47 protein-coding genes, 2 tRNA genes, 1 other RNA gene and 1 pseudogene (1 of these 51 only partly in view) are annotated in these 42,889 nt (G+C 72.2%); 29 read left to right on the top strand and 22 right to left on the bottom strand.

The features are described 5' to 3' along the window. From ABD191_RS10000 to ABD191_RS09990, 3 genes are all read left to right on the top strand, one after another. The coding region (locus ABD191_RS10000) for a dihydrolipoamide acetyltransferase family protein (RefSeq protein WP_344079193.1) at positions 1 to 1,046 on the top strand (1,046 nt) is incomplete at its 5' end. A gap of 148 nt (positions 1,047 to 1,194) precedes the next feature. After that, positions 1,195 to 2,148, top strand: coding sequence for an LppU/SCO3897 family protein (locus ABD191_RS09995; RefSeq protein WP_344079191.1), 954 nt, complete (start codon positions 1,195 to 1,197; stop codon positions 2,146 to 2,148). 43 nt (positions 2,149 to 2,191) lie between these two features. Then, positions 2,192 to 3,496 (top strand): MDR family MFS transporter, encoded by a 1,305-nt coding sequence (locus tag ABD191_RS09990; protein ID WP_344079189.1) that lies wholly within the window; start codon positions 2,192 to 2,194, stop codon positions 3,494 to 3,496. On the opposite strand, the gene ABD191_RS09985 is transcribed toward ABD191_RS09990, so the two are convergent. Then, a complete protein-coding gene (locus ABD191_RS09985; protein WP_344079187.1) occupies positions 3,447 to 3,623 on the bottom strand; it encodes a hypothetical protein in 177 nt (58 codons plus the stop codon). The two genes, ABD191_RS09990 and ABD191_RS09985, sit on opposite strands and share 50 nt — an antisense overlap. A 184-nt stretch (positions 3,624 to 3,807) precedes the next feature. Here ABD191_RS09985 and ABD191_RS09980 point away from each other — a divergent pair, with 184 nt between their 5' ends. After that, complete coding sequence (locus ABD191_RS09980; protein ID WP_344079185.1) at positions 3,808 to 5,631, top strand: NHL domain-containing thioredoxin family protein; 1,824 nt, start codon at positions 3,808 to 3,810, stop codon at positions 5,629 to 5,631. A gap of 196 nt (positions 5,632 to 5,827) precedes the next feature. Here the strand turns inward: ABD191_RS09980 and ABD191_RS09975 are convergent, their stop codons facing one another. From ABD191_RS09975 to ABD191_RS09965, 3 genes are read right to left on the bottom strand one after another with little or no spacing between them, the layout of a single operon-like run. Beyond that, positions 5,828 to 6,577 carry a 5-oxoprolinase subunit PxpA gene (locus tag ABD191_RS09975; protein WP_344079183.1) on the bottom strand — a complete coding sequence of 250 codons (750 nt, stop codon included), beginning with the start codon at positions 6,575 to 6,577 and terminating at the stop codon, positions 5,828 to 5,830. Continuing rightward, positions 6,561 to 7,433 (bottom strand): 5-oxoprolinase subunit C family protein, encoded by an 873-nt coding sequence (locus tag ABD191_RS09970; protein WP_344079181.1) that lies wholly within the window; start codon positions 7,431 to 7,433, stop codon positions 6,561 to 6,563. Before ABD191_RS09970 ends, ABD191_RS09975 begins: the two co-directional genes overlap by 17 nt. Next, positions 7,430 to 8,068: a 5-oxoprolinase subunit B family protein gene (locus ABD191_RS09965; RefSeq protein ID WP_344079180.1), complete on the bottom strand. Its 639-nt coding sequence runs from the start codon at positions 8,066 to 8,068 to the stop codon at positions 7,430 to 7,432. The genes ABD191_RS09970 and ABD191_RS09965 overlap by 4 nt, the downstream gene beginning before the upstream one ends. Before the next feature lie 113 nt (positions 8,069 to 8,181). On the opposite strand from ABD191_RS09965, the gene trhA reads away from it, so the two are divergent. Together trhA and ABD191_RS09955 are read left to right on the top strand one after the other, a co-directional pair. Continuing rightward, positions 8,182 to 8,859: a PAQR family membrane homeostasis protein TrhA gene (gene trhA / locus ABD191_RS09960; RefSeq protein ID WP_344079178.1), complete on the top strand. Its 678-nt coding sequence runs from the start codon at positions 8,182 to 8,184 to the stop codon at positions 8,857 to 8,859. Between the two features lie 70 nt (positions 8,860 to 8,929). Then, entirely contained in the window at positions 8,930 to 9,442 is a 513-nt protein-coding gene (locus ABD191_RS09955) for a SixA phosphatase family protein (RefSeq protein ID WP_425560694.1), read from the top strand. 116 nt (positions 9,443 to 9,558) lie between these two features. On the opposite strand, the gene ABD191_RS09950 is transcribed toward ABD191_RS09955, so the two are convergent. Then, on the bottom strand, positions 9,559 to 11,418 hold the full coding sequence (locus tag ABD191_RS09950) for an acyl-CoA dehydrogenase (RefSeq protein WP_344079174.1): 1,860 nt from the start codon (positions 11,416 to 11,418) through the stop codon (positions 9,559 to 9,561). Between the two features lie 469 nt (positions 11,419 to 11,887). Between ABD191_RS09950 and ABD191_RS09945 the strand changes: the two genes are divergently transcribed. Next, positions 11,888 to 12,634, top strand: a complete 747-nt coding sequence (locus ABD191_RS09945; RefSeq protein WP_344079218.1) for a phosphotransferase family protein — start codon at positions 11,888 to 11,890, stop codon at positions 12,632 to 12,634. Between the two features lie 23 nt (positions 12,635 to 12,657). Here the strand turns inward: ABD191_RS09945 and ABD191_RS09940 are convergent, their stop codons facing one another. Next, the gene (locus tag ABD191_RS09940) at positions 12,658 to 13,569 is read right to left on the bottom strand and encodes an endonuclease domain-containing protein (RefSeq protein WP_344079172.1); all 912 of its coding nucleotides are present in this window, start codon (positions 13,567 to 13,569) and stop codon (positions 12,658 to 12,660) included. Between the two features lie 137 nt (positions 13,570 to 13,706). On the opposite strand from ABD191_RS09940, the gene ABD191_RS09935 reads away from it, so the two are divergent. After that, complete coding sequence (locus tag ABD191_RS09935) at positions 13,707 to 13,844, top strand: hypothetical protein (RefSeq protein WP_344079171.1); 138 nt, start codon at positions 13,707 to 13,709, stop codon at positions 13,842 to 13,844. A gap of 43 nt (positions 13,845 to 13,887) precedes the next feature. Here ABD191_RS09935 and ABD191_RS09930 read toward each other — a convergent pair. From ABD191_RS09930 to ABD191_RS09920, 3 genes and pseudogenes are all read right to left on the bottom strand, one after another. Beyond that, positions 13,888 to 14,994, bottom strand: a pseudogene (locus ABD191_RS09930) (PP2C family protein-serine/threonine phosphatase); the annotation flags it as partial. Between the two features lie 160 nt (positions 14,995 to 15,154). Next, positions 15,155 to 15,691 (bottom strand): septal ring lytic transglycosylase RlpA family protein, encoded by a 537-nt coding sequence (locus tag ABD191_RS09925; RefSeq protein WP_344079170.1) that lies wholly within the window; start codon positions 15,689 to 15,691, stop codon positions 15,155 to 15,157. A gap of 125 nt (positions 15,692 to 15,816) precedes the next feature. Next, the gene (locus ABD191_RS09920; RefSeq protein WP_344079169.1) at positions 15,817 to 16,395 is read right to left on the bottom strand and encodes a sigma-70 family RNA polymerase sigma factor; all 579 of its coding nucleotides are present in this window, start codon (positions 16,393 to 16,395) and stop codon (positions 15,817 to 15,819) included. Positions 16,396 to 16,498: 103 nt separating this feature from the next. On the opposite strand from ABD191_RS09920, the gene ABD191_RS09915 reads away from it, so the two are divergent. Then, on the top strand, positions 16,499 to 17,329 hold the full coding sequence (locus ABD191_RS09915) for a zf-HC2 domain-containing protein (protein WP_344079167.1): 831 nt from the start codon (positions 16,499 to 16,501) through the stop codon (positions 17,327 to 17,329). 26 nt (positions 17,330 to 17,355) lie between these two features. Here the strand turns inward: ABD191_RS09915 and ABD191_RS09910 are convergent, their stop codons facing one another. Beyond that, positions 17,356 to 18,285 (bottom strand): phosphatase PAP2 family protein, encoded by a 930-nt coding sequence (locus tag ABD191_RS09910; RefSeq protein WP_425560693.1) that lies wholly within the window; start codon positions 18,283 to 18,285, stop codon positions 17,356 to 17,358. Between the two features lie 63 nt (positions 18,286 to 18,348). Here ABD191_RS09910 and ABD191_RS09905 point away from each other — a divergent pair, with 63 nt between their 5' ends. Further along, a complete protein-coding gene (locus tag ABD191_RS09905) occupies positions 18,349 to 18,741 on the top strand; it encodes a PPOX class F420-dependent oxidoreductase (RefSeq protein WP_344079164.1) in 393 nt (130 codons plus the stop codon). Here ABD191_RS09905 and ABD191_RS09900 read toward each other — a convergent pair. Continuing rightward, on the bottom strand, positions 18,732 to 19,784 hold the full coding sequence (locus ABD191_RS09900; protein ID WP_344079162.1) for a lysylphosphatidylglycerol synthase transmembrane domain-containing protein: 1,053 nt from the start codon (positions 19,782 to 19,784) through the stop codon (positions 18,732 to 18,734). The genes ABD191_RS09905 and ABD191_RS09900 overlap by 10 nt on opposite strands. Before the next feature lie 138 nt (positions 19,785 to 19,922). Between ABD191_RS09900 and ABD191_RS09895 the strand changes: the two genes are divergently transcribed. Then, on the top strand, positions 19,923 to 22,058 hold the full coding sequence (locus ABD191_RS09895) for a HelD family protein (RefSeq protein WP_344079160.1): 2,136 nt from the start codon (positions 19,923 to 19,925) through the stop codon (positions 22,056 to 22,058). A gap of 98 nt (positions 22,059 to 22,156) precedes the next feature. On the opposite strand, the gene ABD191_RS09890 is transcribed toward ABD191_RS09895, so the two are convergent. Beyond that, positions 22,157 to 23,836 (bottom strand): DUF885 domain-containing protein, encoded by a 1,680-nt coding sequence (locus ABD191_RS09890; protein ID WP_344079158.1) that lies wholly within the window; start codon positions 23,834 to 23,836, stop codon positions 22,157 to 22,159. Between the two features lie 71 nt (positions 23,837 to 23,907). Between ABD191_RS09890 and ABD191_RS09885 the strand changes: the two genes are divergently transcribed. Further along, a complete protein-coding gene (locus tag ABD191_RS09885; protein ID WP_344079156.1) occupies positions 23,908 to 24,837 on the top strand; it encodes a DMT family transporter in 930 nt (309 codons plus the stop codon). On the opposite strand, the gene ABD191_RS09880 is transcribed toward ABD191_RS09885, so the two are convergent. Further along, a complete protein-coding gene (locus ABD191_RS09880; protein ID WP_344079154.1) occupies positions 24,824 to 25,885 on the bottom strand; it encodes a PHP domain-containing protein in 1,062 nt (353 codons plus the stop codon). The two genes, ABD191_RS09885 and ABD191_RS09880, sit on opposite strands and share 14 nt — an antisense overlap. Positions 25,886 to 25,984: 99 nt before the next feature. On the opposite strand from ABD191_RS09880, the gene ABD191_RS09875 reads away from it, so the two are divergent. Beyond that, on the top strand, positions 25,985 to 26,929 hold the full coding sequence (locus ABD191_RS09875; RefSeq protein ID WP_344079152.1) for a hypothetical protein: 945 nt from the start codon (positions 25,985 to 25,987) through the stop codon (positions 26,927 to 26,929). Between the two features lie 13 nt (positions 26,930 to 26,942). Next, on the top strand, positions 26,943 to 27,920 hold the full coding sequence (mtnA, locus tag ABD191_RS09870) for an S-methyl-5-thioribose-1-phosphate isomerase (RefSeq protein WP_344079150.1): 978 nt from the start codon (positions 26,943 to 26,945) through the stop codon (positions 27,918 to 27,920). On the opposite strand, the gene ABD191_RS09865 is transcribed toward mtnA, so the two are convergent. Then, positions 27,917 to 28,885, bottom strand: coding sequence for a prephenate dehydrogenase/arogenate dehydrogenase family protein (locus ABD191_RS09865; protein ID WP_344079148.1), 969 nt, complete (start codon positions 28,883 to 28,885; stop codon positions 27,917 to 27,919). The two genes, mtnA and ABD191_RS09865, sit on opposite strands and share 4 nt — an antisense overlap. 107 nt (positions 28,886 to 28,992) lie before the next feature. On the opposite strand from ABD191_RS09865, the gene ABD191_RS09860 reads away from it, so the two are divergent. The 4 genes from ABD191_RS09860 (at position 28,993) to ABD191_RS09845 (ending at position 30,679) form a co-directional block, all read left to right on the top strand. After that, positions 28,993 to 29,331 (top strand): hypothetical protein, encoded by a 339-nt coding sequence (locus tag ABD191_RS09860; protein WP_344079146.1) that lies wholly within the window; start codon positions 28,993 to 28,995, stop codon positions 29,329 to 29,331. A 74-nt stretch (positions 29,332 to 29,405) separates the two neighbouring features. Next, positions 29,406 to 29,567, top strand: coding sequence for a hypothetical protein (locus ABD191_RS09855; RefSeq protein ID WP_344079144.1), 162 nt, complete (start codon positions 29,406 to 29,408; stop codon positions 29,565 to 29,567). An 87-nt stretch (positions 29,568 to 29,654) separates the two neighbouring features. Next, the gene (locus ABD191_RS09850; protein ID WP_344079143.1) at positions 29,655 to 30,173 is read left to right on the top strand and encodes a tRNA adenosine deaminase-associated protein; all 519 of its coding nucleotides are present in this window, start codon (positions 29,655 to 29,657) and stop codon (positions 30,171 to 30,173) included. Then, positions 30,122 to 30,679 carry a nucleoside deaminase gene (locus ABD191_RS09845; protein ID WP_344079141.1) on the top strand — a complete coding sequence of 186 codons (558 nt, stop codon included), beginning with the start codon at positions 30,122 to 30,124 and terminating at the stop codon, positions 30,677 to 30,679. Before ABD191_RS09850 ends, ABD191_RS09845 begins: the two co-directional genes overlap by 52 nt. Here ABD191_RS09845 and ABD191_RS09840 read toward each other — a convergent pair. Continuing rightward, positions 30,617 to 31,054, bottom strand: coding sequence for an acyl-CoA thioesterase (locus ABD191_RS09840; RefSeq protein ID WP_344079139.1), 438 nt, complete (start codon positions 31,052 to 31,054; stop codon positions 30,617 to 30,619). The genes ABD191_RS09845 and ABD191_RS09840 overlap by 63 nt on opposite strands. A gap of 4 nt (positions 31,055 to 31,058) precedes the next feature. Continuing rightward, positions 31,059 to 31,691: a TetR/AcrR family transcriptional regulator gene (locus tag ABD191_RS09835; RefSeq protein WP_344079138.1), complete on the bottom strand. Its 633-nt coding sequence runs from the start codon at positions 31,689 to 31,691 to the stop codon at positions 31,059 to 31,061. A gap of 94 nt (positions 31,692 to 31,785) precedes the next feature. Between ABD191_RS09835 and ABD191_RS09830 the strand changes: the two genes are divergently transcribed. Beyond that, positions 31,786 to 32,118, top strand: a complete 333-nt coding sequence (locus ABD191_RS09830; RefSeq protein ID WP_344079136.1) for an AbrB/MazE/SpoVT family DNA-binding domain-containing protein — start codon at positions 31,786 to 31,788, stop codon at positions 32,116 to 32,118. Positions 32,119 to 32,463: 345 nt separating this feature from the next. Here ABD191_RS09830 and ABD191_RS09825 read toward each other — a convergent pair. Beyond that, positions 32,464 to 32,553, bottom strand: a tRNA-Ser gene (locus tag ABD191_RS09825). Between the two features lie 64 nt (positions 32,554 to 32,617). On the opposite strand from ABD191_RS09825, the gene deoD reads away from it, so the two are divergent. Continuing rightward, positions 32,618 to 33,325 carry a purine-nucleoside phosphorylase gene (deoD, locus tag ABD191_RS09820; protein WP_344079134.1) on the top strand — a complete coding sequence of 236 codons (708 nt, stop codon included), beginning with the start codon at positions 32,618 to 32,620 and terminating at the stop codon, positions 33,323 to 33,325. 49 nt (positions 33,326 to 33,374) lie between these two features. On the opposite strand, the gene ABD191_RS09815 is transcribed toward deoD, so the two are convergent. Then, complete coding sequence (locus ABD191_RS09815) at positions 33,375 to 34,055, bottom strand: hypothetical protein (RefSeq protein ID WP_344079132.1); 681 nt, start codon at positions 34,053 to 34,055, stop codon at positions 33,375 to 33,377. A 349-nt stretch (positions 34,056 to 34,404) separates the two neighbouring features. On the opposite strand from ABD191_RS09815, the gene ABD191_RS09810 reads away from it, so the two are divergent. The 3 genes from ABD191_RS09810 to ABD191_RS09800 are packed head-to-tail and all read left to right on the top strand — an operon-like array spanning position 34,405 to position 36,358. Further along, positions 34,405 to 34,764 (top strand): GntR family transcriptional regulator, encoded by a 360-nt coding sequence (locus ABD191_RS09810; RefSeq protein WP_344079130.1) that lies wholly within the window; start codon positions 34,405 to 34,407, stop codon positions 34,762 to 34,764. After that, positions 34,761 to 35,666, top strand: coding sequence for an ABC transporter ATP-binding protein (locus ABD191_RS09805; protein WP_344079128.1), 906 nt, complete (start codon positions 34,761 to 34,763; stop codon positions 35,664 to 35,666). The genes ABD191_RS09810 and ABD191_RS09805 overlap by 4 nt, the downstream gene beginning before the upstream one ends. Further along, entirely contained in the window at positions 35,663 to 36,358 is a 696-nt protein-coding gene (locus tag ABD191_RS09800; protein ID WP_344079126.1) for an ABC transporter permease, read from the top strand. Before ABD191_RS09805 ends, ABD191_RS09800 begins: the two co-directional genes overlap by 4 nt. Before the next feature lie 89 nt (positions 36,359 to 36,447). Here ABD191_RS09800 and ABD191_RS09795 read toward each other — a convergent pair. Then, positions 36,448 to 36,535: transfer RNA gene (locus ABD191_RS09795), tRNA-Ser, on the bottom strand. Between the two features lie 52 nt (positions 36,536 to 36,587). Between ABD191_RS09795 and ffs the strand changes: the two genes are divergently transcribed. After that, positions 36,588 to 36,682, top strand: an RNA gene (ffs, locus tag ABD191_RS09790) — signal recognition particle sRNA small type. A gap of 5 nt (positions 36,683 to 36,687) precedes the next feature. On the opposite strand, the gene ABD191_RS09785 is transcribed toward ffs, so the two are convergent. Then, entirely contained in the window at positions 36,688 to 37,383 is a 696-nt protein-coding gene (locus ABD191_RS09785) for a hypothetical protein (RefSeq protein ID WP_344079124.1), read from the bottom strand. 116 nt (positions 37,384 to 37,499) lie between these two features. On the opposite strand from ABD191_RS09785, the gene ABD191_RS09780 reads away from it, so the two are divergent. The 5 genes from ABD191_RS09780 to ABD191_RS09760 are packed head-to-tail and all read left to right on the top strand — an operon-like array spanning position 37,500 to position 42,288. Beyond that, complete coding sequence (locus ABD191_RS09780) at positions 37,500 to 39,977, top strand: DNA polymerase III subunit gamma and tau (RefSeq protein WP_344079123.1); 2,478 nt, start codon at positions 37,500 to 37,502, stop codon at positions 39,975 to 39,977. Positions 39,978 to 40,002: 25 nt separating this feature from the next. Then, positions 40,003 to 40,479: an RDD family protein gene (locus ABD191_RS09775; RefSeq protein ID WP_344079121.1), complete on the top strand. Its 477-nt coding sequence runs from the start codon at positions 40,003 to 40,005 to the stop codon at positions 40,477 to 40,479. A gap of 51 nt (positions 40,480 to 40,530) precedes the next feature. Continuing rightward, a complete protein-coding gene (locus ABD191_RS09770) occupies positions 40,531 to 40,845 on the top strand; it encodes a YbaB/EbfC family nucleoid-associated protein (RefSeq protein ID WP_344079216.1) in 315 nt (104 codons plus the stop codon). Positions 40,846 to 40,850: 5 nt separating this feature from the next. Continuing rightward, a complete protein-coding gene (gene recR, locus ABD191_RS09765; protein ID WP_344079120.1) occupies positions 40,851 to 41,444 on the top strand; it encodes a recombination mediator RecR in 594 nt (197 codons plus the stop codon). A 10-nt stretch (positions 41,445 to 41,454) separates the two neighbouring features. After that, a complete protein-coding gene (locus ABD191_RS09760; protein ID WP_344079118.1) occupies positions 41,455 to 42,288 on the top strand; it encodes a phosphoribosylaminoimidazolesuccinocarboxamide synthase in 834 nt (277 codons plus the stop codon). A gap of 26 nt (positions 42,289 to 42,314) precedes the next feature. Here the strand turns inward: ABD191_RS09760 and ABD191_RS29230 are convergent, their stop codons facing one another. Continuing rightward, the gene (locus ABD191_RS29230; RefSeq protein WP_425560698.1) at positions 42,315 to 42,707 is read right to left on the bottom strand and encodes a hypothetical protein; all 393 of its coding nucleotides are present in this window, start codon (positions 42,705 to 42,707) and stop codon (positions 42,315 to 42,317) included. After that, positions 42,602 to 42,889: the end of an HNH endonuclease family protein gene (locus ABD191_RS09750; protein ID WP_344079116.1), read on the bottom strand. Its footprint extends 390 nt past the window's final position; the window shows 288 of its 678 coding nt (coding positions 391–678); the start codon falls outside the window, past its right edge — the gene reads right to left on this strand; its stop codon occupies positions 42,602 to 42,604. Before ABD191_RS09750 ends, ABD191_RS29230 begins: the two co-directional genes overlap by 106 nt.

The raw sequence follows: 42,889 nt of genomic DNA, 5'->3' as shown, positions 1-42,889 counted from the left end.
GCCCGGAGCCGACCGAACCGCCGCAGGCGGCGGTGGCGGCCGCGCTCGCCGCGCCGGCCTCCCCGGCGGCCCCGACCCAGCCTGCCCCGACTCCAACGGCCCCGACCCAGCCGGCCCCGACTCAGCCGGCCGCGGTGCCGGCGGGCGGCGGGTCCGGCCAGGCGCGCCCCGCGGTGCCCGTGCCGTCGGCCGGCACTGTCGCGCTGGCCAAGCCGCCCGTGCGCAAGCTCGCCAAGGATCTCGGTGTCGACCTGCACCAGCTCGTGGGCAGCGGGCCGCAGGGCTCGATCACCCGCGACGACGTGCAGGCGGCCGTCGCGGCGCCGGCGACGCCCGCGGCCGGTCGCGAGCGGCGGATCCCGATCAAGGGTGTGCGCAAGCACACGGCCGCGAACATGGTGGCGTCGGCGTTCACCGCGCCGCACGCGACAGTGTTCCTGACGGTGGACGTCACCCGCGCCATGCGGGCCGTCGAGCGGCTCAAGACCCTGCCCGAGTGGCGCGACGTGCGGGTCTCACCGCTCCTGCTGGTGGCGAAGGCCGCGCTGGTCGGCATCGCGAAGCACCCGATGATCAACTCGACCTGGTCGGGGGAGACCGGCGAGATCATCGTCAAGGAGTACGTGAACCTCGGCATCGCGGCCGCCACCGAGCGCGGCCTGATCGTCCCCAACATCAAGGACGCCGGACGGCTGAGCCTGCGCGAGCTGGCCGAGGCGATGAACGCCCTGGTCGGGGTCGCGCGCGAGGGCCGCACAGCCCCGGCCGAGCTGACCGGCGGCACGTTCAGCATCACGAACGTGGGCGTGTTCGGGGTCGACGGAGGCACGCCGATCCTGCCGCCGGGCGAGGCCGCGATCCTGGCGTTCGGGGTGGTCCGCGAGACGCCCTGGGTACACAAGGGCAAGATCAAGATTCGGCAGGTGACGACGTTGAGCCTGTCGTTCGACCACCGGATCGTGGATGGCGAGCTGGGCTCCAAGTTCCTGCGCGACGTCGGTCGATTCCTGCACGATCCGCTGACGGCGGTGCTGGGATCGGTCTGAGGCGGATAGGTGCGCTGTCGGGTGGGCGGGCCGCTCCTCCCACCCGACAGCGACATTCAGCCGACCGTGGGTCACCCGATCGTGGCCGCGCGCTGTACGGTGTTGCTCGGTCGGCGCGACCCGACCCACCACGGTAGGAGGGCCCAGCATGACGTCCGACGAGACCTACCCGGCGGCTGACCAGCCGGCGGAGGGCACGCAGGGGCGTTACTCGGCGTCGTCCTCGGTCGGCTCCCCGCCGCCCGTGGGCGCCGGCTCCCCGCCGCAGCCCTACGGCCAGCCCACCACGTACGGGCAGCCCGCCACGTACGGCGCGGGCGCCAACGTCTACGGCGGCGCAGGCCCGCAGCAGCAGTCCTACCAGCCGTACGGTCAGCCGGCCCAGCAGCCGTTCGCGGCGTCCGCCCAGGGCCCTCAGGGCGGCAACCAGCCCAGCTCGCCGCCGCCCGGCACGTACGGCACCCCCGCGAGCCAGCCCAGCTCGCCGCCGCCGGGCACCTACGGCACGCCCCCCGGCCAGCCCGGCACCTACGGCACGCCCCCGGGCCAGCCCGGCACGTACGGGACGCCGGCCGCCCCGCCGGCCAACCAGCCGGGCCCGCCGTCCTGGCAGCCGCCCGCCAATCCCGCCCCGGGCCCGCAGTCCTACGGTTCGCCCGCCCCGGGCGTGTTCGGCGGCACGGGCGGCCCCCAGGGACAGCCCGCCCGAGGCGACTTCGGCCGCCCGGGCGCCGAGCCTGGCGGCGTGGCCGCGCCCACCGGCGGTTGGCCGTACGTCGGCGGCCCGCCGCCGGCCCAGAAGTCGCGTAAAGGGCTGATCATCGCGCTCGTCGCGATCGGTGCCGTGATCGTGCTCGCCGGCGCGGCCGCGATCGGCTACCTCGCGCTCGGCGGCGGTGGCGACGACTTCAAGGTCGGTGCCTGCGTCCGCCAGGACGGCAGCGGTGCGACGGTGGTCGACTGCGGCACCACCGGGGCATACAGGATCACGGACCGCGTCGCGTCCGTCGACAAGTGCCCCGACCCGTCGCAGCCCGCGATCGTGCTCAAGTCAGCGACCAAGTCCGATGAGGTGGCCTGCCTGGCGCCCACGGGTAGCTGAAAACCACTCGCGTTCTGTCGTACCCGCCGAACAGACTCGGCGAATGCTCCGCGCCACCCTGCCCCGCCGCCCCGAAGCCCGCCGCATCCTGCTCGGCACCGCGATCGCCTCGATCGGCCGCGGGCTGACCCTGCCGTTCCTGTTCATCTACCTGCACCAGGTTCGGGGCATCGGCGCGGACACGGTCGGCCTGCTGATCGGCTGGTTCGGCCTGGTCTCGCTCATCGTGGCGCCACTGGGCGGTGCCCTGGTCGACCGCTTCGGCGCGCGGCGGGTCGTACTCCCGCTCTTCCTTCTCGACGCCGTCGGCGTGGGCGCCCTGGCGTTTGTGCACAACGTGCCGACGGCGTTCGCGGTGCTCACGGTCTCGGCGCTCGGCGGGCCGGCGCTGTGGTCGGCGCAGAACACGATCCTCGCCTCGCTCACCGAACCGGACGAGCAGCAGCGCACGTTCGGCCTGTCGTTCACCCTGCTCAACCTCGGCATCGGCATCGGCGGCATGGTGTCGGGCCTCATCGTCGACACCGCCCGCCCGGTCACGTTCCAGCTGCTCTACGCCCTGGACGCGGTCACCTACCTGGTGCCGCTCGGCATCCTGCTCAGCATGCCCGCCGTAGGGCGGCGGCTGGTCGACACCCTGACCAAGGAAAGATCAAAAGTAGGGTACGCGGTGGTCCTGCGCGATCGGGCGTTCCTGCGGTACGTCGTGTTCGGTCTCGTGCTGACCAGCTGCGGGTACGCGCAGATCGAGGTCGGCTTCGCGGCCTTCACCACGGTGATCGCCGGGGCACCCGCGCGCGCCGTCGGCTGGGCCCTGGCCGCCAACACCCTGGTCATCGTGCTGTCCCAGCTGTTCGTGCTGCGCTGGCTGGAGGGCCGCAGCCGCACCCGCGCGCTCGCGGTCGCCGCGTGCATCATGGGCTTCTCCTGGCTCGTCCTCGGCGCGGCCGGGTTCCTCGGCCAGCGCGGCTTCGCCATCGCCGCGATCGCGGGCGTGATCGCGTGCTCGGCCATCTTCGCGTTCGGCGAGACCCTGCTCTCCCCGGTCATGCCCGCCATCACGAACGCGCTGGCCACCGACGAGGTACGCGGCCGGTACAACGCGCTCGGCTCGATGATCTGGGGCCTGAGCGCCGTGATCGGCCCGGTGACGGCCGGCCCGCTGATCGGCGCTCACCGCTCCACGCTGTGGGTCATCATGGTCACCTCTGGCTGCGCGGTCGCGGCCGTGCTGGCACTGAGCCTGCGCCGCCGCCTGACCCCGGAACAGGACGGCCGCTTCAGCTCCGGTTCGCAACTCACGCCCGAAGGAGTCGACGGACGGCCGTCCGAGCCAGCAACAGCATGATGATCAGAACGGACACCGAGAGGAAGCCACCCAGGCTGACCTGGTCACCGAAGACGAGATCGACGGACTCCAGGACGAGGAACTTGCTGCCGAACAGCACCACCCACAGCAGCGATCCGGCGACCACCCGCCCGGCCGGGGTGGCGGCGGTCCGGAACCGGGCCTTGCCCCGGCGCTTCGCGGCGACCGTGCCCTCCAGCAGGACAGGTTGGCAGCCGTCCCGGGTTGTGGATTGAAGTGGTTGCTATGCCGGCTAATCAATCCATAACCCACGCCGGTTCGGCACGAAGATCGTCGGGCATGATGGGCGCATGGCACGGGTACGGGCGCCGGAGCTGCGCGGACGAGGCTGGCTGAACACGGGCGGGCAAGCACTCTCGCTCACCGATCTCCGCGGCAAGATCGTCGTACTCGACTTCTGGACGTTCTGCTGCATCAACTGCCTGCATGTCCTCGACGAACTACGGCCACTGGAGGAACGCTACGGCGACGTGCTCGTGATCATCGGGGTGCACTCGCCGAAGTTCGAGCACGAGAAGGACCCGGACGCCCTGGCCGCCGCCGTCGAGCGGTACGGGGTGGCCCACCCCGTACTCGACGATCCCGACCTGGGCATGTGGCGCCAGTACGCCGCGAAGGCCTGGCCGACCCTCAACGTCATCGACCCCGAGGGGTACGTGGTGGCCGCCATGGCCGGCGAGGGGCACGCCGACGGCCTGGCGCGGCTCATCGACGAGCTGATCGGGACCCACGAGACGAAGGGCACGCTCCGCCGCGGCGACGGCCCGTACGTCCCGCCCGCCGACACCGTCACCACGCTGCGGTTTCCCGGCAAGGCGATCACGCTGCCCAGCGGCAACCTGCTCGTCGCCGACTCCGCGCACCACAGCCTCGCTGAGCTTGCCCCGGACGGCGAGACGCTCGTGCGCCGCATCGGCTCCGGCGACCGCGGCCACGCCGACGGCCCGGCCGAGAAGGCGCGGTTCAACGAGCCGGCCGGCCTGTGCCTGCTCCCGGCCCACGAGGCGGACATCGCCGGGTACGACCTCGTCGTCGCGGACACGGTCAACCACAAGCTGCGCGGCGTGAACCTCACGACCGGCGAGGTCACGACGGTCGCCGGCTCCGGCAACCCGTGGCGGTCCACGGTCGACACCGCCCCGCACGACGCCCTCGCCGCCGACCTGTCGTCGCCCTGGGACCTGGCTTGGTACGACGGCCGGGTGGTGATCGCCATGGCGGGCATCCACCAGCTCTGGTGGTACGACCCGATGAAGCGCACCACGGGCGTGTACGCCGGCACGACGGTCGAGGCGCTGCGTGACGGCGCGCTGGACCAGGTCTGGATGGCGCAGCCGTCGGGCCTGTCGGTCAGCCACGACGGCAGGACCCTGTGGATCGCCGACTCCGAGTCCTCGGCCCTGCGCTACGTCCGCGACGGCGTCATGCACACGGCCGTCGGCCAGGGCCTGTTCGACTTCGGCCACGTGGACGGCCCGGCCGCGGACGCGCTGTTCCAGCACCCGCTCGGCGTCGCCGCCCTGCCCGACGACTCCGTCCTCGTGGCCGACACGTACAACGGCGCGGTCCGCCGCTACGACCCCGCGACGAAGACGCTGTCCACTGTGGCCACCGGCCTGGCCGAGCCCAGCGACCTCGCGCTCGTCCCGGACGGTGGCGTGATCGTCGTGGAGTCGGCCGCGCACCGGCTGACCAGGCTCGCGCCCGGCGCGCTGGCCGAGGCCGGCGCGGTCACCGGCGTCCGGCAGCAGACCGAGCGCCCACCCACCCCGCTGGCCCCCGGCGAGGTCACCCTCGACGTCATCTTCACCCCCGCCCCGGGCCAGAAGCTCGACGACTCGTTCGGCCCCCCGACCCGCCTGGAGGTGTCGGCCTCCCCGCCCGAACTGCTGGTCGACGGCGCCGGCACCGGCCCGGAGCTGTCCCGCCGCCTGCTCGTCGCGGCCGGCGTCCCGGGCGGTGTCCTCCAGGTCACGGCCCAGGCCGCCACGTGCGACGCGGACGTGGAACACGCCGCCTGCCACCTCACCCGCCAGGACTGGGGCGTCCCGGTGGAGATCACCCCCGAGGGCACCCCCCGCCTGGCCTTGATCCTCCGCGGCCTGGACACGTAACCCACCCCGCGCCGCCCGCTTCGCACGTGTCACGCGCGCCCTCACCCCGGCAAGGTGTGCACTGTGGCGGCTTGGTGCGCGCCCGAACCCCGCAAGGTGCGCACTTCGCACGCTTCGCGCGCGCCCGAACCCCTGCAAGGTGCGCACTTTGGCGAGCTGTCGCCTACAGGGCGCAACATGGACGGACGGTGCGGGGTTACGCGGCGAATGGCGCGACGGGAACGGACGCCGTCGCCAGGGCCGCGCGCACCGCGCGGGCCAGTTCCACCGCGCCCGGGGTGTCGCCGTGCAGGCAGATGGACTCCACCGGTAGGGAGATCGTCTCGCCCGTCACCGCGACGAGTGTGCCGGTCGTGGCGAGCCGCACGACCCGGGCGCACACCTCGTCCACCGATGTCACCAGCGCCCCGGGCGACGTGCGGGCCACGAGCCGCCCGGACGCCAGGTATCCCCGGTCCGCGAACCCCTCGCCGACCACCCGCAGCCCAGCGGCCGAAGCCAGCGCGGCGAGCCGCGATCCGGGCTGGCACAGCACCGGCAGCCGCCCGCACGCGACCGCCGCGGAGACCACTGCGGACGCCTGGCCGTCGTCCACGGCGGCCACGTTGTAGAGCGCCCCGTGCGGCTTCACGTACCGCACGGCGGTGCCCTCCGAGGCGGCCAGCGCGGACAGCGCCCCGACCTGATAGATGATCTCGTCGCGCAGTTCGTCCAGGGCGTACTCGATGCGCCTGCGCCCGAACCCGGCCAGGTCGCGGTAGCCGACCTGCGCGCCCACCGCGACCCCGGACGACGCGGCCAGGGCGCATACCCGGCGCATGGTGGCGGCGTCGCCGGCGTGGAAGCCGCACGCCACGTTCGCCGAGGTCACGACGGAAAGCAGGGCCTGGTCGTCGCTGAGGCGCCACGCGCCGAAGCCCTCGCCGAGGTCAGCGTTGAGGTCCATGCCCGCCCGTCTGCCGGAACCGCACGGCCGCGCCGGGCCGTGCCTGCGCGAGCAGCGGCAGGTCGACCGCGTCGACGACGCCGATCACCGGGTACCCGCCGGTGGTCGGGTGGTCGGCGAGAAACACGAGCGGCTGCCCGTCGGCGGGCACCTGCACGGCCCCGAGAACGATGCCCTCGCTGGGCAGTTCACCGGCTACCGCGCGGGTCAGGCTGGGTCCGGTGAGTCGCGCGCCGACCCGGTTGCTCTTCGTGCTCAGGGCGTACGCGTTGCCGAGCAGCGTGCCGATCGCCTCGTCGGTGAACCAGTCGTCCCGGGGTCCGAGGCTGATGGTGAGCGTGATCTCGTCCCATCGGGTACGCCGGCCGCGCACGGTGTCGAGGATCGTGGGGTCGTGCCAGTGCCCGCCGAGGGGCAGCCGGTCGCCGACGCGCAGCGGCGCGGGCCCGAGCCCGGAGAGCGTGTCGGTGGCGCGGCTGCCCAGCACGGACGGGACGGCTACGCCCCCGGCGAAGGCGATGTAGCTGCGGACACCGGTGCGCGGCGGCTTGATCTCCACGGTGGAGCCGGGCGCGAGGACGAGCGGCGCGCAGTAGGGAGCGGCCGACCCGTCGACCCGCACCTCGGCGGGCGCTCCGGTGACGGCCACGACGGTCGACACGTGGGTACGGAACGAGCAGCCGCGCATGGTGGTTTCGAGGCCCGCGGCGTCCGTGGCGTTGCCGGCGAGCTGGTTGGCCAGCTCCAGCGCGGGCGCGTCGAGCGCCCCGGACCGGGGTACGCCCAGGTGCGCGTAGCCCGCACGGCCCAGGTCCTGCACGGTGGTGAGCAGGCCCGCCTGGGTTATCTCGATCATGCCCCGACCTCGACGGGCGCGGGCACGCGGGCGACCAGGCGCACCCGCTTACCGGGAGTAAGCAGAGCCGGTGGGTCGGCGGTCACGTCGAACAGGGTGACGTCCGTGTGGCCGACCAGCCGCCAACCGCCCGGCGAGGCGGTGGGGTAGATCCCGACGTACTCCCCGCCGAGGGCGACCGAGCCGGCCGGGACGCGCTGGCGCGGGGTGTCCAGGCGCGGCATCGCGAGCTCCGGCGGCAGGCCGGTCAGGTAGCCCCAGCCGGGGGAGAAGCCGCAGAACGCCACGCGCAGTTCGGTGCCGGACAGCCGCTCGATGACGCCGGCCTCGTCGGTTCCCCAGGCGGTCGCGACGTCGGCCAGATCCTCACCGTCGTACTCGACGGGTATGTCGATGAGGTCGCCCGACGCGGGCGCGGCGGCCGGCGGTGGGCCCCAGCCACCGACGAGGGCGGCCGTGGCGGCGACGTCGGTGACGCCGTCGAGCAGGACCGTGCGGGCGCCCGGGACGATCTCGATAGCGCGCAGTTCACCGGCGGCGCGGCGGCGCATGAGCTCGGCGCGCCAGGCGTCGACCTCGTCGCCGTCGGCGAGTTCGAGCAGGACGGCATGGTCACCGACGCGCAGGATCCGCACCCGCCCATCCTGCCCCTTGCGGCGCGTTAAGGGGAGATCCAGACGGGGTGTGGCGGTGAAAACGGTCACTACTCGTTGGTAACTTACGGTACCGTAACCGTAAGATATGTGACGTGACGACGCTGACTCCTGTCCGACTTCGTCCGGTCGACCTCGGCAAGCCGCGGATGCGCGGCTGGCTGCACGCGTACGCGTTCTTCGTCGCCGCCGCGTGCGGGATCGTGCTGTGCTCGCTGGCGGCGACCCGTCCGGGCGTGGCGCCGTTCATCAGCTGCCTGATCTACAGCGTCACGGTGTGCGCGCTGTTCGGCACGAGCGCGCTCTACCACCGTCGCGTGTGGAGCCCTCGCGGCTACCAGATCATGCGGCGGCTCGACCACACCATGATCTTCGTCTTCATCGCGGGGACATACACGCCGTTCTGCGCCCTGTTGCTGTCGCCCACGAAGGCGACCGTGCTGCTCGCCATCGTGTGGGCCGGCGCGCTCGGTGGCGTCGCCATGAAGCTGTGCTGGCCGCACGGGCCGCGCTGGGTCTCCGCGCCGCTCTACCTGGCGCTGGGCTGGGTCGCCATCGCCGTGCTGCCCGACCTGCTGCACCGCGGCGGCGTGGCGGCGTTCGTCCTGCTCATCGCCGGCGGGGCGATCTACAGCGTCGGCGCGGTGTTCTACGCGTTGCGCCGGCCCAACCCGTGGCCGACCGTCTTCGGTCACCATGAGTTCTTCCACGCGTGCACGCTCGTCGCCGCGATATGCCATCACGTGGCGATTTACTTCGCTCTGTACGCCTGAACGCTGGTTCGTGTTCGCCGTACCGTGACCAGACCGAGACGGCGCGGCGCCCTGCCAGTGTCCCCCGACAGTGCACGATGATCGGGTGACCATCCGGACGCTCGCCATCCTGCGACACGCCAAGGCGGACAACCCGCTCGGCGTCGCGGACATCGACCGTCCCCTCACGCCACGCGGTCACGCCGACGCGACAGTGGCGGGCGCCTGGCTGAACAACCACGCCATCGCGCCCGATCTGGTGATCTGCTCCCCCTCGCGGCGCACCCGCGAGACCTGGCACGGCGTCGCCCTCGGGCTGGGCGCCGCGCCCGTGGTCATCTACGAGCGCGCCGTCTACACGGGCGACGTCGACGACCTGATGAGCCTCGTCACCGAGATCGACGACACGATGCCGACCGTCGTGCTGATCGGCCACAACCCCGGTGTCTCCCAACTGTCGGCCCGCCTCGACCCGAAGCGCGCCGACTCTGAGGGCCTGCGCACCTGCGGGCTTGCCGTGCACCGGCTCGACGCGCCCTGGACCTCCTGGTCACACACGGAAGCGCCGCTGGTCAGCAGCCACACCGCACGGGCGGAAGCCTGATCTTCCGCGCCAGAGACTTCGCGCAGATAGAGAGACACTAAGGGCGGCACGCGCGCGTGCCGCCCTTAGTCGTAGGGGTTCGGGGCGCGGCCCGTTCAGGCCGCGCCCCGAACCGCCTAGAAGGCCTCCTCGGGCAGGTCCATCACGTCCAGCGTCGTGCGCTCCACGATGACCTTGTCGCTGCTCAGGCGCGGCAGTACCTCGCGGGCGAAGAACCGTGCCGAAGCGACCTTGCCCTCGTAGAAGTACTTGTCCGCCTCGGACAGGCCATCGCGGCCCAGGGCCGCCAGGGCGACCTCGGCCTGCCGCTGCAGCAGCCAGCCCACGATGAGGTCACCGAGCGCGAGCAGCACCCGCCGGGACGACAACCCGACCTTGTACAGCTCGCGGGTCTCGCCACCCTGCACCGCGCCGAGCCAGCCCAACAGGACGCCGAGCATGCCCTGCACGTCCTCCAGCGCCGTGGCCAGCGCCTGGCGCTCCTCCTTGAGCTGACCGTTGCCCGACTCGGCCTCCAGGAAGGCCTGGATCTCGCCGGCGACCGTCATGAGCGCCTTGCCGTTGTTCTTCACGATCTTCCGGAAGATCAGGTCGAGGCTCTGGATCGCCGTCGTACCCTCGTACAGCGTGTCGATCTTCGCGTCGCGGATGTACTGCTCCAGCGGGTAGTCCTGCAGGAAGCCGGAGCCGCCGAACGTCTGCAGCGACTCGTGACCCAGCAGCTCGTACGCCCGCTCCGAGCCCACGCCCTTCACCAGCGGCAGCAGCAGGTCGTTGACCTTCTCGGCGTACCGGGCGGTCTTCTCGTCCCCGGCGTCCAGCGCGATGCGCACCTTGTCCTGCCACGACGAGGTGTAGCAGACCAGGGCGCGCAGCCCTTCCGCGTACGACTTCTGCAGCGCGAGCGAGCGGCGTACGTCCGGGTGGTGCGTGATCGTCACCCGGGGGGCGGCCTTGTTCGTGTTCTCGATCAGGTCGGCGCCCTGCACGCGCGACTTCGCGTACTCCAGGGCGTTGAGGTAACCCGTCGACAGGGTGGCGATCGCCTTCGTGCCCACCATCATCCGGGCGTACTCGATGATGAGGAACATCTGGCGGATGCCCTCGTGCACGTCGCCCATCAGCCAGCCCTTGGCCGGCACGCCGTGCTGGCCGAAGGTCAGCTCGCACGTGTTGGACACCTTGATGCCCATCTTGTGCTCGACGTTCGTCGCGTACACGCCGTTGCGCTCGCCCAGCTCGCCCGTCTCCGGGTCGAAATGGAACTTCGGCACGACGAAAAGGCTCAACCCCTTGGTACCCGGGCCGCCCGCGCCCTCGGTGTCCACCGGACGGGCCAGTACGTAGTGGATGATGTTGTCCGTCAGGTCGTGCTCGCCGGACGTGATGAAGCGCTTCACGCCTTCGATGTGCCAGGAACCGTCCGGCTGGGGGATCGCCTTCGTGCGACCGGCGCCCACGTCCGAGCCGGCGTCCGGCTCGGTGAGGACCATCGTCGAGCCCCACTGCTTGTCGACGAAGAGCTGCGCCCACTTCTTCTGCTCGGGCGTGCCCTCGCGGTGGAGGGTGTTCGCGAAGGACGGGCCGGACGCGTACATCCAGATGGGGGCGTTCGCGCCGAGGATCATCTCGGCCAGCGACCACCACAGCATCCGGGGCGCGTTCGTGCCGCCCAGCTCCTGGGGCAGGTCCATGCGCCAGAACTCGCTGCTCATGAACGTCTGGTACGAGTCCTTGAACGCCTGCGGCAGCGGCGCGGTGTACGTCTTCGGGTCGTATACGGGCGGGTTGCGGTCGGAGCTCGCGTAGCTGGGCGCGAGTACGTCCTTCGCGATCCGCTCCATCTCCTCAAGGATGCTGCGCGCCGTGTCAGTATCAATCTCGGAGTACGGGCCCGTGCCGAGCACCTGATCCGCTCCGAAGACCTCGAAGAGGTTGAACTCCAGGTCACGCCTATTGCTCTGGTAGTGGCTCATGGCCGGTGGTCCCCCAGCTTCGAACAGTTACTAACGAGTAACCATCTTACTTACCCACCAGTAACCCCACCTGTGATCCACCTCACACCCCTCGCACCGCACCCCCACTCGGCCTCACATCGCCGCCCTGCCTCGCCCCCACTCCGCCCACCCCCGCCGCCCTGCCGGACGCCTGGCGCCGCCTGCCCGCCAAGGTGCGCACTTTGGCGGCTTCCGCGCCGCCCGAAGCAACCAGAGTGCGCACCTTGCTTGGCCCGACCCGTGGGGCCCGCGCCTCGGGCCTCCTCGCGCATGGTCCTCGCGAGGCGCTTGGGCACCTGGCGTGCGGGCACGCGCGTCGGGAAGGTGCGCACTTTGGCGGCTTCGGCGGCTGCCGTAGCCACCACTGTGCGCACCTTGCTCAGGAGGCCCGGGTTGGTGGCGGTCGTGCGAGGTAATCCCGGCGACATCGGTGGGCAGTTCCGACATCATGGCCGGCGTGCACGAAGTCGAGGTTGTCGTCGCCCATAGCGAGCGCGCGACCGTGCGCGTCGGCGACATGTTTGTGAAGATCGACGCTGATCAGGGCCGCACCGACGTCGAGGTCGAGGCGATGGCGATGGCGCCGGTCCCGACCCCGGAGATTCTGTGGCGCAAGCCGCACGTGCTCGCGCTCGCGGCTCTCCCCGGTAGGGCGCTCGGACGCCTCGGTGAGCCATCGACCGCCACGCCGGCCGCGTGGGCCGCGGCGGGTTCCGCCGTCCGGATGCTGCACCACGCGCCGTTGCCGCCATGGCCAGGTCGCAGCGTCGACTGGTTCGCATCGCGTCTCGACGAGGAGTGCGCGTGGCTCATCGCCAACGATGTTCTTCCCGCCGAGGTGGTCACCCGCAACCGCCGGCTCGCCGAGACCGCACTCCGGCCGTGGACACCCGTGTTCATCCACGGCGACCTGCAGGTCGACCACGTCTTCGTCGCCGGTGACGAGGTCACCGGCATCGTCGACTGGTCCGAGGCGTCCCAGGGCGACGCGCTCTTCGACCTCGCCATTCTCACGCTCGGACACCCGGAGCACCTGGGCGACGTCGTCGCGGGCTACGGCACCGATGTCGACCACGACCTCATCCGCGCGTGGTGGTCGTTGCGCTGCCTGACGAACGTACGTTGGCTGGCCGAGCACGGCTACGGCTCGCCGGACACCTTCCCCGAGGTCGCCGTGCTGCGATCCCAGCCGTGAGGCTCCCCGGGCGGCCGGGATCGTCAGCGGCGGGACCTTATCGCGGCGCGGATTTCCGCTAACAGGGTGGGGCGGTCGTGACGGAGCCGGTCCGCCGTCACGTGGATGACCAGCCAGCCTGCCGCTTGCAGGCGGTTGAGGCGACGCCGGTCCTTTTGCAGCTGGTCGAGGCTGGCGTGCCAGGCGCCGTCGTACTCGATGGCGATCCGCAGGGCCTCGTACGCGAGGTCGACGCGTCCGATGAAGCCGGCCGAGTCGTGCACCTGCACCTGGAGGTCAGGTTTGGGCAGGCCGCCGAGCACGATCGCCATCCGCAGGCGGCTCTCCTGAGGTGACTCCGACCGTCCGTCCGCCCACGCCACGGCGCGGGCGAACCGGCGGGTTCCGCGCGTTCCGGTTCTTTCGCGTCGGGCGCGGCCGTGGTCGGCCAGCTCCGGCGGCGTCACCAGGCCGAGGCGCAGAAAGCGATCGAGTACGACGACGGCATCCTCGGGCGTACTCCATTGGGTGAGGTCCCAACACGTTCGCAGCGGTGTGGTGACCGGCATGCCGCGAACCGTGCGGACGTCGCTGGGCGGGAACGTCGCGGTGTGGGCGACGATGCCGGCGGTCCTCGGTACGAACCAGGTGCGGCCAACCGGACGTGGCACGAGGACCTCGACGGGCGCGCTGTCGTCGTTGAGGCCGGGGCCGAGCAGTGTGGCCGCTGAATGACCGGCGATGGCGCCGCTGTCCGGCAGCAGGTATTTCGCGACCGCACGGCAGCTCAGCTCGTGGCTTGGCGGGATAGTGGAGTCCACGTAGACGCCACGGATCACGGGGCGCCATGCGCTGCTGCGCAGTTGAGCCCTGGTCAGCTGGCCTTTGGTGACGGCCGTGGGGCCGTGGAACAAACGGCCGCGCAGCGGCGGCGGCCGATGTGGTTGACGGGGCATGCCCGCAATCATCAGTGTTGATCACGACGCTGCGGGCGTACCTGTGCACAACGTGGTGGCCTGTGGACAGTCGCCCGGAGCGACCTATCCGTCTAAAGGGGACGACACCGGACGTGAAAGGCGTTCGTTGGCAGTGCATGACCGCCGGTACGAAGCTGATGTCGTTCTTCCGGGCGCTGTTCGCGCCGCACTACCCGCGCAACTACATCGGGCGCCACCGGGCCCGGTACGCGATTCCGTTGCCGGTCAGCCTGGTGTCGCTGCGCCGGGGCTGACGGAGGGCGTCGAGTCGGGCCGGCGGATCGGGGCGGGCGGCGGGGTACCGCCGATCTCCCAGCTCGGCACGGCCGGCTCGGCGGGCGGCTTGGCGCCCGTGTACTCCAGCAGGAGCAGGGCGATGTCGTCGTCGAGGCGGCCGCGCACCCACTCGACAAGGGCGCTCTCCAGGGACGCGAGGCCGTGCTCGACCGTGCCGTGGCCGAGCAGCGCCCAGGCCCGGTCGGTCGTGGGGAAGAACTCGCCGGCCCGGCGCGCCTCGGCGAGGCCGTCCGTGTAGAGCAGCAGCCGGTCACCCGGCTCCAGGCGCTCCGTGCGGACCTGGGGGACCGGGCCGAAGCCCAGCGGCGGGGCCGGGGCGGGCGGATCGAGAGGGATGACCTGGCCACGCCGCAGCAGCAGGGGTGCCGGGTGGCCGCAGTTGTAGACCGACAGGGTCCCGCCGCGCTCCTCGATGACGGCCGCGGTGACGAAGTCCTCCTCGCCGACGGAGCGGACCACCGCGTGATCCAGGTCCGCGACGATGGCCCGCAGCTCGGCCCGCTCGAAGGCCGCGTGCCGGAACGAGCCCAGCACGTTGATCGCGAGCCGGATGGCGTCGATGCCCTTGCCGCGCACGTCTCCGATGATCATGCGTACGCCGTACCGCGTGGCGACGGCCTCGTACAGGTCGCCGCCGATGTCGGCGGCGGCGCTCGCGGAGACGTACCGGCCGGCGACGGCGAGTTGGCCGATCTGCGGGCCGACCGGGCGTAGCACGGCCTCCTGGGCGATCGTGACGAGCCGGGACAGCTCGGCGTAGCGCTCCTCCTGGCGTTGGCGGACGGTGCTCACCACGACGGCCACCAGCGTGGCCAGCACCATGGCGGTCACCCGGATCACCGCGTTCAGGTCGAAGCGGTCCGGGTCGACCAGGCTGAAGATGAGAGTGAGCGCGGTGCAGACCGCGCCGATCGAGACGACGTAGCGCCACCGGACGAATGCCGCGGCGAGGAACGGGGCCGCCGACAACCAGCCTGCGTAGTGCAGCCGCGGCCCGTCGAACACCTCGACGGCGGACACGAACACGATCAGAGCGCCGGCTGCGGCGAGGCCGGCGCGCGCCTCGGGATTCAGCGGTTCTCTGGCCACGACATGTCTCTCGTCCATCGGGGCGACGCTTGCAGTTCCAGCATGCCGGACTGTGGTCGCTTTCCTGACAGGCTGGAGGCTAAGTCGACCGGGCGGCGCCCGCTTCCATCCGTTCGGTCGGACGCCTTAGTTCGGACCCTTCACTGGTGCGTAAGACCCCTGCCGAGGGGTCTTAGTCTCACCCCGCGAGCACCTCGAACTTGACGCGAATGGACTCGGCCGAGTCTTTAGCGATCTTGGAGAAGGCGTCGTGGGAGAGGTCGAGGCAGCGCCCGTCCGTGTCCGGGCCGCGGTCGCTGATCCGGACCACAACCCAGGCCCCGGTCGACGGGTTCGTGACCCGCACCCGGGTGTCGAGCGGCAGCGTGCGGTGCGCCGCCGTGAGGGTGCCCGCCGCGTCGTAGGCCGATGCCTTACAGGTGCCGGCGACGACGACCTTGCCGTCGGTGGCCGGCGCGTCGCGGTCGGCGTCGCGGCCGGCCCGCTCGGCGTCCCGGTCTTCGCCGAGATTGGGAAGATCATTCAGGGAGTACGTGCTGACAGCGGCGGGTGTGGCCGTCGGCGACGCGGTGGCGTTCAGGACGGCGCCGGCCCCGCCGACGAGGACGCCGGCGATGGTCAGCGTCGCCGCGAGGCGGCCGAGCCTGCGTGACCGGTTACGGCGGGGGCGCGGCTTGATGCGGCCGCCATGGCGGGCGGCGTATCGGTCGCTCACGTGACCATCCTTATCCGGGGGTGGCAGGGCCGACGACGAAGATAACGAACCCGTCACAGTGGACGTCAAGTCGAGCGGGTGGTTGCGCCGGAATTACGGTGTTTGCCGTCCCGGAGGGGTGAAACTCAACCGATCCGGCGCGCGCGCCCGCCGCCGGCGTCCCCGAGCGCGGCGGCGAGGTCGCCGCGGGCGCGGGCCACCCGCGAGCGGATGGTGCCGATCGGGCACTCGCAGACCTCGGCGGCCTCCTCGTAGCTCATCCCGAGCAGTTGCGTGGCGACGAACGCCTCCCGTCGCTCGTCCGGCAGCGCGCGGATCAGGTCGGCGAGGAGCACGCCGTCCTCGAAGCCGCCCTGCCGCTGGCCCGGGGCTGCCTCGGCGGCCGACTGCCAGTCGGTGAGGTTGGCCAGCCGTGGCCGGCGGGTCGCCGTGCGGATGTGGTCGACCGCGGTCCGGCGGGCGATGGACATCAGCCACGTCCGGGCGCTGGACAGGCCCGCGAAGCTGGGCAGGGCGCGCATGGCGCGCAGGTACGTCTCCTGGGCCAGGTCCTCGGCGATGCCTGCCCCGACCAGGTACGTCAGGAAGCGCAGGAGGTCCGACTGGGTCGCGGCCACCAGGGCGCCCGCGGCCGCGCGATCGCCGCGCCCGGCCGCCAGCGCAAGCTGAGTGATCTCAGCGTCATCGATGCGTGCCCCTGGCATCCGGTCAGGGTAGTGCATGCCCCGCCCGCGCCCGAAACACGCCACCGGATCGGACAGTCGCCCTGGTGGGAACCGGCGTGGACACGCGGGCGACTATAGGAACATGGGGTGCGAGGACTTTCGTGAGGCACTGTCCGCCCGGCTCGACGGCGAGGCCGAGCCCGTCGGGGCGGCGGTCACCGACGCGCACCTGGCCGGCTGCCCGGACTGCGCGGCCTGGTACGACGCGGCGGCCGGCGTCACCCGCCTGGCCCGCCTGCGGGTCGCCGAACCCGAGCCGGTGCTGAGCGCCACCGCCCTGGCGGCGGTCCTGGACGCCGTCCCGCCGCCGTCCCGCGGGAAACGGTTACGCCTGTTCGGGCCAGCGGATGCCGAACGCCGGCGGCGGCGGGCGACCGTGCTGTGGCGGCTGCTCGGCTGCCTCGGCGCCGCGCAGTTCCTGCTCGGCGTGGCCCAGATCGGCAGCGCCTCGGCCGGCCATGTGCACGCCGGCGGCAGCATCGGCGGCGGGGTCGCGGCCGGCGTGACCGCCGGGCACCTGTGGCACGAGTCGGCCGCCTGGAACGTCGCGATCGGCGCGGCGTTCGGATGGATCGCGCTGCGTCGCCTCCGGCCGGCCGGCAGCCTGCCCATCCTCACCGCCTTCCTGGCCGTCCTGGCACTGGTCAGCATCGGCGACGCGCTCGGCGGGAAGGTCGCCTGGACCCGCCTGGCCAGCCACGGCGTCCTCGTCGCGGGGTACCTGATCCTGCTCGGGCTGGGTCGCCTCGACGCGGAGGGCCGCCCGCCCGGCGCCCGCGCGGGCGGGACGCCGCGCTGGCGCGTCCAGTTCGACGAACCGTCCGACGGGACGCCACCGGCGGCCCTGCTGCGCCTGCCGACCCGCCGCACCCCGCCGCCCGCGACAGCCGAGGCCACCCGCCACGCGGCCTGACCGAGGGCGTCGGACGCGCGCTGGCCTCAGGGCGCGGTCGACGTGGCGACCAGCGCGGGGGTCGGGGTCGCCCGGGGCGGCACGACGCGGTGCACGGTGGCGAGCACGCTGGCCATGACGAGGGCGGCCGTGCCGGTGATCGCGGCGGCGCTGCCCGCGTAGAACAGGAACAGGTCACGGCGGCGCATGTCCTCAGGCGGGTTGATCAGCGCCGTATCCACCCAGTTCAGCGCCCCGATCGAGACCAGCAGCGCGAGGCCGCCGAGCAGCGCGAGGCTCGCCGCCACGAACGCGTTCGTGCGCCGCGCCTCGACGACCTCCCCCGGCTCGGCCCGTTGCGCGACCAGCAGGACCAGCCCGCCGAGCGCCGCCCAGCCACCCACCACGAGCAGCGCCGCGATCGCGTCGGAGGGCCGGTGCCAGCCGGCGGACATGGTGGCGACCCCGGCCAGCGCGGCGTACCCGGCGCCCGCCACGCCGGCCACCCCGCGCGCCCGCACGGGCAGTACGAGCACGAGCGCGATGGCCACCGAGGCGGCGATCGTGGTGTGGCCGCTGGGCAGGCTGTTGCCGACCGCCTCGCGGGCGGGGTCGACGCCGAGTTCCGGCCGGTACAGGCCGTGCTTGAGCAGTTGCGTGGTCACGTTCGCGCCGGCGATGAGGCCGCCCGCCACGAGGGCGAGCAGCACGCGGCCGCGGGCCAGGGCGATGAGCACGATGACGGCGGTGGCGGCCGCGACGGAGGCCACCGACATGGCGTCGAGGACCCGGTCGACGAACGGCTCCACGGTGTCGCGGCCGATCGTGTTGCCGGCCAGCGCGGCTGTGTCGACGAGCTGCCCATGTTCGGTGCGTACGGAGAACCGCCACACGGCGATCAGGGCCGTGGCCTGCAGAAACCCCACCAACACCAGCCATGCCGCGGTCCACCCGAAGCCCCGGTTGCGCATACGCAAAAGGTATCCGTCGGGACGTGAACCTGGCATGACGAGCCTGCGCGACGGCGTAGATTCCTAGGCATGGCAACACTTAGCGACGAGGATGTCGCCCTGCTCAGCGAGCCTCAGCTCGCCCACCTCTCAGTCATAGATTTCGATGGCGCGCCACACGTCACACCCGTCTGGGTGGACACGGACGGCGAGTACATCCTGATCAACACCGCGAAGGGCCGGGCGAAGTACGAGAACCTGCGCCGCGATCCGCGCGTCGCCGTCTCGGTCGTGGACCGGAACGACGACTGGCGCACGCTGCTGGTGCAGGGTACGGCCGAGCTGGTCGAGGAGGGCGCCGACGCGCATATCGACAAGCTCGCCAAGAAGTACCTCGGCAAGGAGCAGTACCCGTTCCGGCAGCCGGGCGAGGAGCGCGTCATCGTGCGGATCTCCCCGACCCACAAGCTGCGTCAGGGGTAGGCGGCCGCGGTCTCCGGCACGGCGGCTGGCGTGTCCGGGATCCGCCAGCGCCGCTCGCCCCGGCGGATGCTCAGCCAGGTCACCAGCCCGGCCGGCAGGATCAGCCAGCAGGAGAACAGCCGGTACCCGAGCACGGCCGCGGCCGCTGGCGCCTGCGCGGCCCCGGCCGACACCAGCGCGGTGAGCAGGCTGGCCTCGATCAGGCCGATGCCGCCCGGCGTCACCGGGAACTGCCGGATCAGCTGGATCGCCAGGTAGGGTGCTGCCAGGTCGAAGAAGCCGAGCTGGAGGTGGAACGCCTGCGTGGCGGCCAGGAGGCAGGCGAGGTCCGCGACCCAGGACAGTACGGCCCACAGCAGCGCGAGTTGCCAGTGCCGCCACGGGACGGCGCCCGCCTCGCGCAGTGCCGCCCGTACGGGCCAGATCTTCCTGGCCAGCCACCCCGCGGGGGCGACGGCCGACTCGGCGGTGACCGGCGCGGACGTCGCGCGGGGTTCGCGGGTGAGCACGCTGCCGACGCCGGCCACGCCGATGACCGCCGCCAGCACGCCCAGCGCGCCGGCCATGCCCGGGTGGTCGCGGATCACCTCGCCGAGGCCGCCGATCAGGTGCGCGGCGGCGCCGGTGAGGTAGAGCATCGCGAGGCCGGCGAACGAGATGAAGCCGGACAGGATCATCACCGTGGTTGCCGTCTGGCGGCTCGCGCCCCAGACGCGGAACTGCTTGTACGCGAAGCCCGAGGAGACGGCCGAGCCGGCCGGCAGGCCGATGGCGATCGCCGAGCGGCTCACCGTCAGGGCCATGGCACGGTGCATGGTGGTCGGTACGCCGAACGCGAGCAGCAGGCGTCGTTGCTGGTGGGCGAAGAAGCGCAGCGAAAACGCCTCGGCGACGGCGGCCACGACCAGCCAGAACGGGTTGGCCGAGCGCAGCGCGGCGAGCAGGTCACCCGGATCCGGCAGCTTTCCGCGCAGCGTCAGCACCACCGCGGCCACGGTGGCCACGGCGATGAGGAGGCGGAGCCACCGGGGGATGCGTTGCACGAGACTAGAACGTACTCGTCGGTTGACCAGTCAACTATCGAGTTATCCCTCTGAGAGATCGACGTCACGGGCGCGCGCCCGCGGGCGAATGACGGACAATCAAGGGTCGCGTCCCCAGCTGAGAAGAGGTCCTTGGCCGTGCAGCCCATTGAGCCGACCCCCACCGGGGACGGCGAGTCGACCCGGCAGGCTGAGATCGCGCGTGAGCAGCGTCACGTCGACAAGGTGTACGCCCGCCTCGAGACCGTACGGGCGGAGGCCGAGCGCGCCCGCACGGAGGGGTACGCCCTGGCGCGTGCGCGTACGCCCGGGTCCCTCGTGGAGCGCGACGCGATGGTCTATCACGCGGCGCAACGACTGCGGGCCCTCGACGCGGAGTACGAGGGACTGGTCTTCGGGCGGCTGGATCTCGTCGACGGCGAGGTGCGCCACGTGGGCCGCCTCGGGGTGCGCGACGACGAGCACGAACCCTTGGTCATCGACTGGCGGGCGCCCGGGGCCGCGCCGTTCTACCAGGCCACGGCCGAGCAGCCGCTGGGCGTCGCGCGCCGGCGCGTGATCCGGTCCAACGGGCCGACCGTGTTGGACGTGGAGGACGACCTGCTGGACGTGGCGGGCGCCGAGGCCGCTGGCGTCTCGGTCACCGCGGTCGGCGATGGTGCGCTGATCGCGAGCCTCGCGCGGGCCAAGGGCACCCGGATGCGCGACATCGTGGCGACCATCCAGCGCGAGCAGGACGAGGCGATCCGGGCGCCGGCCGGCGGCGTGACGATCATCGAGGGCGGCCCGGGTACCGGCAAGACGGCCGTCGCGCTGCACCGGGCCGCGCACCTGCTCTACCGCGACCGGCGCCGGTTCGAGGGCGGCGGCGTGCTTCTCGTCGGACCGTCGTCCGTGTTCATGTCCTATGTGGAGCGGGTGCTGCCCTCGCTGGGCGAGGAGACGGTCGAGCTGCGCGCGCTCGGCGCCGTCCTGGACGGCGTGCGCTCGGAGCGGCTCGACCCACCCGCGGTCGCCGCGATCAAGGGTGCGCTGCGCATGCGGGCCGTCCTGCGTCGCGCGGTGCGCGAGGCGCCGGCGGACGCGCCGCGCGAGCTGCGCGTGGTCTTCGGCGGCCAGGTGCTGCGCGTGCGCGAGCGGGAGTTGGGCGCCGCGCGCCGGCAGGTCAACGGCCGGGTGCAGCGGGCCAACGCGGCCCGGCAGGAGGTGCGCCGCGTCCTGCTCGACGCCGCGTGGGCCGCCCGCCCGGAGGGCGTGTCGTGGGACCGCGGCCGGTTCAACGAGGACGTCGCCGACTCCGACGCCTTCGCGGACTTCGCGCGCCGCTGGTGGCCCGTGCGTACGCCGGTCGACGTCCTGGCCGCGCTGGCCGACCCGAAGCGGCTGGCCCGGGTCGGCGGCCGCGACCTGACCCCCGGCGAGGTCTCGCCGCTGGCCCGGTCCTGGGCGAACGTGCGCAAGGACCCGTCCGTGGCCGACATCGCACTCCTCGACGAGCTGCGCACCATGCTCGGCGAGCCGCCGGCCCCGCCCCGCAAGCGCGACCCGTACCTGCTCATCGACGGCGTCCGCGAGCTGACCAGCGCTGCCGACCGCGAGTTCGCCCAGCGCGAGCGCGCGGCCCGGCCGGACAACTACGACGGGTACGCCCATGTGCTGCTCGACGAGGCGCAGGACGTCTCCCCGATGCAGTGGCGCATGCTGGGCCGCCGTGGCCAGTACGCCAGCTGGACGATCGTCGGCGACGCCGCCCAGAGCGCGTGGCCGGACCTGAACGAGGCGCGGGTGGCCCGCGACGAGGCGCTGCGCGGCAAGCGGGTGCGCCGCTTCCACCTGGGCACCAACTACCGCAACCCGGCGGAGATCTTCGAGTTCGCCGCCCCGGTGGTGCGCCGGGCCGTGCCCGACGCGGACCTGCCGGTGGCCGTGCGCCGCACCGGCGCCGTGCCCGAGCACCGCGCCGTGACCGATCTGCCCACGGCGGCCCGCGCGGCCGTCGACGAGCTGCTCGCGGCCGTCGACGGCACGGTCGGCGTCATCAGCACGGCCGCGCGTCGGCGCGAGGTCGAGGGGTGGTTGCGGCCCGACCCGCGCCTGCAGGTCGTCGACGGCATGCAGGCCAAAGGCATGGAGTACGACGCGGTGCTCGTGGTCGCGCCGGAGGAGTTGGCGGCGGAGTCCGCGGCCGGCGTACGGGTGCTGTACGTGGCGCTGACCCGGGCCACGCACCGCCTCACCACGATCGGGGCGGACGACTCCTGGCTGAACGGCTGAGGTCCTTGCTCCGAAAGGGGCGTCCCGTCGACGTCGCGGTGTGACCCGGGGTCGCGCGGAGGGCCGTCACGGTTCGTGACGGCCCTCCGCACGAGGGATCAGATGCGGTCGAGGGCGGCGCGGAGGGGGTCCAGGCCCAGGGCACCGAGGTCCAGGGCCGCGCGGTGGAAGGCCTTGAGGTCGAAGTCGGCGCCCTTGCGGGCCTCCGCGTCGGCGCGGGCCTGCATCCAGATGCGCTCGCCCACCTTGTAGGCGGGCGCCTGGCCCGGCCAGCCCAGGTAGCGGTTGAGCTCGAAGCGCAGCAGCTCGTCGTCGATGCGGCAGTGCTCGCGCATGAACTCCCAGCCCAGCTCGGGGGTCCAGCGCTCGCCGGGGTGGAAGCCGAACGGGTTGTCGCGCGGGATCTCCAGCTCCAGGTGCATGCCGATGTCGACGATCACGCGGCCGGCCCGGAACGTCTGCGCGTCCAGCATGCCGAGCTTGTCGCCCGGGTCGGCGAGGTAGCCCAGTTCGTCCATGAGCCGCTCGGCGTACAGTGCCCAGCCCTCGCCGTGGCCCGAGCACCAGCACAGCAGGCGCTGCCAGCGGTTGAGCAGCTCCTTGCGGACGACCGTCTGCGCGACCTGCAGGTGATGGCCGGGCACGCCCTCGTGGTAGACCGTGGTGACCTCGCGCCAGGTGGAGAACTCCGTCGTGCCCTCCGGCACGGCCCACCACATGCGGCCCGGTCGGCTGAAGTCCTCGCTCGGGCCGGTGTAGTACACGCCGCCGTCGCTGGTCGGCGCGATCATGCATTCGATACGGCGTACCTGCTCGGGAATGTCGAAGTGCGTGCCGCCCAGGTCCGCGATCGCACGGTCGGCCAGTTCCTGCATCCACTCCCGGAACGCCTCCTTGGTGGGCAGGCTGCGCTTCGGGTCCGCGTCGAGGGCCGCGACCGCGTCGTCGACCGTGCCGCCCGGCACGATCCGGCCGGCCGTGGCCCGCATCTCTGTCTCCAGGCGGGCCAGCTCCTCAAAACCCCACGCGTACGTCTCGTCGAGGTCCACCTTGGCGCCCAGGAAGTACTGCGAGGCGAGCTGGTAACGGTCGCGGCCCACGCCCTGCTTCTCGCGGCCCAGCGGCGCGAGTTCCGCGCGCAGGAACTCGGCGAACCCGGCCGTGGCCTCGGTCGCGGCGGCCGCGGCGGCGTCCAGGTCGCGGCCCAACGACGCGGGGACCTCGCCCGCCGCGCGGACCCGTTCGACGAGTCCCGGCCAGAAGTTGTCCTTGGCCGGGTCGCTCCAGCTGTCGCACTGCTTGGCCATTTCGAGCATCTGGTCCCGCGCGGAGACGTGCCCGTCCGCCGCCGCCTCCCGGATGGTCTCGGTGAACTGGGCCACCGCCGCCGGGAACGCCGCCATCCGCGCCGCGATGTTCGCGGCCGCGTCGTCGCCGGCCAGCGGCATGAGGTCGAACACGCCCCGCGTGCCGTGCAGGGCACTCGAGATGACGTTGATCTCGCTGGTGATCTCGCCGGCGTCGTACCGGGCCAGGGCCAGTCCCAGGCGCTCCTCCATGGCCTCCTTGGCGACGCGCTCCCGCTCGTCGGCCGGCTCCACCGAGGAAAGCTCCGCCAGCGTGCGCCTGTCCAGCTCGGCGAGCGCGGCGAACCCGCCCGGCGAAAGGTCGGTCAGTCTGTCGTCGTATCCGGCGATGCCCACCGAGGTCGCGCCGACCGGGTCCAGCGCGGCCCAGTCGTCAACGTAGCTGTCGGCGATCTCATCAGTACGTCCCATTGACGCAACCTACCGTCATCACCGGGAAATGGGCGCGCGCATTGTCGCACCGAGCATGCAGGATAGGGGCCGTGACGACCCCGGTCCTTACCGAACCTCGGGCGGGCGACGCCCGGGCCTGGCTGCCCGCCTATGCGACGCTCGCCCTGTTATGGGGTGCGAGCTTTCTGTTCATCAAGGTCGCCGTCGAGGGCGGCGTCGCGCCGATCTACCTGACGCTCGGCCGGTGCGCCGCCGGCGCGCTCGTGCTCGTCGTGCTCCTGGCGGTCACGCGCGACCGGCTGCCGCGCGACCCGCGCCTGTGGGGCCACCTCGCGCTGCTCGCGTTCATCGGCAACGTGGTGCCGTTCACCCTGTTCGGGTACGGCGAGCAGCGCGTCTCGTCCATCCTCGCGGGCATCTGGAACGGCACGACGCCGCTGATGGTGCTGCTCGTCGTGCTGCTGTTCATGCCGTCCGAGCGGCCGACCCGCGAGCGCATCCTCGGGCTGGTGGTCGGGTTCGTCGGCGTCCTCGTCGTGCTCGGCGTGTGGCGCGACGTCGGCGGCGGGGAGCTGACCGGGCAGCTCATGTGCTTCGGGGCGGCGGCCTGTTACGGCTTCGCCATCCCGTACACGAAAAAGATCATGAACGGTCGGTCGGAGTCCGGCCTGGCGCTCGCCGGGGGACAGCTGGTGGCGGCCACCGCGCAGCTGCTCGTCATCGCGCCGCTGCTCGCCGGCGCCCCGCCCACCGGCTCGACGCTGACGCCCAAGGTGATCGCGAGCGTCGTGGCGCTCGGCGCGCTGGGCACGGGCGTGGCGTTCGCGCTCAACTTCCGGGTCATCCGCCTCGCGGGCACGACCACGGCGTCCACAGTCACCTACGTGGTGCCGCTGATCGCGACCGTGATCGGCATCGTCGTGCTGGCCGAACACCTCAGCTGGTACGAGCCGGTGGGTGCCCTCATCGTGCTGGCCGGCGTCGCCCTGTCCCAGCGCGCGCCCGCTAGGCGTGCGTAGCGGCCCAGGCGACCAGGTCGTCGGCCGACCAGGTGTTGATCACGCGTTCGGGCGGCACGCCGCAGGCGACCGCGCGGGCGCAGCCGGCGCGCTGCCAGTCGAGCTGGCCGGGCGCGTGCGCGTCCGTGTCGATCGAGAACCGGCAGCCCGCCTCGACGGCCAGTCGCAGCAGGCGCTTGGGCGGGTCGAGCCGGTCCGGCCGGCAGTTGATCTCGACGGCCTTGTCGTGCTCGACGCACGCCGCGAACACCTTCGCCGCGTCGAACCGGCTCTCCGCCCGGGACCGGCCCCGGTGACCCTTGTCGCCGCCGGACGTCGCCAGCTTCCGGCCCGTGCAATGGCCGAGGATGTCCAGGTGCGGGTTGCGGATCGCGGCCAGCATGCGGCGCGTCATCACGTCGGGCTCGTCGGCCAGGTTGCTGTGCACCGAGCCGACCACCACGTCCAGCTGCGCGAGCAGGTCGTCCTTCTGGTCCAGTGAACCGTCCGCGAGGATGTCCACCTCGATGCCGGTGAGGATCCGGAACGCCGTGCCCGTCGCCGCGAACGTCTCGTTGAGGGCGGCGACCACGTCGAGCTGTTCGCGCAGCCGGGAGGCCGTCAGGCCGTTCGCCACGGTCAGCCGCGGCGAGTGGTCGGTGAGCACCAGGTACTGGTGCCCGAGGCCGAGGGCGGCCATCGCCATCTCCTCGATCGGTGCCGACCCGTCCGACCACTCCGAGTGCGTGTGGCAGTCGCCGCGCAACGCCGTACGCAGCGCGGTCGTCGCCTCGTCCACATCGGAGCCCTCGGTGGCCAGCAGCCGGCGCAGGTAGACCGGTTCCTCGCCGGCCAGCGACTCCTCGACACACCGGGCCGTCACGGTGCCGACGCCGGCCAGCTTCGTCAGCGTGCCCGCCGCGGCCCGGGACGCGATCTCCTCCGCCGGCAGCTTGGTCAGCGTCGCGGCGGCCGAACGGAACGCCCGCACCCGGTACGTCGCCTCGTTCGCGGCCTCCAGCAGGAACGCTATGCGCTGCAGGTCAGCGACGGGGTCACGGCTTGCCATGCCTCTCACCGTAGTCGGTGGGTTCCTCGATAGGGTGCGTTCACGTCGATGGACCGGGAAGGGCGGGCGATGACACAGGCATCCGCGAGAGGACCGGTCGTGCCGGTCTCGCCGGGGTTCGGGCCCGCCGATGAGGCGGCCGCGCACGAGGCCTGGGCCAGCGCGGCGCGTTCGTCCACAGTGTTCTATCCACCCCGCCCGCTTGGTGTGGCGGGCTGGACCCGCACCTACCGCACCGCGCTCATGGTGCTCGGCGGGACGCTCGCATTCGCCGTCGCGTGGAGCAACCCGGACAAGGACACCTATCACTCCAACTGGCTGATCTGGACCGCCGTGGCGGTCCTGCTGGGCGCGCTGAGCGGCTCGGCGTTCGGGTCCGGACTGGCCCGCCGCGGCGAGGTGAACCGGGTCCTGCGCATCTCGCACTGGCAGACGATGCCGGCCATCGTCATGTTCCTGCTGCTCGCGACCGTCGCCGTGGTGAGCTCCAAGTTCTTCATCGGCAGCGGGCTGACCGCCCGGGGCGTCCTGCTCACCGCCATCGCCGTGGTGGGTGCCTTGCCCGCCGGGGCCACCCTCGCCGCGCTGCGCTGCCTGGCCCTGCGGGGCTTCACCGGTACGCCCGGCGAGCAGCTCGCCGCCCTGATCAAGCTGCGCCGGGTGCTCAAGCGGGTGCTGCAGCTGCTGGGCAGCCTGCTCGTGTTCATCGTGCTCGTGAACGCGGCCGCGATCGGTTGGGGCACGGCCAACCACCTCGACGAGGCGGCCGTCGTGTACACCGGCGCCGCCGGCACCCTGCTGGTCGGGCTCATGTACGTGCCCACCTCGGCGCTGCTGCGGCGGCGGGCGAGCATCTTCGTGAGCCAGTTCGTCGACCTGGCGCACGCGCCCCGTGAGCGGCTCGTCGAGGCCGCCGAGGACCGTGCCAAGCTGGAGCACCTGCTCGGCCTCGACCACACCACGTTGGGCGAGATCCAGGCCGGCCTCGTGATCGTAAGCCCGCTGCTGGCCAGCGCCGCCGCCGCGCTCCTGCCGCGCTTCTAGGTACCGTGAGCGCATGCGGACGATCGACTGGGTGGACGGCGCGGTGGAGATCATCGACCAGACCGCGTTGCCGGACACGGAACGGACCCTCCGGCTCACCACAGTCGACGAGGTGATCGACGCGATCCAGCGGCTCGCCGTGCGGGGCGCCCCCGCGATCGGGGTGGCCGGCGCGCTGGGCGTCGCGATCGCCGCCCGCCAGTACGCCGACGAGCCCGACGCGCTCACGTCGGCCGTACTCCGGTTGGAGACAGCGCGGCCCACGGCGGTGAACCTGGCCCGTGGCGTGCGCACGGCGGCGTCCGCCCTGGGCGGCGGGCCGCAGGCGGTCCTCGACGCCGCGCTCGCACTGCGCGACGCGGAGATCGCCAGTTCGGCCGCCATGGCCGAGCGGGGCGCCGACCTGGTCGCCGTGCTCTGCGGGTCGGCGCCCCGCCTGCTGACCCACTGCAACACCGGCGGGCTGGCCACGGTCACCGGCGGCACCGCGCTGGGCGTCGTCGCCGAGCTGCACCGGCGCGGCGGGCTGGGCGCGGTGATCGCCAGCGAGACGCGGCCGCTGCTGCAAGGGGCCCGGCTGACCGCGTGGGAGCTGGGGCGGCTCGGCATCGACTACCAGGTGGCGGTCGACGGGGCGGGGCCGTTCCTCATGGCGCGCGGCGAGGTCGACGCGGTGATCCTCGGCGCCGACCGGGTGTGCGCCAACGGCGACGTGATCAACAAGGTGGGCTCCTACGCGCACGCGCTGGGGGCGAGGGCGGCCGGCATCCCGTTCATCGTCGTGGCGCCCGAGACGACCGTCGACGAGCACACGCCGTCCGGCGAAACGGTCGAGATCGAGGACCGCGCGGCCGACGAGGTGCTGCATTTCGGCAACGCGCGCAGTGCGCCGCCCGGCGCCCGCGCCATCAACCCGGCGTTCGACGTCACCCCGTACCACCTGGTCACGGCCATCGTCACCGACACCCGGGTGATCGAGCCGAACGCCTAGACCGGGCGGACCGCCGTGACCGTCCGGCGGTCGGCGGAGACGGCGGTGACCCAGCCACCCGTCTCGCCCAGCGACAGCAGCTCCTTCGGGCGGGCCGGGATCGTCACCGGCGCCCCCCAGCCGCGCGGCCAGGAGCTGCGTACGTCGTGACCGGGCTGCGCCCAGGCGCGCACGGCGTTCACCGGGTCCTCGGCCAGCAGGGCCTCCCTCGCGTGCGCCAGCTCGGCGAGCAGCGCGTCGAGGGCCGCGAGGACCGGCCCGGAGTTCCCGCCGCACATCGCCGCGATCAGGCCGGGCGGGCTCGCCGCGACCCGGGTCCCGTCCCGGAACGAGCCGGCGGCCAGCGTGCCGGCCAGCGGCACGGCCGCCGCGCGCGACAGCGCGGAGGCGAGCAGGTGCGGCACGTGCGACACGGTCGCCACGGCCTCGTCGTGGGCGATCGCCGTGGTCGGTACGACCCGCACGCCCAGCCCGGTGGCCACGGTGGCCATCGTCAGCCAGTCGCCCAGGTCGGTCTCGGCGTCCAGGCACAGCACCCACGCGCAGCCCCGGAACAGCTCCGCGTCGGCGGAGGCGAAGCCGGCCCGCTCGCGGCCGGCCATCGGGTGCCCGCCGACGTACCCGAACAGCCGCTCGCGCTGGTTCACAAGCTCGCGTACGGGCTGCTTCACGGAGACCGCGTCCGTCACCAGGCCGCTGTAGCCGGCCGCCACGATCTGGTCGAGGACCTTGCCGACGGCGGGCAGCGGTGTGGCGATCGCGACGATGTCGGCCCGGCGAAGCGTGTCGCTCAGCGCCTTGGCGACCTCCCAGCGGGCAGCCGCCGGCGCCTGCGCGGCCGCCGTGCGGGCCATGGCGCGCGTCGCCGGGTCGGCGTCGTACCCGATGACCCGGTGACCGCCCGCCGCCAGGGCACGCAGCAGCGAGCCTCCGATGAGGCCGAGGCCGATGACCGCGACATCCACGGGCACACCCTATTCCGGCGCGGAAACTCCTCGCGTACCGCGTGACACGTAGCGGCGATTCGCGCAGTTCGCTCCTGCGGCCGGCGCGGGACACTACGCTTCGTTCGATGGATCGCTCCCGTCCCCCTTCGGGCCTGTTTCCGACCCGGCCGGCGCGACCCGCATTCCGCGAGCCGCATCCGGTCCGGGTCGGCGCCGTGCTCGCGGGCGCGGGCGCGGCGGCCGCCTGGCTTTTCGTCTTCGCGATGCTGGCCACCTCCGCGCGCGGCTTCGTGTGGCTGGTGCTCGGGGCGGCCGTCGTGGCGTGGCTGGTCGCCCTCCTGCTGGCCGCCGTCGGCGACCGCGGGGTCGCCGTCGGCGTGGCGCTCTCGGCCGGATGCGGCGTGGCGATCGCGATCGCGCTGGTCGTGGCCCGGTGGGCGGCAACGGGATGGTTTCTTTGGTAAACAGCACGTCAAGCGCGTGTCACGGGCCGTCATGGCCCTTGACGGCGCCGCGCGCATGGCTCAGTCTCGGCGACATGGTGTGGAACCCGCAGCGGCTCGATCCGGATCGCCGCCGGCGGCGCCTGGAGGTGCTCGCCGAGCTGGCGAGTGCCAAGGCGCTGCGGGAACGCACCGGTTTGCGACGCGTGGGCGCGCTCATCGTGCCCCGCGTGCCGCGCCGCCGCGTCGCCAACTGAGCCCGCGATCCGGGCGCCCGGGCCGGTCGCCCGCGTACATGATCGTTCGTTGTTCAAGGTCGGGGTGCCAAGTCGTCCGGGGGGACCGTGTCTTATTTCGCCGCAGCGCTGGTCAGGGGTGCCGGGGCGTGGGCCGCGTCTGAGTTCTCGCTCGCCGGCCTCGCCGACATCGAGGACGTCGCGGACCGTCTCCGCGACATCGATCCCGACGCCGACACGGCGCTCCTCTTCGTCGAGTCCGACGACTCGTACCTGGTGATCGTCCGCCTGGATGAGGGCGAGGACCTGCGGGTCTTCGGCTCCGACGCCGCCTTCGCGGACGAGTCGCGCCTCGGCGCGCTCCTGCTGGGCGAGATCGAGGAGCCCGTACTCGACATTGAGGAGGAGACCGCGGCGCCGGCGGACGACGACGCCGGGCAACCACCCCTGACGCCGCCGGACGCGGACCCGGTGGGCGACGCGGACCTGCTCGCCGACCTCGGCGTGCCGTCGGCCCGGCTGCTCGCGCTCTGCGCGCAGGAGGGCATGCTGCCCAGCGACATCACGGCCGAGGTGTGCCAGGCCATCGGCGCGGGCGACGAGGTCGAAGAACTGCGGGAGGCGTGAGCGGGCGCAGGGCTCGTCACGAGGCGTGGATGCGGCGGGCCCTTGAGGTGGCCGCCGCCGGGCCGGTCGCGGCCGGGCAGCCGGCGGTCGACATTCCGGTCGGCGCGGTCGTCTACGACCCGTCCGGCGTCGAGCTGGCGAGCGGTCGCAACGAGCGCGAACTGACCGGCGACCCGACCGCGCACGCCGAGATCGTGGCGCTGCGCCGGGCCGCCGCCCAGCGCGACGGGTGGCGGCTGGACGGCTGCACCCTCGTCGTCACCCTCGAACCCTGCACGATGTGCGCGGGCGCGCTGGTGCTGGCCCGGATCGAGGTGGTCGTCTTCGGCGCGTGGGAGCCGAAGACCGGTGCGGTCGGGTCGCTGTGGGACGTGGTGCGCGACGCCCGGCTCAACCACCGGCCCGAGGTCTACGCGGGGGTGCTCGAGCCGGAGTGCGCGGCGCTAATGAGAGATTTTTTCCGGCGTACGCAGCAGGCCGGCGGCGATGCCCCGAGCCTCCTCTGACCAGGCGGCGGGACGCAGCGTCCGCGGGTCGAGCTTCACGTTGACCCGCCGGCCGTCGGCGTAGAGCTCGTCCCCGTCCGGCGAGGTGAACTCGAAGCCCACGACCGCGCTGGTCTCGCCGAGCTTCTCCAGCCAGAACCGCAGGTTCACGTCGCCGGTGCCCCGGATGGGCCGGTGGTAGGTGATGCTGAACTCGCGCACCGCGTTGATGACGTCCGTGCTGGTCGGCCCGCTGGCCGTGATCGAGTGCCCGCGCTCGGCCCAGAAGGCGGTGATGGCCCGCTCCAACATGAGGGCGTACCGCGCGTTGTGCACGATCCCCATCGCGTCCAGGTCATCGAAGTGCACCGTGACGGTGCGGGTGTGTCCGGTCATGCGTTCACTCCTCAGGCAACAGGGTCGGGTCGGTCAGCAGCGGCCGCAGCAGGCGCAACACGGCAGCGCGGGACAGGGCGTACGTGCGGTCGGGCTCGTGCAGCCGCGACCGGTAGACGGCGGCGGTGCCGGCGGCGTCGACGCCGAACGCGACCAGCTCCGGGTCGGTGCCCGGCTTGAGGTCCCCGAGCTGGACGGCTTCGCGGGCGAGGCGTTCCAGGGTGGCCAACCACTCGGCGGACACCTCCGCGAGCCGGTCCCGGACCGGGCCGGTGCGCGCGTCGTACTCGTACTGCGCGTTCGCGAAGAAACAGCCACCAGGCAGTACGCCGTCGGCGTAGAAGCGCAGGCGCGACTCGTGCACGGCGAACAGGCGCCGCACGCCCCTGGGGCTCTGCAGCGCCGGCCGCACGACCACGTTGGCGAACTGCTCCCGGGCGTGCTCGATGGTGGCGAGCTGGAGTTCCTCCTTGGAGGCCCAGTGGGCGAACAGCGCCGACTTGGTCACCGGCAGGCGCTGGGCCAACTGGCTCAGTGAGAGGCCGCCGAGTCCCTCGACGGAGGCGAGCTCGATCGCCGCGTCCAGCACACTCGTCCTGGTGCGCTCGCCGCGCGCCAGCCGCCCATCGGTCGTCACGCCGGTGACTCTACCCGACTAACCGATCGGTCGGTCACATTGTTAGCGCCGTCACACGGAGTACATTCGGAGTATCAGAAAGTCGGAGGTCGCCATGACAGCGGAAACGCACCACGACAGCCAGCCGGGCCGAGCCGTGCTGCGCGCCCGAGGGCAGGTGACCCTTCCTGCTCACGTCCGGATGGAACTGGGACTACGCGACGGGGATGACCTCATCGTGACCGTCGATAGCGGCCGCGTGATTCTCACGCCCGCCACACTCGTGCCGCGCGACCAGGACTGGTTCTGGACGCCCGAGTGGCAGGCCGGCGAGCGACAGGTGGACGCCGAGTTGGCCGCCGGCAAGCCTGGTCAGGTCTTCGGCAGTGATGAAGAGTTCCTCGCCACCCTGGCCGCCGGAATTGACGACCCAACCGTCCTGCGGTGACCCCGACATACGAGAGTCGACCGATATTCGGTGCCGACTACCGGAAACTGACCCCCGAGCAGCGCAAGCGCTTCCTCGCCGCAGTTGCCGAGATGGTCGACGACCTCAAGAACGGACGCCCGTTCCGTCCCGGCCTCCGCGTTAGGCGGGTACAGGCGACCTCCGGCGTATGGGAGATGACCTGGGCACCCGACGGACGCGCCACCTGGCAGTACGGCAGGGAGGTCCACCCCGGCGAACCGCACATCATTTGGCGCCGCATCGGGACCCACGACGTCTTCCGAGCGCCTTAGCGCACACGAGAACGCCCAGCCGACCGGTAAGGCGGCTGGGCGTTCGTGCTTGTGGCGGTGGCGGCGGGATTTGAACCCGCGGAGGGCGTAAACCCTCACACGCTTTCGAGGCGTGCTCCTTAGGCCACTCGGACACACCACCGCCGAGAAGGGTACCGGACGATCCGGCGGCCCGTCGAAGAGGTATCCGCCTAGGATCTCCAGACATGAGTACGCACATCGGCGCCAAGCCGGGCGAGATCGCCGAGCGGGTCCTGATGCCGGGCGACCCGCTGCGCGCGAAGTGGATCGCGGAGACGTTCCTTGAGGGCGCGACGTGCTATTCCACCGTCCGGAACATGTTCGGCTTCACGGGCACGTACCAGGGCGTACGGGTCAGCGTGCAGGGGTCCGGCATGGGCATGCCGTCCGCGTCGATCTACACCCACGAGCTGATCAACGAGTACGGCGTAAACACCCTGATCCGGGTGGGCTCGTGCGGGGCGATCACCGAGGACATCGGGTTGCGGGACGTCATCGCGGCGATCGGGGCGTCCACGGACTCGAACATGAACCGGTTCCGGTTCGACGGGCTGGTCGACTACGCGCCGGTGGCGGACTTCGCGCTGCTGCGCAGCGCCGTCGACGCCGCCGAGGCGCGCGGCATCCCGATGCGGGTGGGGCCGGTGTTCGCCGCGGACGCCTTCTACATCGAGAAGGAGGGGTTCTACGACCGGCTGGCCGACTACGGCGTACTCGCGGTGGAGATGGAAACCGCGGCGCTGTACACGATCGCGGCCCGGTACCGCGCCCGGGCCCTGACGATTCTGACGGTGAGCGACCAGCTCAGGACGCTCCAGCACGCGTCCGCCGACGAGCGGCAGCAGACGTTCAGCCAGATGGTCGAGGTCGCCCTGGACGCGGTGATCAGCTGATCGGGTCGTCGCGACCCGGCCCGCACCGGGCCGGGTCGCGACCCGGACCTCAACAGGTGTCGAGGCGTTGGGTGTAGAGCGCCCGGACCGCGTCCTCGGCGCCCACGATCAGCTTCTGGACGGTCTGGCCGTCGTGCAGGACGAGGTACGCCACGCCGTTGGGGTGGCGTACGAATGAACCGGCGAACGCCGGTGAGCCGGCCGGCGGCGTGAGGCGCTCGGCGTTCGGGTAGGCCTCGTCGAGAGCGACCTTCGTGTCGCCCACCATGATCCCCTCGGGCGTGTGCAGCGGGGGGAACGCCCAGATGAACGCCAGCCGGTCGTGGTCGAAGACCGGGTCGGCGTGGTCGACGCCGACGAACTGGCGGGCGCAGCCGTGGGTGGCCTCGGCCAGCTTGCCGGCGGCGGTGAGTTCGCCGACGGACTGCCCGATCTGGACGCCGTGCAGCCCGTTGAAGCTGATGACGTTGGGGTCGCCGGTGGTCGGTGCGGGGGCCGGCGTCGCCGTGGTGGCCGCCTTGATGGAGGCGCTCGGGGCGGCGACCGGCGTGGGCCGGGGCGACGGGATGACCGGCGACCGGGGTGTGCCCTGGGCGGCGGCTGTCGTGACCTGGTCGGTGTGGTCGGTGCTCGCGGCGGTACCGATGGACGCGTTGTCCGGCCCGCAGGCGGCGAGGGCGAGCGCACACAGCCCCGCGGTAGCGGCGGCTGGCGCGAATGATCGCCTCATCGTCATGTGTCCCCCTTCGGGCCGGCCGGGTGTCTCCCAGCGCGGTTCCCACGGCCTGAGCCGGCCGCGGTGACGTGTGCGCACCCTGGGGGGATTCGGGTGCCGTGTGTGTGCCGGCGCGTCGGTCGAGCCCGGGGGACCGCGGTGGAGGACCGCTTCCGGACGCCGACTGGCGCGCCGCATGCATCGACATTAGCTCAGTGCTACGAAACCGCTACCCCTGGTGACTATGGAAAACGTCTCTTGACTTCCGCGTTCGTCGGTTGCATGGTTAGTTACATGAGTAATGAACCAACACACCGGGGTCCGTGGGCTACGGGGGGCCACGGACCCCCAGTGGGCGGCCCTGGTGGATGACGGCCGGCCGCTCTTCCTGCAGATCGCCGAGATGATCGAGAACTCGATCATCGACGGTTCGCTCGCCGAGGAGGCCCAGGTGCCCTCCACGAACGAGCTGGCGGCGTTCCACCGGATCAACCCCGCCACCGCCGGCAAGGGCGTTAACCAGCTGGTCGACGACGGAACCATCTACAAGAGACGAGGCATCGGGATGTTCGTCACGACCGGCGCCCGGGCCAAGCTCATCGCCCGCCGCCGCGACCAGTTCGCCCAGCAGTACGTGCGACCTCTGCTCGCCGAGGCCGAAAAGCTCGGCCTCAGCGTCACCGACATCAAGTCACTGATCGACCAGTGGGAGGAGAAGCCGTGACCATCACCGTCACCGGTGTGTCGAAGGCCTTCGGCGGGGTCACGGCCGTCGACGACGTCACCTTCACACTCAAGGAAAACCGGGTGTACGGGCTGCTCGGCCGCAACGGGGCCGGCAAGACCACCCTCATGCAACTGCTCACCGGCCAGCTGTTCCGCACGGCCGGCGACATCAGCGTCTTCGGCGCCGACCCGGTCGAGAACGAGGCCGTGCTCACCAGGATGTGCTTCATCAAGGAGAGCCAGCGCTACCCCGACCAGTTCCAGGTGCGCCACGTCCTCGCCAGCGCGGCCATGCTCTACCCCAACTGGGACGCGGACTTCGCCGCCGCGCTGCTCGCGGACTTCGCGCTGCCCACCAACCGGCGCGTCAAGAAGCTCTCCCGCGGCATGCTCTCCGCCCTCGGCGTGATCGTGGGCCTCGCCGCCCGCGCCCCGGTCACCCTCTTCGACGAGCCGTACCTCGGGCTCGACGCCGTCGCCCGGCAACTGTTCTACGACCGGCTGCTCGCCGACGTCGCCGAGCACCCGCGCACCGTCGTGCTGTCCACCCACCTGATCGACGAGGTCGCCGATCTGCTCGAGCATGTGATCGTGATGGACCGCGGCCGGATCGTGCTCGACCGCGAGGCCGACGCGCTGCGCGGCGAGGCCGCCCTGCTCACCGGCCCGTCGGGCGTCGTCGACGAGCTGACCGCCGACCTTGACGTGCTCCACCTGGAGCGCCTCGGCGCCATCGCCCGCGTCACCGTGCGCGGCGTGCTGGACAGGGACACCCGCGACGACGCGGCGGCACGCGGCGTCACCGTCGAACCGGCCACGTTGCAGCAACTCTTCGTGCGCCTGACCACCCAGTCCGCAGCCGGCCCTCAGCGGGCACCCCAGAAGGAGGCGACCCGATGAACCGGGCCCTGCAGGTCGTCCGCATCCAGACCTTCACCGCGCAGAACGGCCTGACCTGGCCGTGGGTCATCCTCGCGACCGCGTTCGTCATCAACGTGGCCCTCTTCTCCGTCATCGGCGACGACATCCCCGGGGGCCCCAAGACCGGCGCGCTGGCCAGCATCTACCTCACGGCGGCTGCGGTCGGCGCCGTCCTGGTGCACCAGCACCTGCCGTTCATGCTGGGCTTCGGCGTCACCCGGCGCACCTTCTTCACCGCCACCACCGTGCTCACCGCCGCCTGGTCGCTCGGCTCGGGCGTGGTGCTCTACCTCCTGGCCCTGATCGAACGCGCCACGGACGGCTGGGGCATCCGGATGTCCTTCTTCGACCTGCCGTTCCTGGCCCGCGACAACCCCCCACTGCAGATCATCGAGTACGCCGTGACGCTGCTCGCCCTGGTGTTCTGCGGGTTCACGCTCGGCGCCATCATCCTCCGCTTCGGGGCGACCGGCTTCTGGATCTTCACCGTGGCGGCCATCGTGGCCCTCGGCGCGGCGGCCATCCTGATCACGTGGCAGCGCTGGTGGGGCGCGCTGATCGGCTTCTTCGCCGACCAGCCGACGGCCGTGCTGCTCACCGTGTGGCCGGTTGCGATAGCGGCCGTCGCGGCGGCGGGCTCCTGGCTCATCATCCGCCGCGTCACCCCGTAGCCCGCCCGGAACAGTTATGGCGAGAACCGGTCACCAGGTGACCCGTTCTCGCCATAACCCTGTCAGCGAAGAGCTTTGTGCTGCTCAGGTGGCGGAGGATACGAGATTCGAACTCGTGAGGGTTTTATCCCAACACGCTTTCCAAGCGTGCGCCCTAGGCCTCTAGGCGAATCCTCCGCCGGCAACGATACCGAAGGGTTGGCGGCTCGTGCACTCGGGTACAGTGGTCGGAGCCTCTCGTGCGGCGTACATCTCGTGAACCTCCCCAGGGCCGGAAGGCAGCAAGGATAAGCGGGCTCTGGCGGGTGCACGAGAGGCCCTTTTTGTGCCTAGCCGCGCCGCCGCTCGTGGGCCTCCAGGAACTCCCGGACGCCGCGCGCGGCCGTGAGCGCCTGCCGGATGTGTTCGTGAGCCGTGGTGATGACGCGGGCGATCCGCTCGACGGCGGCCGGCGCTGCCGCGATCACGGCGTCGGCCTTGCCCGCCAGCAGCCGCTGGGCCCGCGTGACGGAGATCCGCAGGGTGCGCAGCTGGCCCTCGGCGGCCCGTGTGTTCGCGCCGGCGGCCGTGGCGTTGGCCACCCGGCCGACGAACCGGCCGCGTACCTCCATCAGCGACGCCGCCGTGGCGGTGTCCGTGTCGGCCGCGATGACGGCCCGGATCCTCGGCCGTACGGCGCTGAACGCGTCGCGGCGCTCCACCAGGTCGGCGGCGGCGGCCCGCAGGCCCCGGTTGGTCCGCTCGGCCGCGACGCGGGCGCGTAGCCGGGTCAGCAGGGTGCGTTCGTGGCTGACGAGCGCCGTGAGGGCCGCCTTGTGGCGGTGGGTCAGGTGCTTGGCGTCCGCGACCTGCCGGGCGCTGCGGCCGAGCGACTCCAGCCGCTCGTCGATGCGTTCGGTGACCTGGGCGCGGTGCTTGTCGAGGTTGTCGGGGGCGGCCAGGGCCGGTCCGGCCGGGACGATCAGGGCGGCGGCCAGGCCGCCTGCCACGGCGGCCTGGACAACGAGACGCGTGATGTTGGTCATGCCGCGAGTGTCATCCGACTAAAACGGAAATCAAAGAACAAAACACCTTTCTCGTACCCGTGCCGCGCGGCGCCACGCTCATGTCGTCCGTCGTACCGGCGCGGTAGGTTGTCCGGGTGGCTCTGGCGCTGTACCGCAAGTACCGGCCGCGCACGTTCGCCGAGGTCATCGGGCAGGATCACGTCACCGCGCCGTTGATCCAGGCGCTGCGCACGGGTCGGCTCCATCACGCGTACCTGTTCTCCGGCCCGCGCGGCTGTGGGAAGACCTCGTCCGCGCGCATCCTCGCGCGCTCGCTCAACTGCGAGAAAGGGCCGACCCCCGAGCCGTGCGGCGAGTGCGATTCCTGCCGCGCCCTGGCCCCCGACGGCCCCGGCTCGATCGACGTCATCGAGATCGACGCGGCCAGCCACGGCGGCGTCGACGACGCCCGTGACCTGCGCGAACGAGCCTTCTTCGCGCCGGTGTCGAGCCGCTTCAAGGTGTACGTCATCGACGAGGCCCACATGGTCTCGACCCAGGGCTTCAACGCGCTGCTCAAGCTCGTCGAGGAACCCCCGTCGTACATCAAGTTCATCTTCGCCACGACCGAGCCCGAGAAGGTGCTCGGCACGATCCGGTCGCGGACGCACCACTACCCGTTCCGGCTGATCCCGCCGGGCGTCATGCGCCCGCACCTCGAACAGCTCTGCGCCGCCGAGGGCATCGCGGTCGAGCCGGCCGTGTTCCCGCTCGTGGTGCGGGCCGGCGGCGGCAGCGCCCGCGACTCGCAGTCCGTGCTCGACCAGTTGATCGCGGGCGCCGGGGAGCAGGGCGTGACCTACGCCCACGCGGTCGCCCTGCTCGGCGTCACCGACAGCGCCCTGCTCGACGAGGTCTGCGACGCGCTCGCGGCGGCGGACGGCGCGACGGCGTACGCCGCGGTCGACAAGGTCGCCGAGGCCGGGCACGACCCGCGCCGCTTCGCCAGTGACCTGCTGGAGCGCCTGCGCGATCTGATCATCCTGCAGCAGGTGCCGGACGCGATCGACAAGGGCATCATCGACGGCCCGCCCGACGAGCTGGACCGGATGGCCGCCCAGGCCAGCCACTTCGGCCCCGCGACCCTGTCGCGCATGGCCGACATGCTGCACAACGGCCTCACCGAGATGCGCGGCACCACCAACCCGCGCCTGCTGCTCGAACTCGTGCTCGCCCGGATGCTCCTGCCCGGGGCGGACGACTCAGCGGCCGCGCTGCTCCAGCGCATGGAGCGCATGGAGCGCCGCCTCGCCGCCGCCCCGGAGGCACCGTTCGCCGCGCCCGCGGCCGTCGCCCCCGCCGCCGATCCCCTTCCCGCCCCCGCCGCCGACCCGGCGGGCCACCACCCCACCGGCGGGGCGGGGTCCCGCGACTCCGGCGTCCCGGCCGCCGTGGCGCCCGCGAGCCAGCCCCCGCGCGAGGAGGCTCCCGCCAGCCCTCCCGAGGCCGCCGGCCCGTCGGTCGCGCCCCCCGGCGCCGACGGCGCGGCCCCCGGCCAGCTGGACGTCGCGGCCGTGCGGTTGGTCTGGGACGACCTGCTCGCCGCCGTGCGCCGCAAGAGCCAGAAAACCGCCGCGCTGGCGCGCGACGCGATCGTACGGGCGCTCGACGGCGATACCGTCGTGCTCGTCGTGAAGTCCTCCGCCCTGGCGACGATGCTGACGGACAACTCGGCGCTGCTGGTCGAGGCGCTCTACGAGCGGTTCGGCGGCACGTGGCAGATCCGCTGCGAGGTCGGCGGGGACGCCGCCCAGCGCTTCTCGCCCGGCTCCGCGCCCGCCCAGCCGGCCCGCTCCGGTGGCGCGCCGCGTCCCGCCCAGGGTCGCGACGCCACCCGGGCCGCGCCGCAGGGCGCCGGCCGGCAGAGCGGCGGTCAGGGTCGCGGTCCGGGCGGGGCGGCCGCCCCGGTGCGCGCCACGCCGGCGCCCTCCGGCGATGACGACGACTGGCCCGACACGGCCCAACCGGGCAGCGCGGCCAGGGCGGCGGGTCCGAACGCGGCCGCGGCGGGCGCCGGTCAGGTCGCACCGGCCGGCGTCGGCCCGTCGCTCGGGACCTCGGGATCGGGCACCGGGCTCGAAGAGGCCGCCCGGCCGAGCCAGCCGCCTTCCGTGAGCCAGGCCGGCCAGCTCAGCGCCGCGACCCAGACCGGTCAGCTCGGCGCCGCGGCCCAGGCCGGCCCGGCCGCTGCGCGCAACCCGGCGGCTGCGATGGGGCCGGCCGCACGGGCGGGCGCGGCGGCGCGGGCCGCGGCCGCGGCGCGCGCGGGAACCGCCGGCCGGGGGACTGTTCCGGAGCCGGGCGGGGGGCTGCCGCGGGCACGCACGGCGCCCGCTGTCGCCCGTACGCCGGGAATGGGCCGCGCGGACGACGGCCCGCCGGCGGACGAACCCCCGTTCGACCCGGACTACGACAAGCCGAGCGGGGACCGGTTCTACGACGGGTTCGACCCGGGCGACGAGCCGCTCGACGACGAGACCGAGGCGAGCCTCGGCACCAGCGAGGAGCAGGCCCTGCGGCTGCTCGCCGAGAAGCTCGGCGCGGAGAAGATCAGCGAAACGCCCTCCCGCTAACGGGTGACACCGGAACAATACGGGTATGTCCTATCCGCCGCCTTCTGTCCAACCGCCGCAGTACTACACGATGCCGACGCCGCCCTACGCCAACTGGTTCGTGCGCGCCGGGGGCTTCCTCATCGACTGGGTCGTCGTGGCCATCCCCTCGGCGTGCGGGAGCTGTATCGGCCGGGCGACATCGGACGAGAACGGCAACTACACCGGTCTCGGCGGCCTCATCGGCGTCGTGTTCGGCCTCATCGCCCTCGGTCTGCTCATCTACAACCGCTGGTACCTCGGCGGCACCACCGGCCAGACGTGGGGCCGGCGGGTCATGAGCACCCGACTGGTGGCCATCAACGGCGGGCAGCCGATCGGCATGCTCAAGGCGTTCCTGCGCGACGTGGCGCACATCGTCGACTCGATCATCTGCTACATCGGCTGGCTCTTCCCCTTGTGGGACGCCAAGCGGCAGACACTCGCCGACAAGATCATGAAGACGGTCGTGCTGAAGGTCTAGGCTCAGGGGGACATCCCGGCCCGACCTGAGGAGCGCACCGTGCGTCCCGGAATGAACCCGCAGAAGCTCATGCTCCAGATGCAGCGCATGCAGCAGCAGATGGAGGCGGCCCAAGCCGAACTGGCCGAGACCGAGGTGACCGGCACCGCCGGCGGCGGACTGGTCACGGTGACCGCGACGGCGTCCGGCGAGTTCCGCGGCGTGAAGATCGACCCGTCGGCGGTCGACCCCGAGGACGTCGAGACGCTGGAGGACCTCGTCCTCGCGGCCATCCACAACGCTGCCGCGGCCGGCAAGGAGCTCTCCGACGCCAAGTTGGGCCCGCTCACCAGCGGTCTGGGCGGCCTCGGCCTGCCCGGCTTCTGACGCCGATGTACGAGGGAGCCATCCAGGACCTCATCGACGAACTCGGCCGGCTGCCCGGCGTCGGCCCCAAGAGCGCCCAGCGGATCGCGTTCCACATCCTGCAGTCCGACAAGATCGACGTGAACCGGCTCGCCGCGGCGCTCACCCGGGTCAAGGAGCAGGTGCGCTTCTGCGACACCTGCTACAACGTGTCCGAGACGGAGCAGTGCCGCATCTGCCGCGACCCGCGCCGCAGCGACGAGCTGATCTGCGTCGTCGAGGAGCCCAAGGACGTCGTCGCGATCGAGAAGACGGGCGAGTTCCGGGGGCGCTACCACGTGCTCGGCGGGGCGATCAACCCGCTCGACGGCATCGGCCCCGACCAGCTGCGCATCCGCGAACTGATGTCCCGGCTGGCCAGCGGCTCCGTCAAAGAGATCATCCTCGCGACCGACCCGAACACCGAGGGCGAGGCCACGGCGACCTACCTGGCGCTGCTGATCAAGCCCATGGGACTTTCGGTGACCCGGCTCGCCAGTGGGCTGCCGGTAGGCGGGGATCTCGAGTACGCGGACGAGATCACACTTGGCAGGGCATTCGAGGGCCGCCGCGCGGTCTAAGGTGTTCGCCGTGAAGCTCCTGCACTCCGGGAAGGTCCGCGACGTCTACCTCGACGGCGACGATCTCATCCTGGTCGCGTCCGACCGCGTGTCCGTCTACGACGTCATCCTGCCCACGCCGATCCCGGACAAGGGCAAGATCCTCACCCAGCTGTCGCTGTGGTGGTTCGACCGCCTCGCCGACCTGCTGCCGCACCACATCATCTCGGCCACGGACGTGCCCGCCGAGTTCGCCGGCCGGGCGGTGCGGTGCAAGCGGCTGGAGATGGTGCCGGTCGAGTGCGTCGCCCGTGGCTACCTCACCGGCAGCGGCCTCACGGACTACCGGGCCTCCGGCAAGGTGTCCGGGGTCGCTCTGCCGCCCGGGCTCGTCGACGGGTCCGCGCTGCCCGAGCCGATCTTCACGCCCTCGACCAAGGCCCCCATGGGCATGCACGACGAGCCCATGACGTACGACCAGGTCGTCGACAAGGTGGGCGCGCAGGTCGCGGCCGACCTGCGCGGCATCACGCTCGCCGTGTACCGGCGCGGCTCCGCGATCGCGGCCGAGCGGGGCATCATCATCGCCGACACCAAGCTGGAGCTGGGGTACTCGGCGGACGGCGCGCTGACCCTGGGCGACGAGGTGCTGACCCCGGACTCGTCGCGGTTCTGGCCGGCCGACGAGTGGGCGCCGGGCCGCCCGCAGAACTCGTACGACAAGCAGATCGTCCGCGACTGGGCGGTCAGCACCGGCTGGGACAAGACCGCCCCCGGCCCCGAGGTGCCCGACGAGATCGTCGACCGCACCCGCGCCCGCTACGTGGAACTCTACGAACGCATCACGGGCGACCGCTGGAGCTGATCGCAGCGGGTGGCGTGACGCGACGGTCAGCCCTCGGGGCGGTGGAGGGTCGCGACCGCGATCGTGTGGATCGCGTCAATGTCCTTGAGGTCGGCCAGCTGCGAGCGCGCGCCCGTCACCGTGTACCACTCCGCCGCGTCCTTGTACTGGACGCGGACGACCACATTGAGCGCGTCATCGACCTCGGTGCGCAGCGTGAGGTCGCCCGTCACGACGCCCACCTCGTCGGTCATCACGCCACCCGGCCCCGGCACGATGTCGGTGACCCGCTGCTCCGTCATGCGCCCACTCTCCCATCCTCGGCGGACGCGCGTCAGCAGGTTGCCAGCATGTCCTCCAGCGCCGACTTCTCTTTGGCCGTGATTGTCAGCTTCCAGTAGGACTTCACGGTTACCCAGTCGGTGGCGTACTGACACCAGTAGTCCTGGGCCGGCGGCTTCCAGGTCGACGGGTCCTGGTCGCCCTTGGAGCGGTTGCTTGAGGCGGACACGGCGAGCAGTTGCGGCCGCTCCATGTCGTTGGCGAAGTCGCTGCGCTCGTCGTCCGTCCACTCCCAGGCCCCGGCGCGCCAGGCGGCCGCGAGCGGCACGACGTGGTCGAT

This window comes from Luedemannella helvata (genome assembly GCF_039528415.1).
Taxonomy (GTDB): Bacteria; Actinomycetota; Actinomycetes; order Mycobacteriales; family Micromonosporaceae; genus Luedemannella; species Luedemannella helvata.
The sequence above is the reverse complement of the archived record's forward strand: the minus strand, read 5'-3'. Positions and strand labels throughout refer to the sequence as shown.

Excerpts from the sequence above, each read along its gene's own strand:
- ABD191_RS09995 (WP_344079191.1), top strand. The coding sequence starts at position 1,195 with ATGACGTCCGACGAGACCTACCCGGCGGCTGACCAGCCGGCGGAGGGC.
- ABD191_RS09990 (WP_344079189.1), top strand. The coding sequence starts at position 2,192 with ATGCTCCGCGCCACCCTGCCCCGCCGCCCCGAAGCCCGCCGCATCCTG.
- ABD191_RS09980 (WP_344079185.1), top strand. The coding sequence starts at position 3,808 with ATGGCACGGGTACGGGCGCCGGAGCTGCGCGGACGAGGCTGGCTGAAC.
- ABD191_RS09975 (WP_344079183.1), bottom strand. The coding sequence starts at position 6,577 with ATGGACCTCAACGCTGACCTCGGCGAGGGCTTCGGCGCGTGGCGCCTC.
- ABD191_RS09970 (WP_344079181.1), bottom strand. The coding sequence starts at position 7,433 with ATGATCGAGATAACCCAGGCGGGCCTGCTCACCACCGTGCAGGACCTG.
- ABD191_RS09950 (WP_344079174.1), bottom strand. The coding sequence starts at position 11,418 with ATGAGCCACTACCAGAGCAATAGGCGTGACCTGGAGTTCAACCTCTTC.
- ABD191_RS09945 (WP_344079218.1), top strand. The coding sequence starts at position 11,888 with ATGGCCGGCGTGCACGAAGTCGAGGTTGTCGTCGCCCATAGCGAGCGC.
- ABD191_RS09940 (WP_344079172.1), bottom strand. The coding sequence starts at position 13,569 with ATGCCCCGTCAACCACATCGGCCGCCGCCGCTGCGCGGCCGTTTGTTC.
- ABD191_RS09935 (WP_344079171.1), top strand. The coding sequence starts at position 13,707 with ATGACCGCCGGTACGAAGCTGATGTCGTTCTTCCGGGCGCTGTTCGCG.
- ABD191_RS09920 (WP_344079169.1), bottom strand. The coding sequence starts at position 16,395 with ATGCCAGGGGCACGCATCGATGACGCTGAGATCACTCAGCTTGCGCTG.
- ABD191_RS09915 (WP_344079167.1), top strand. The coding sequence starts at position 16,499 with ATGGGGTGCGAGGACTTTCGTGAGGCACTGTCCGCCCGGCTCGACGGC.
- ABD191_RS09905 (WP_344079164.1), top strand. The coding sequence starts at position 18,349 with ATGGCAACACTTAGCGACGAGGATGTCGCCCTGCTCAGCGAGCCTCAG.
- ABD191_RS09890 (WP_344079158.1), bottom strand. The coding sequence starts at position 23,836 with ATGGGACGTACTGATGAGATCGCCGACAGCTACGTTGACGACTGGGCC.
- ABD191_RS09880 (WP_344079154.1), bottom strand. The coding sequence starts at position 25,885 with ATGGCAAGCCGTGACCCCGTCGCTGACCTGCAGCGCATAGCGTTCCTG.
- mtnA (WP_344079150.1), top strand. The coding sequence starts at position 26,943 with ATGCGGACGATCGACTGGGTGGACGGCGCGGTGGAGATCATCGACCAG.
- ABD191_RS09860 (WP_344079146.1), top strand. The coding sequence starts at position 28,993 with ATGGATCGCTCCCGTCCCCCTTCGGGCCTGTTTCCGACCCGGCCGGCG.
- ABD191_RS09855 (WP_344079144.1), top strand. The coding sequence starts at position 29,406 with ATGGTGTGGAACCCGCAGCGGCTCGATCCGGATCGCCGCCGGCGGCGC.
- ABD191_RS09840 (WP_344079139.1), bottom strand. The coding sequence starts at position 31,054 with ATGACCGGACACACCCGCACCGTCACGGTGCACTTCGATGACCTGGAC.
- ABD191_RS09830 (WP_344079136.1), top strand. The coding sequence starts at position 31,786 with ATGACAGCGGAAACGCACCACGACAGCCAGCCGGGCCGAGCCGTGCTG.
- deoD (WP_344079134.1), top strand. The coding sequence starts at position 32,618 with ATGAGTACGCACATCGGCGCCAAGCCGGGCGAGATCGCCGAGCGGGTC.
- ABD191_RS09815 (WP_344079132.1), bottom strand. The coding sequence starts at position 34,055 with ATGAGGCGATCATTCGCGCCAGCCGCCGCTACCGCGGGGCTGTGTGCG.
- ABD191_RS09800 (WP_344079126.1), top strand. The coding sequence starts at position 35,663 with ATGAACCGGGCCCTGCAGGTCGTCCGCATCCAGACCTTCACCGCGCAG.
- ABD191_RS09785 (WP_344079124.1), bottom strand. The coding sequence starts at position 37,383 with ATGACCAACATCACGCGTCTCGTTGTCCAGGCCGCCGTGGCAGGCGGC.
- ABD191_RS09775 (WP_344079121.1), top strand. The coding sequence starts at position 40,003 with ATGTCCTATCCGCCGCCTTCTGTCCAACCGCCGCAGTACTACACGATG.
- ABD191_RS09770 (WP_344079216.1), top strand. The coding sequence starts at position 40,531 with ATGAACCCGCAGAAGCTCATGCTCCAGATGCAGCGCATGCAGCAGCAG.
- recR (WP_344079120.1), top strand. The coding sequence starts at position 40,851 with ATGTACGAGGGAGCCATCCAGGACCTCATCGACGAACTCGGCCGGCTG.